At 72.1% G+C, this 57013-nt stretch carries 48 protein-coding genes, 1 pseudogene and 1 riboswitch (2 of these 50 running past the window's edge); of the genes and pseudogenes, 24 read left to right on the top strand and 25 right to left on the bottom strand.

Going from position 1 to position 57013, the window contains the following annotated elements; translation table 11 throughout:
* Window positions 1-67: the 3' portion of a hypothetical protein gene (locus ACIPFH_RS08790; protein ID WP_401824449.1), read on the top strand. 374 nt of this gene lie to the left of the window's left edge; the window shows 67 of its 441 coding nt (coding positions 375-441); the start codon falls outside the window, past its left edge; the stop codon is at window positions 65-67.
* Window positions 68-120: 53 nt separating this feature from the next.
* On the opposite strand, the gene ACIPFH_RS08785 is transcribed toward ACIPFH_RS08790, so the two are convergent.
* The 3 genes from ACIPFH_RS08785 to ACIPFH_RS08775 all read right to left on the bottom strand — a co-directional run bounded on the left by ACIPFH_RS08785 (window position 121) and on the right by ACIPFH_RS08775 (window position 2246).
* Window positions 121-1212: an RNA polymerase sigma factor SigF gene (locus tag ACIPFH_RS08785; RefSeq protein ID WP_401824447.1), complete on the bottom strand. Its 1092-nt coding sequence runs from the start codon at window positions 1210-1212 to the stop codon at window positions 121-123.
* Window positions 1213-1229: 17 nt separating this feature from the next.
* Window positions 1230-1643 (bottom strand): anti-sigma regulatory factor, encoded by a 414-nt coding sequence (locus ACIPFH_RS08780; protein WP_020130755.1) that lies wholly within the window; start codon window positions 1641-1643, stop codon window positions 1230-1232.
* A 342-nt stretch (window positions 1644-1985) separates the two neighbouring features.
* Window positions 1986-2246: a UBP-type zinc finger domain-containing protein gene (locus ACIPFH_RS08775; RefSeq protein ID WP_401824445.1), complete on the bottom strand. Its 261-nt coding sequence runs from the start codon at window positions 2244-2246 to the stop codon at window positions 1986-1988.
* Window positions 2247-2305: 59 nt separating this feature from the next.
* Here ACIPFH_RS08775 and ACIPFH_RS08770 point away from each other — a divergent pair, with 59 nt between their 5' ends.
* Window positions 2306-3904, top strand: coding sequence for a Na+/H+ antiporter (locus tag ACIPFH_RS08770; RefSeq protein ID WP_401825114.1), 1599 nt, complete (start codon window positions 2306-2308; stop codon window positions 3902-3904).
* Between the two features lie 91 nt (window positions 3905-3995).
* Here ACIPFH_RS08770 and ACIPFH_RS08765 read toward each other — a convergent pair whose 3' ends face one another.
* Window positions 3996-4886 (bottom strand): 1-aminocyclopropane-1-carboxylate deaminase/D-cysteine desulfhydrase, encoded by an 891-nt coding sequence (locus tag ACIPFH_RS08765; protein ID WP_401824443.1) that lies wholly within the window; start codon window positions 4884-4886, stop codon window positions 3996-3998.
* 173 nt (window positions 4887-5059) lie between these two features.
* Here ACIPFH_RS08765 and ACIPFH_RS08760 point away from each other — a divergent pair, with 173 nt between their 5' ends.
* Together ACIPFH_RS08760 and ACIPFH_RS08755 are read left to right on the top strand one after the other, a co-directional pair.
* Window positions 5060-6466: a family 2B encapsulin nanocompartment shell protein gene (locus ACIPFH_RS08760; RefSeq protein ID WP_356258311.1), complete on the top strand. Its 1407-nt coding sequence runs from the start codon at window positions 5060-5062 to the stop codon at window positions 6464-6466.
* Window positions 6467-6516: 50 nt separating this feature from the next.
* A complete protein-coding gene (locus tag ACIPFH_RS08755) occupies window positions 6517-7575 on the top strand; it encodes a family 2 encapsulin nanocompartment cargo protein polyprenyl transferase (RefSeq protein ID WP_401825112.1) in 1059 nt (352 codons plus the stop codon).
* A 320-nt stretch (window positions 7576-7895) separates the two neighbouring features.
* On the opposite strand, the gene ACIPFH_RS08750 is transcribed toward ACIPFH_RS08755, so the two are convergent.
* Window positions 7896-8489 (bottom strand): TetR/AcrR family transcriptional regulator, encoded by a 594-nt coding sequence (locus tag ACIPFH_RS08750; RefSeq protein ID WP_401824441.1) that lies wholly within the window; start codon window positions 8487-8489, stop codon window positions 7896-7898.
* Between the two features lie 121 nt (window positions 8490-8610).
* Here ACIPFH_RS08750 and ACIPFH_RS08745 point away from each other — a divergent pair, with 121 nt between their 5' ends.
* A complete protein-coding gene (locus tag ACIPFH_RS08745; RefSeq protein WP_401824439.1) occupies window positions 8611-9195 on the top strand; it encodes a dihydrofolate reductase family protein in 585 nt (194 codons plus the stop codon).
* Between the two features lie 259 nt (window positions 9196-9454).
* On the opposite strand, the gene ACIPFH_RS08740 is transcribed toward ACIPFH_RS08745, so the two are convergent.
* Both ACIPFH_RS08740 and ACIPFH_RS08735 read right to left on the bottom strand, forming a co-directional pair.
* Window positions 9455-10219 carry a CbtA family protein gene (locus tag ACIPFH_RS08740; protein WP_401824437.1) on the bottom strand — a complete coding sequence of 255 codons (765 nt, stop codon included), beginning with the start codon at window positions 10217-10219 and terminating at the stop codon, window positions 9455-9457.
* A 16-nt stretch (window positions 10220-10235) separates the two neighbouring features.
* Window positions 10236-10457, bottom strand: coding sequence for a CbtB-domain containing protein (locus ACIPFH_RS08735; RefSeq protein WP_401824436.1), 222 nt, complete (start codon window positions 10455-10457; stop codon window positions 10236-10238).
* Window positions 10458-10494: 37 nt separating this feature from the next.
* Window positions 10495-10655, bottom strand: a riboswitch (cobalamin riboswitch).
* A 108-nt stretch (window positions 10656-10763) separates the two neighbouring features.
* Here ACIPFH_RS08735 and ACIPFH_RS08730 point away from each other — a divergent pair.
* Window positions 10764-11345, top strand: a complete 582-nt coding sequence (locus ACIPFH_RS08730; protein ID WP_401824434.1) for a histidine phosphatase family protein — start codon at window positions 10764-10766, stop codon at window positions 11343-11345.
* 143 nt (window positions 11346-11488) lie between these two features.
* Here ACIPFH_RS08730 and ACIPFH_RS08725 read toward each other — a convergent pair whose 3' ends face one another.
* The 4 genes from ACIPFH_RS08725 to sodN all read right to left on the bottom strand — a co-directional run bounded on the left by ACIPFH_RS08725 (window position 11489) and on the right by sodN (window position 13762).
* A complete protein-coding gene (locus ACIPFH_RS08725) occupies window positions 11489-12268 on the bottom strand; it encodes a VOC family protein (RefSeq protein WP_401824432.1) in 780 nt (259 codons plus the stop codon).
* Entirely contained in the window at window positions 12265-12678 is a 414-nt protein-coding gene (locus ACIPFH_RS08720; protein WP_359123014.1) for a VOC family protein, read from the bottom strand. The genes ACIPFH_RS08725 and ACIPFH_RS08720 overlap by 4 nt, the downstream gene beginning before the upstream one ends.
* A 10-nt stretch (window positions 12679-12688) precedes the next feature.
* Window positions 12689-13090, bottom strand: a complete 402-nt coding sequence (locus ACIPFH_RS08715; RefSeq protein WP_401824430.1) for a helix-turn-helix transcriptional regulator — start codon at window positions 13088-13090, stop codon at window positions 12689-12691.
* A gap of 276 nt (window positions 13091-13366) precedes the next feature.
* Window positions 13367-13762, bottom strand: coding sequence for a superoxide dismutase, Ni (sodN, locus tag ACIPFH_RS08710; protein WP_020130742.1), 396 nt, complete (start codon window positions 13760-13762; stop codon window positions 13367-13369).
* Window positions 13763-13907: 145 nt separating this feature from the next.
* Here sodN and sodX point away from each other — a divergent pair, with 145 nt between their 5' ends.
* Window positions 13908-14342, top strand: a complete 435-nt coding sequence (sodX, locus tag ACIPFH_RS08705; RefSeq protein WP_401825110.1) for a nickel-type superoxide dismutase maturation protease — start codon at window positions 13908-13910, stop codon at window positions 14340-14342.
* Here the strand turns inward: sodX and ACIPFH_RS08700 are convergent.
* A complete protein-coding gene (locus ACIPFH_RS08700; RefSeq protein WP_401824428.1) occupies window positions 14246-14875 on the bottom strand; it encodes a CGNR zinc finger domain-containing protein in 630 nt (209 codons plus the stop codon). The genes sodX and ACIPFH_RS08700 overlap by 97 nt on opposite strands.
* Before the next feature lie 100 nt (window positions 14876-14975).
* Here ACIPFH_RS08700 and ACIPFH_RS08695 point away from each other — a divergent pair, with 100 nt between their 5' ends.
* Window positions 14976-15803, top strand: coding sequence for a class I SAM-dependent methyltransferase (locus ACIPFH_RS08695; protein WP_401824426.1), 828 nt, complete (start codon window positions 14976-14978; stop codon window positions 15801-15803).
* Window positions 15804-15940: 137 nt separating this feature from the next.
* Here ACIPFH_RS08695 and ACIPFH_RS08690 read toward each other — a convergent pair whose 3' ends face one another.
* The 3 genes from ACIPFH_RS08690 to ACIPFH_RS08680 are packed head-to-tail and all read right to left on the bottom strand — an operon-like array spanning window position 15941 to window position 18672.
* Window positions 15941-16702 carry an amino acid ABC transporter ATP-binding protein gene (locus ACIPFH_RS08690; RefSeq protein ID WP_356265300.1) on the bottom strand — a complete coding sequence of 254 codons (762 nt, stop codon included), beginning with the start codon at window positions 16700-16702 and terminating at the stop codon, window positions 15941-15943.
* Window positions 16699-17670 (bottom strand): amino acid ABC transporter permease, encoded by a 972-nt coding sequence (locus ACIPFH_RS08685; RefSeq protein ID WP_401824424.1) that lies wholly within the window; start codon window positions 17668-17670, stop codon window positions 16699-16701. The genes ACIPFH_RS08690 and ACIPFH_RS08685 overlap by 4 nt, the downstream gene beginning before the upstream one ends.
* Before the next feature lie 39 nt (window positions 17671-17709).
* Window positions 17710-18672 carry an ABC transporter substrate-binding protein gene (locus ACIPFH_RS08680; protein ID WP_401824422.1) on the bottom strand — a complete coding sequence of 321 codons (963 nt, stop codon included), beginning with the start codon at window positions 18670-18672 and terminating at the stop codon, window positions 17710-17712.
* 608 nt (window positions 18673-19280) lie between these two features.
* Between ACIPFH_RS08680 and ACIPFH_RS08675 the strand changes: the two genes are divergently transcribed.
* From ACIPFH_RS08675 to ACIPFH_RS08660, 4 genes are all read left to right on the top strand, one after another.
* A complete protein-coding gene (locus ACIPFH_RS08675) occupies window positions 19281-20510 on the top strand; it encodes an NADP-dependent malic enzyme (RefSeq protein WP_356265308.1) in 1230 nt (409 codons plus the stop codon).
* Between the two features lie 559 nt (window positions 20511-21069).
* A complete protein-coding gene (locus ACIPFH_RS08670) occupies window positions 21070-22035 on the top strand; it encodes a zinc-binding dehydrogenase (RefSeq protein ID WP_356264994.1) in 966 nt (321 codons plus the stop codon).
* A 127-nt stretch (window positions 22036-22162) separates the two neighbouring features.
* Window positions 22163-22372 carry a helix-turn-helix domain-containing protein gene (locus ACIPFH_RS08665; protein ID WP_016437953.1) on the top strand — a complete coding sequence of 70 codons (210 nt, stop codon included), beginning with the start codon at window positions 22163-22165 and terminating at the stop codon, window positions 22370-22372.
* The gene (locus tag ACIPFH_RS08660) at window positions 22372-22971 is read left to right on the top strand and encodes a Clp protease N-terminal domain-containing protein (RefSeq protein WP_401824420.1); all 600 of its coding nucleotides are present in this window, start codon (window positions 22372-22374) and stop codon (window positions 22969-22971) included. Before ACIPFH_RS08665 ends, ACIPFH_RS08660 begins: the two co-directional genes overlap by 1 nt.
* Window positions 22972-23077: 106 nt before the next feature.
* Here the strand turns inward: ACIPFH_RS08660 and ACIPFH_RS08655 are convergent, their stop codons facing one another.
* The 3 genes from ACIPFH_RS08655 to ACIPFH_RS08645 all read right to left on the bottom strand — a co-directional run bounded on the left by ACIPFH_RS08655 (window position 23078) and on the right by ACIPFH_RS08645 (window position 25657).
* On the bottom strand, window positions 23078-24220 hold the full coding sequence (locus ACIPFH_RS08655; protein ID WP_401824418.1) for a helix-turn-helix transcriptional regulator: 1143 nt from the start codon (window positions 24218-24220) through the stop codon (window positions 23078-23080).
* Between the two features lies 1 nt (window position 24221).
* Window positions 24222-25289 carry a DUF4097 family beta strand repeat-containing protein gene (locus ACIPFH_RS08650; RefSeq protein ID WP_401824416.1) on the bottom strand — a complete coding sequence of 356 codons (1068 nt, stop codon included), beginning with the start codon at window positions 25287-25289 and terminating at the stop codon, window positions 24222-24224.
* 188 nt (window positions 25290-25477) lie between these two features.
* Window positions 25478-25657, bottom strand: a complete 180-nt coding sequence (locus tag ACIPFH_RS08645) for a DUF6104 family protein (protein ID WP_003992906.1) — start codon at window positions 25655-25657, stop codon at window positions 25478-25480.
* Window positions 25658-25895: 238 nt separating this feature from the next.
* Here ACIPFH_RS08645 and ACIPFH_RS08640 point away from each other — a divergent pair.
* The 8 genes and pseudogenes from ACIPFH_RS08640 to fxsT form a co-directional block, all read left to right on the top strand.
* Window positions 25896-26423, top strand: a pseudogene (locus ACIPFH_RS08640) (CU044_2847 family protein); the annotation flags it as partial.
* A gap of 470 nt (window positions 26424-26893) precedes the next feature.
* Complete coding sequence (locus ACIPFH_RS08635; protein ID WP_401824414.1) at window positions 26894-29212, top strand: trypsin-like peptidase domain-containing protein; 2319 nt, start codon at window positions 26894-26896, stop codon at window positions 29210-29212.
* Window positions 29213-29321: 109 nt separating this feature from the next.
* On the top strand, window positions 29322-30344 hold the full coding sequence (locus ACIPFH_RS08630; protein WP_356259633.1) for a MoxR family ATPase: 1023 nt from the start codon (window positions 29322-29324) through the stop codon (window positions 30342-30344).
* Window positions 30345-30351: 7 nt separating this feature from the next.
* Window positions 30352-34080, top strand: coding sequence for an SAV_2336 N-terminal domain-related protein (locus ACIPFH_RS08625; protein ID WP_401824412.1), 3729 nt, complete (start codon window positions 30352-30354; stop codon window positions 34078-34080).
* 31 nt (window positions 34081-34111) lie between these two features.
* A complete protein-coding gene (gene fxsA, locus ACIPFH_RS08620; RefSeq protein ID WP_401824410.1) occupies window positions 34112-34354 on the top strand; it encodes an FxSxx-COOH cyclophane-containing RiPP peptide in 243 nt (80 codons plus the stop codon).
* 190 nt (window positions 34355-34544) lie between these two features.
* Complete coding sequence (locus ACIPFH_RS08615; protein ID WP_401824408.1) at window positions 34545-35702, top strand: FxsB family cyclophane-forming radical SAM/SPASM peptide maturase; 1158 nt, start codon at window positions 34545-34547, stop codon at window positions 35700-35702.
* A complete protein-coding gene (locus tag ACIPFH_RS08610) occupies window positions 35702-37165 on the top strand; it encodes an aKG-HExxH-type peptide beta-hydroxylase (RefSeq protein ID WP_401825108.1) in 1464 nt (487 codons plus the stop codon). The genes ACIPFH_RS08615 and ACIPFH_RS08610 overlap by 1 nt, the downstream gene beginning before the upstream one ends.
* A 129-nt stretch (window positions 37166-37294) precedes the next feature.
* Window positions 37295-40306 (top strand): FxSxx-COOH system tetratricopeptide repeat protein, encoded by a 3012-nt coding sequence (gene fxsT / locus ACIPFH_RS08605; protein WP_401824406.1) that lies wholly within the window; start codon window positions 37295-37297, stop codon window positions 40304-40306.
* Window positions 40307-40391: 85 nt separating this feature from the next.
* Here fxsT and ACIPFH_RS08600 read toward each other — a convergent pair whose 3' ends face one another.
* From ACIPFH_RS08600 to ACIPFH_RS08585, 4 genes are all read right to left on the bottom strand, one after another.
* A complete protein-coding gene (locus tag ACIPFH_RS08600; protein ID WP_401824404.1) occupies window positions 40392-44213 on the bottom strand; it encodes a multifunctional oxoglutarate decarboxylase/oxoglutarate dehydrogenase thiamine pyrophosphate-binding subunit/dihydrolipoyllysine-residue succinyltransferase subunit in 3822 nt (1273 codons plus the stop codon).
* Between the two features lie 302 nt (window positions 44214-44515).
* On the bottom strand, window positions 44516-45619 hold the full coding sequence (locus ACIPFH_RS08595) for an ATP-binding protein (RefSeq protein WP_356250057.1): 1104 nt from the start codon (window positions 45617-45619) through the stop codon (window positions 44516-44518).
* Entirely contained in the window at window positions 45616-46356 is a 741-nt protein-coding gene (locus ACIPFH_RS08590) for a response regulator transcription factor (protein WP_356250055.1), read from the bottom strand. The genes ACIPFH_RS08595 and ACIPFH_RS08590 overlap by 4 nt, the downstream gene beginning before the upstream one ends.
* Window positions 46357-46478: 122 nt before the next feature.
* The gene (locus tag ACIPFH_RS08585; RefSeq protein ID WP_401824402.1) at window positions 46479-47165 is read right to left on the bottom strand and encodes a spermidine synthase; all 687 of its coding nucleotides are present in this window, start codon (window positions 47163-47165) and stop codon (window positions 46479-46481) included.
* Between the two features lie 228 nt (window positions 47166-47393).
* Here ACIPFH_RS08585 and ACIPFH_RS08580 point away from each other — a divergent pair, with 228 nt between their 5' ends.
* Window positions 47394-48152: a rhomboid-like protein gene (locus tag ACIPFH_RS08580; RefSeq protein ID WP_401824400.1), complete on the top strand. Its 759-nt coding sequence runs from the start codon at window positions 47394-47396 to the stop codon at window positions 48150-48152.
* A 341-nt stretch (window positions 48153-48493) separates the two neighbouring features.
* On the opposite strand, the gene ACIPFH_RS08575 is transcribed toward ACIPFH_RS08580, so the two are convergent.
* Window positions 48494-49513, bottom strand: coding sequence for a DUF5954 family protein (locus ACIPFH_RS08575; RefSeq protein WP_401824398.1), 1020 nt, complete (start codon window positions 49511-49513; stop codon window positions 48494-48496).
* A 131-nt stretch (window positions 49514-49644) separates the two neighbouring features.
* Window positions 49645-50301 carry a GNAT family N-acetyltransferase gene (locus ACIPFH_RS08570; RefSeq protein ID WP_401824396.1) on the bottom strand — a complete coding sequence of 219 codons (657 nt, stop codon included), beginning with the start codon at window positions 50299-50301 and terminating at the stop codon, window positions 49645-49647.
* A 178-nt stretch (window positions 50302-50479) separates the two neighbouring features.
* Here ACIPFH_RS08570 and lon point away from each other — a divergent pair, with 178 nt between their 5' ends.
* Together lon and ACIPFH_RS08560 are read left to right on the top strand one after the other, a co-directional pair.
* Window positions 50480-52894, top strand: a complete 2415-nt coding sequence (gene lon / locus ACIPFH_RS08565) for an endopeptidase La (protein ID WP_401824394.1) — start codon at window positions 50480-50482, stop codon at window positions 52892-52894.
* Window positions 52895-53075: 181 nt separating this feature from the next.
* Entirely contained in the window at window positions 53076-53555 is a 480-nt protein-coding gene (locus ACIPFH_RS08560) for a MarR family winged helix-turn-helix transcriptional regulator (protein ID WP_401824392.1), read from the top strand.
* 56 nt (window positions 53556-53611) lie between these two features.
* Here ACIPFH_RS08560 and ACIPFH_RS08555 read toward each other — a convergent pair whose 3' ends face one another.
* Window positions 53612-54403 carry a hypothetical protein gene (locus ACIPFH_RS08555; RefSeq protein WP_401824390.1) on the bottom strand — a complete coding sequence of 264 codons (792 nt, stop codon included), beginning with the start codon at window positions 54401-54403 and terminating at the stop codon, window positions 53612-53614.
* 356 nt (window positions 54404-54759) lie between these two features.
* Here ACIPFH_RS08555 and ACIPFH_RS08550 point away from each other — a divergent pair, with 356 nt between their 5' ends.
* Window positions 54760-57013, top strand: partial view of a nitrate- and nitrite sensing domain-containing protein gene (locus ACIPFH_RS08550; RefSeq protein WP_401825107.1) — the 5' portion only. 719 nt of this gene lie beyond the right edge of the window; only the first 2254 of its 2973 coding nucleotides appear in the window; it begins with the start codon at window positions 54760-54762; its stop codon lies off the right edge, out of view.

The raw sequence follows: 57013 nt of genomic DNA, 5'->3' as shown, positions 1-57013 counted from the left end.
CCTGCTCGTCAACGGAGAGACGACCCGGGCCCTCGGCATCCGGGGGCCCGGCCGCGCATCGGAGTAGCCGCTGTCCACCGCTGCTCCGCCGTTCCTGTCGTGCGCCGTACCCCTGCTCCGCTATTCCTCGACGAGCAGTTTCTCCCGCAGCTGGGCCAGCGTGCGGGCCAGCAGGCGCGAGACGTGCATCTGTGAGATGCCGACCTCCTGCGCGATCTGCGACTGGGTCATGTTGCCGAAGAACCGCAGCAGCAGGATCCGCTTCTCGCGTGGCGGCAGGTCCTCCAGAAGCGGCTTGAGGGACTCCCGGTACTCGACGCCCTCCAGCGCCTCGTCCTCCGCGCCGAGGGTGTCCGCGACCGCCGGCGACTCGTCGTCGGTGTCGGGCACGTCCAGCGAGAGCGTGGAGTAGGCGTTGGCCGACTCCAGGCCCTCCAGGACCTCCTCCTCCGAGATCGCCAGCTTCTCGGCGAGCTCGTGGACCGTGGGGGAGCGGCCGTGCTGCTGCGACAGCTCGGCCGTCGCCGTGGTCAGCGCCAGGCGCAGCTCCTGGAGCCTGCGCGGCACCCGCACCGCCCAGCCCTTGTCACGGAAGTGCCGCTTGATCTCGCCGACGACCGTCGGGGTCGCGTACGTGGAGAACTCCACGCCGCGCTCCGGGTCGAAGCGGTCGACCGACTTGATCAGGCCGATGGTGGCGACCTGGGTGAGGTCGTCCAGCGGCTCGCCGCGGTTGCGGAAGCGCCGCGCGAGGTGCTCGACGAGCGGCAGATGCATGCGGACCAGTTGGTTGCGCATCTCCGCGTACTCGGCACTGGTGCTCTCGAGCTTGCGCAGCTCGACGAACATCGCCCGTGCTCCGCTGCGGTCCCCCGGCGCGGGGGTTGCCGGCGGTTCGTGCCGCGTGCCCGGCACGCTCTGTTCGCCGTCTCGCTGGTGCTCGCTCATTGTCCCGCCCGTCGCCCTCTGTCGAGCCCTCGCCTCTGCTCGGCCTGGGGGCGAGCCCCCGATCCGCCTCTCCCGAGGCGAGCCCTGCACGGCGCCTTCCGGCAGACCCGCCTGCGCGGAGGCCGAGTCGCCCTCCGGATGCGGCCGGGCCTGCTCGGGAATGCCGTCGATACCGTCCGCCATGCGTCGGGAACCGTCCGGAGAGACTGGAATGTCGGCGTTCTCGGCCGGCAGCTCCCGTGTGCCGCGCTCTTCGTCCCGCACCGGCCCGTCCCCGTTCCTCACGCCGGCCCGGGTCCCGCGCCGCGCTGTTTGTAGAGGCTGATCGTCACGGTCTTGTCCTCGTCGACGGCGGAGGACACCTTGCCCGCGAGGGCGGACAGGACGGTCCAGGCGAAGGTGTCCCGTGAGGGGGCGTGTCCGTCCGTGGTCGGCGCGGAGACGGTGACTTCCAGCGAGTCGTCGACGAGTCGGAACACGCAACTGAGTACCGAGCCGGGCACGGCCTGCTGGAGCAGGATCGCGCAGGCCTCGTCCACCGCGATGCGCAGGTCCTCGATCTCGTCCAGGGTGAAGTCCAAACGGGCCGCGAGGCCGGCCGTGGCCGTCCGCAGCACCGACAGGTAGGCACCCGCAGCCGGCAGCCGGACTTCCACGAAGTCCTGGGTCGCGGGCTCGCCTGCGATCTGGGACACCCTCACCTCCAAGGTGGTACAAGCTTTTCGGGGCCGAGGGTCGCCCCCCGGGGTAACGCGTGTGTGGTGCAGCGGTGACGCTATCGCGCTCTCAAGTTTCCCGTCCCCGGGACCCCAACCCCCTGGCGTCACTCACAGTAAAGCTGTGAACACGCTGCGTGTCTAGAGGTCCGTCGGCCCAAATGGGAAGAGGGCGCGCCGGGTTGACGTACCCAGGCGTCAGATGGTCGAACCGTACCCGCCGGACGACCAGGACGTCTCATGAGTTCAACGGTCGCACCGCCTCAGAAGTTCACGGGAGGACGGGTCGTACCAGGAGGGTCCATACATGGCATGGTCTCCTCATACGAGGACATGGTCGACGAAGCACCAGCGCCAGCTCTCGCCGGGTTCGAAGGTCCGCATCACCGGGTGACCGGACTCCTTGTGATGCTCGGCCGCGTGCCGGCTGGGCGAGGAGTCGCAGCAGCCGACGTGGCCGCACGTCAGGCACAGCCGCAGTTGCACCGGGTGGGTGCCGTCCCGCAGGCACTCCGGACACGTCTCGCTGAGAGGGACGGGTTCGGGGTGGGGCAGCGCGTCGGCGTGCGTGCACTGTTTCATGATTGCCAGATTACGACGGGCGTGCGGGCTACCGCGCGGAAAACGAGGGCGGGCCGGACATGGACGTGATGCCACTGCTGTTGCTGGTGGCCGGCAGTGCGGCGTTCGCGGCCGCGGCCCGGCGCACTCCCGTGCCGGCGCCGCTGCTGCTGGTGGCGGTCGGCCTGGTGGTGTCCTACGTGCCCGGGGTGCCCGACTACACCCTCGACCCGGACGTCGTCCTGCCGCTCCTGCTGCCCCCGCTGCTGTACACGTCGGCCAGCGACAGCTCCTACCTCGACCTGCGCGCCCAGATGCGGCCGGTGGCCCTGCTGTCGGTCGGCTACGTGCTCTTCGCGACCTTCGCCGTCGGCTGGGCCGCCTACCTGATCGTCCCCGGGCTGCCGCTGACGGCGGCGCTGGTGCTGGGCGCGGTGGTGGCGCCGCCGGACGCCGTCGCGGCCACGGCGGTGGCGCGCCGGGTCGGCCTGCCCTCCAGGATCACCACGATTCTCCAGGGCGAGTCGTTGCTGAACGACGCCACCGCGATCACCGCCTACAAGGTGGCCCTCGCGGTCGTGGTCGGCGAGGGCGCGTCCTGGGCCGGCGGTGTGGAGGAGTTCCTGGTGGCGGCGGTCGGCGGAACCGCGGTCGGCCTGCTCCTGATGGCCCCGCTGCACTGGCTGCGCACCCACCTCAAGGAGCCCCTGCTCCAGAACACGCTCTCCCTGCTGATCCCCTTCGTCGCGTACTCGGCCGCCGAACAGTTCCACGCCTCCGGCGTCATCGCCGTGGTCGTCGTAGCGCTCTACCTGGGCCACCGCGCGTGGGAGGTCGACTTCGCGACCCGCCTCCAGGAGGAGGCCGTGTGGAAGATGGTCGCCTTCGTCCTGGAGTCGGCGGTCTTCGCCCTGATCGGCCTCCAGCTCCCCGTCGTCCTGAAGGGCCTCGGCGCCTACGAGGGCCTGGACGCCGCCTGGTACGCCGTCGCGCTCTTCCTCGTCGTCGTGGCGGCGCGCTTCCTGTGGGTGTACCCGGCGACCTTCCTGCCCCGGCTGCTGTCGGCGCGCATCCGCGCGCGGGAGGACAACCCGACCTGGCGGGGGCCGATCGTCATCGCCTGGGCCGGCATGCGGGGCGTGGTCTCGCTCGCCATCGCCTTCTCCATCCCGCTCACCGTGGACCACGGCGACGCGCCCTTCCCGCACCGCAATCTCATCCTCTTCCTCACCTTCACGACGGTCATCGGCACCCTGGTGGTGCAGGGACTGACCCTGCCGCCGCTGATCCGCCTGCTGCGCTTCCCCGACGCCGACCCGCAGACCGCGACGCTCGCCGAGGCCAACGCCCAGGCACAGGCCTCCCGGGTCGCCGAGGAGCGCCTGGACGCGCTCCTGTCCGACGAGCGCAACGCCTTGCCGCCACCGCTCGCCGACCGGCTGCGCAGTGTCCTGGAGCGGCGCCGCAACGCCGTCTGGGAGCGCCTCGGCCAGGTCAACCCGGTCACCGGCGAGACCGTCGACGACACCTACCGGCGCCTCGCGCGCGAGATGATCAGCGCCGAGCGCGAGATGTTCGTCCGGCTGCGGGACGGCCGCTACATCGACGACGAGATGCTGCGCACGCTGCTGCGCCGACTGGACCTGGAGGAAGCGGCGGCCTACCGGGAGACGGCGTAGGCCCGACGCACCCACGCACCCGCGCACCCACGCGTACGCGCACCCACGCGTACGCGCACCCACGCGTACGCGCACCCACGCGCCCTCTCTCTCACTCCGAAGGGAACGGGCGGCCTGTGATCACGGCCGTCACGGTCGTTCCGCGCGGGAAGGCACCCTCCTCGGCGAGGACGACAAGGCCGTAGAGAGACTTGGCGACATAGAGACGTTCCACAGGCAGGCCATGGCGGCTTTCGAAGTCCGCCGCGAACGTTTCCAGGGCGGGAGTGACACGCGCGTATCCGCCGAAATGGAAGCGCTCGTCGAGCGCCCACTCGCCCCGCCGGCCGCCGAAGGCCTCCTCCTGGAGGGCCTGTATCCCGTCTCCCAGGAAGCCGCCCCTGAGGACCGGTATGCCCAGCGCCCGCTGGCCAGGGGCGAGCCCGGCGGCCAGCCCGGCGAACGTGCCGCCGGTGCCACAGGCGACGGCGACGACGTCGGTACGGCCACGCAGCTCCTCGCCGAGCGCCCGGCAGCCGCGGACCGCCGCCGCGTTGCTGCCGCCCTCGGGGACGACGTACGCGCCCGGCGCGCCGACCTCGTCCAGAAGCGTCCCGAGTACCTCCGGTTCGGTCTTGCGGCGGTACGTCGAGCGGTCCACGAAGTGCAGGCGCATGCCGTCGGCCGCGCACCGGGCCAAGGAGGGGTTCAACGGCCGGCCGGCCAGTTCGTCGCCGCGCACCACGCCCACCGTGGGCAGCCCGAGGAGCCGACCGGCGGCGGCCGTGGCCCGCAGATGGTTGGAGTAGGCGCCGCCGAAGGTGAGGAGCGTCCGCCCCGCCGCCCGCTCCAGGTTGGGCGCGAGCTTGCGCCACTTGTTGCCGATCAGCTCGGAGTGGATCAGATCGTCCCGCTTCAGCAGCAGCCGTACGCCGTGCCGCCCGAACCGGTCGTCGGACACTTCCCGGAGAGGAGAGGGCAGGTGGGGGCGCAGGTCGGTCACCCGCTCATTGTCGAACACCGTTCGGGGAACGTGCCTGTGCCCAACCACCCGTTGATCCATTCCCGCTCTTTCGGGTAATAGCACGAGCACACTCTGTAATGGAAGGCTTGCCGTGTGAACGAAGTGCACCGGCGCAGTTCGGCGCCCGTGCATGAATCGGGAGGGCATTTCTCATGTCGGTAGGCGAAGAGGTCCGCACGGACTCGGGCAAGCCGCAGCAGAGTCTCGGCACCGCGGCCGCGCGGAACCTGGCCACCACGACCAAATCCGCACCGCAGATGCAGGAGATCAGCTCCCGCTGGCTGCTGCGGAATCTGCCCTGGGTGGATGTGCAGGGCGGCACGTACCGGGTCAACCGGCGTCTGACGTACGCGGTGGGCGACGGCCGCATCACGTTCGTGAAGACCGGTGACCGGGTCGAGGTCATCCCGGCAGAGCTGGGCGAACTGCCCGCACTGCGCTCCTACGAGGACGAGGAGGTGCTCGGGGAACTCGCCCAGCGCTGCCGGCAGCGGGAGTTCGGCCCCGGCGAGGTCATCGCCTCCTTCGGCAGCCAGACCGACGAGGTCTACCTGCTGGCGCACGGCCGTGTCGAGAAGGTCGGCAACGGCCCCTACGGCGACGACCAGGTGCTCGGCGTCCTCGCCGACGGCGCGTACTTCGGCGACCAGGCGCTGCTCGACGCGGACGCCATCTGGGAGTACACGGCCCGCGCGGACACGGCCTGCACGGTGCTGCTCCTGGCACGGCAGGACGTGGAGCAGGTCGCGGAGCGTGCCGACACCCTGCGCGAGCACCTCCAGCGGCTGCGCGCGATCCCCGAGCAGCGCACCAACAAGTACGGTGAGAAAGAGGTCGACCTCGCGGCGGGCCACGCCGGCGAGCCGGACATCCCGCACACGTTCGTGGACTACGACGCCCGGCCGCGCGAGTACGAACTGAGCATCGCCCAGACCGTCCTGCGCATCCACTCACGCGTGGCCGATCTCTACAACCAGCCGATGAACCAGACCGAGCAGCAGTTGCGGCTGACGGTCGAGGCGCTCAAGGAGCGCCAGGAGCACGAACTCGTCAACAACCGCGAGTTCGGACTGCTGAACAACTGCGAGTACGACCAGCGGCTCCAGCCGCACGACGGCGTGCCCAGCCCGGACGACCTGGACGAACTGCTCAGCAGGCGGCGCGGCACCAAGATGCTGCTCGCCCACCCGCGCGCGATCTCGGCCATCGGCCGTGAGCTCAACAAGCGCGGGCTCGTCCCCGAGACGATCGACGTCGGAGGCAACCGGATCCCGACCTGGCGCGGGGTGCCGATCTACCCGTGCAACAAGATCCCGGTCAGCGAGGCCCGTACCAGCTCGATCATCGCGCTGCGTCTGGGCGAGCAGGACCAGGGCGTCATCGGCCTGCGCCAGTCGGGCATCCCGGACGAGATCGAGCCGAGCCTGTCCGTGCGGTTCATGGGCATCAACGAACAGGCCATCATCAAGTACCTGGTCACGGCCTACTACTCGGCCGCGGTCCTCGTGCCGGACGCGCTGGGCGTCCTGGAGAACGTCGAGATCGGCCGCTGGCGGTGACTTCCGCCATCAGGCGGTACCGGGGCGAGGCGCGCGAAAGGCGGGGGTCCATCGGCAGCCAGGGCGACAGCGGTCCGGGGCCGGTCGACGGGCACGAGGCGGCGGTCATCCTGGAGCGCTCCCGGGCGATGGTGGACCCCGAACTGCGCGCGGCCATCGACTCGTTGCCCGGCTCGATGCGCCGGGTCGCGCTCTACCACTTCGGCTGGGAGCACGCGGACGGCACCCCGGCGGCGAGCAACGCGGGCAAGGCGATCCGCCCGGCCCTGGTGCTCGCCGCGGCCACCGCGCTCGGTGGCCCGGCGGCCCGCGCGACGGCCCTGCGGGCGGCCGCGGCGGTCGAACTGATCCACAACTTCACGCTGCTGCACGACGACGTGATGGACCGGGACACCACCCGCCGGCACCGCCCCACCGCCTGGACCGTGTTCGGTGACGCCGACGCGATCCTTGCCGGGGACGCCCTGCAGGCCCTCGCCCTGGGTCTGCTGGTCGCGGATCCGCACCCGGCGTCCTCGGCGGCCGCCGGCCGGGTCGCGGCCTGCGTGGTCGAACTGTGCGCCGGTCAGCAGGCGGACACGGCCATGGAGAAACGCGGCCCTGCCGAGATCACCCTCGACGAGGTGCTCGTCATGGCCGAGGCCAAGACGGGAGCGCTGCTCGGCTGCGCCTGCGCGGTGGGCGCGCTGTACGCGGGGGCGGCCGAGGAGGACGTCGACGCGCTGGACGCGTTCGGCCGGGAGGCCGGGCTCGCCTTCCAGCTCATCGACGACGTCATCGGCATATGGGGAGACCCGCGGCACACCGGCAAGCCGGCCGGCGCGGATCTCGCCGCCCGCAAGAAGTCCCTGCCGGTTGTCGCCGCGCTGACCTCCGGCACCCCGGCGGCCGGTGAACTGGCCGAGCTGTACGCGGCGCCCTACGAGCCGGCCGACCTGGACCGCACGACGCTGGCCGTCGAACGGGCCGGCGGCCGCGCGTGGGCGCAGGAGCAGGCGGCCGACCGTATGTCCCGGGCGATGCACGCACTGGCCCGGGCGATCCCGGACCCGGAGTCGGCCGGCGGCCTGCTCTCCCTGGCGGAGTTCGTGACCCGCCGCAGCAACTAGCGGGGACCCGAAGGATCGAGGACGAGGGACGGGGGCGGCGGAAGCCGGACGACTTCGAGGGGGGGGTTCCGGTCCGGCTGGTCCCGCACATCCCCACGGTGTGCGGGGCCCGCTGCCGTGCTGCCGCTGTGCCCGCCCGGCCCTCCGGGTCATGCCCCCGCCCGCGTCAGCGCGCGTAGGGGCGCCGGCGGTACGGCGGAGGGCGGCGGAGGTGGCGCCCTCCGTTCCCGGGGCGAGGCCGAGGCCGGCCGGGCCGTCACGCCTCGTCCGGCAGCACCGTCGCCACGGTCACGCCCCGTCCGGCACCACCGTCGCCACGGTCACGCCCCGTCCGGCACCACCGTCGCCACGATCCGCTCGATCAGCCCCTCCGGCACCCCGACGCCCGGCAGGACGCCGTCCAGGACGCCCGGCAGGGTCAGGTGCTCCAGGATCAGCCCGAGCATCGCGAGGTACAGGACGACGACGGTCTCGTCGCCGCCGGGCAGGCCCGCGTCGCGGTGGAACTCCATGCCGTACTCGAGGTCGCCGCGCACCGATGTGGTGTACGAGGCGCGGAGCTCGGGGCGCCGGGTGGCTTCGAGGCGCATCTCCAGCAGGGCGAGGTAGCCGGTCCGGTCGGCGGTCGCGCGGGCCATCAGGTCGTGCATGAACGCCGTGACCAGAGAGCGGTCCCGTGGCCGGGTCATCAGTTCGCCGAGCACCTCGGGGTCGGGCGCCAGCCGGACGTGCAGTCGGGCGTCGATCTGGCGCAGCAGGTCGTCGCGTCCGGTGAAGTAGTTGGAGGCGGTGCCCACCGGGACTCCCGCCGCCGCGTCCACCGCGCGGAACGTCAGCCCCCGCGCACCCTCACGCGCGAGCACCTCGACGCCCGCGTCCACCAGGGCCGCCCGCCGCTCCGGATTCCCGGCCATGCGGAACCTTCTCTCTCACTTGGCTCCGTTTCCCGGAACGCCGGGAAACCCGCTTGCAACCACTACAGCTGAAGTACTACAACTGGAGTTGTTGAAAAGCAGCCTACGGAAAGAGCCCCACTTGCGAAAGCTCACCTACTTCATCGCCTGCTCCGTCGACGGCTTCATCGGAGACGTGAACGGCGACGCCACGGCGATGTTCCCCTTCCTCGACGAGGAGTTCCTCGACTTCCTGAAGGCGGACCACCCCGAGACCATGTCGACCCCAGGCCGTCGCGCCCTCGGCTTCGACGACCTGGAGAACAAGAAATTCGACACGGTCGTGCAGGGCCGGGCCAGCTACGACGTGGCGCTGAAGGACGGCCACCTCAGCCCGTACGCGCACCTGCGGCAGTACGTCGCCTCACGCACCCTCGGGGCGTCGCCCTCCCCGGACGTCGAGATCATCGCGGACGGCCTGATCGGCAAGGTCCGCGAGCTGAAGGCGGAGGACAGCGGCCTCGGCATCTACCTGTGCGGCGGCTCCCGCCTCGCGGGCGAGCTGTTCGACGAGATCGACGAGCTCGTGATCAAGACGTACCCGATCGTCTACGGCACCGGCATGCCGATGTTCGGCGCCGGTTTCGACGTCGCCCGCTTCACCCTCGGCGGGGTGCGCTCCTTCGGCAACGGCGCGGTCGTACGGACGTACGCCAGGGAACGGTGACGTACGGCGGGGAGCGCTCGCGTCCGCGCCGCCCTACCCTGTAGGGCATGGACCGGGAACAACGCGTCTGCCCCGCCTGTGGGCAGCCTGTACAGTCCGTCGTCCGGCGACACAAGACGCTGGGCGCGTGGGTCCCGCGCTGGGTGCCGGGCCCGTGCCACAACCCGCGGTGCGAGGCGTACGTGGAACCGGGCGCCCGGCACGGCGCCGCCGAACCCGGAGAGGGACCCGGAGCGCCCGCCGCTCCGGCCTCCTGACCTCAGTGCGGTACGGGAGCCGCCTGCGTGCCCGCCGCCTGCTTCTCGGCAGCGGTCGGGGCGGGTGACAGAACCCGCTCCGCGAGCAGCCCGAAGACGAGCCCGAACGCGGTCCACAGGGTGAGCTGGATCGCCAGGGCCGCGAGACGGAACTGCCAGAGCAGCGTGCCGGAGAAGCCCTTCGGGACCTCGTTGACGGCCGGCAGGAACGCGTAGGCGAGGCCGACGGCGAGAACGAAGAACGCGCCCGCCGCGATCGTCGCGTTCCAGTTGCCCAGGCGCGGTGCGAGTCGCTTGCCCAGGATGACCGTGGCGACGGCCAGGAGCACGCTGAGCACCATCATCAGGAAGTACAGCGTGGTGCGCTTGCCGATGGTGTCGGGGTCGCCGACGGAGGGCGGGTTGGCCGGGTACTTCAGGAACGGCACCACATAGACGGCGAGCAGGCCCGCGCCCGACAGGAGCAGCGCACTCGCCCGGGGGCCGAAGCGGCCGATCCTGCCGAGTGCGAAGCAGTAGGCGAGGGCGGCGATGCCGCCGAACGCGACGCCGTAGAGGAGGACACCGGTGGCCAGACCGCCGGTGGACTGCATCGTGCGGGAGACGAGCTCCACGCCGTGCTCATGGGCGTGGGAGTCTTCGTAGGCGATGGCCGAATCGACGCGCGGTTCGCCCAGGAAGTAGGCGACGGCGAGCGCGAGCAGTCCGGCGGCGAGGCCCGCGAGCATGCCGCGGACCAGGAGGTTTCTGACGGTTGCGGAGTTCACGGTGTCCGGTTCCCCGTCAGTGGCAGGGGAAGCCGAGCAGGTGGCGGGCGTCGTGGACCCACTCGTGGACGTCCTCGCCGGACACCACCGAGGTGGCGCCCTGTTCGGCGCCGACGAAGTAGAGCAGGACCATCATCAGGATGCCGAAGAAGACCGCCCAGGGGACGATCGCCCCGATCGGCAGCTTGGCGGGTGCGGCGGTGGGGCCGGCGGTCGGGTGGGCGACGGTCTGCGCCATGGCAGGACCTCCTCGGGAGTTCGCGTCCCATCTCGGTGGTGCACGTGACGACGGGTGCGGGTCTGACTTGCTCGGCCTTCACCATCCGTGAGGGGATGGCTCCTGCCGGCTTACAGTGGCGCGACCGTGCCGGATTCCCACCGGACTTCCGCCGTACCGTCGTCAATGTCGCGCAGAACGTACCGCGTGACGGCTGCGCGGCCAAGGGCGCATGGGACGGCGCACATGCGCAGAGACCGTCGCTGTCCCCTCAACAACCCTTCTTCTCAGCCGAGTTGCTGTGTGAAACACAGGGAGCGGAGACTGATGACGAGCCGAGTGACCTTGATCTCACCGGCCCTTACGCCGGCTCTGCGTGAGGCGCGATTCGACGACGGCAGCAGCGAGTTGGACGCCGCCGGGGTGCACCGGGCCAGGTCGGCAGCGGCCGGTCTGTCCGGTGCGGACCGCTCGGCGGCCTCCCCGTCCACGCGCTGCCGTCAGACCGCCGAGGCGCTGGGACTGTCCGCGCCGCCCCAGTTGCCCGCGCTCGCCGCGCTCGACGTGGGGCGCTGGCGCGGACGGACCCTCGCCGAGGTGACGGCCGCCGAGCCTGACGCGGTGGCGTCCTGGCTGGCGGATCCGGCGCATGCCCCGCACGGCGGGGAGTCGGTGCGGGAGCTGTGCGACCGGGCCGGGGCCTGGCTGGACGGCGCCGCCCGCGCTCCGGGACGCGTGATCGCCGTGGTGGAGCCCGACGTCGTACGAGCCCTGCTCGTCCGCGCGCTGGGCCTGCCGGAACCGGCCTTCTGGCGCTTGGACGTACGCCCGCTGACCGCAGTCGACCTGAGTGGCCGGGCGGGGCGCTGGAACCTCCAGGTGGGGACACCGCTGGGAGAGGCGCCGTAGCCGATCGGGAGAGGCATGCCGGTCGGGAGCCAGGAACCGAGAGCCGAGAGCCGAGAGCCGGCAGGCAGGAGCCGGGAGCCGGGAGCCGGGAGCCGGGAGTCAGGACGAGGGGCGGCGGTCGTCAGCGGCCAAGCGGTCAGCGGTCAGCGGTCAGTGGTCGGTTCGGAGGGCCGGGTGACGGGTCGCGGCAGGCCGCCCGTGTGCGCGTCACGGCCGGTCAGGCAGTACAGGCCGCCGGTCGGGTCCCGCATCACCGTCCAGTGGGGATGACGGGCCACGAGTTGCGCGCCGAGCCCCTCGTGGCGGGCGCGCACGGCGTCGATGTCCGGGCCGCAGGCCAGGTCGAGGTGGCCGTGGACAGCGCGTTCCGCTTCGAGCCGCTGGAGCAGGATGCGGATCGGCAGCCCCGGCGGAGGCTCGACCACGTGGAACTCGGGCCGGGAGCCCGGCCGCGACGACCAGTCGGGCAACAGGCCGCCCCAGAAAGCGACTTCGGACGCGTACACCGACGGCGGGACGTCCAGGCACACCTGGTCCAGGCGCGCGCCGGCCACCACGGGCGGCCGCACGGACTCCCCGTGCCACGGCACCGCGCAGAACAACTGCCCGGCGGGGGAGCGCAGTACGGCCCAGCCGTCGTGGGCGGCGGCCGTCTCCGCCCCCAGTCCGAGCGCCGTCGCGACGAAACCGGGAACGTCCTCGACGGCGAGGTCGAGATGCGCGCCGCCGTCGCCCTCCGTGACCGCCTGTACCTTCACGCCGGCGTCGGCGTCCTTCGGCAGCAGGGTGACGAACTCACCCTGCTCGCCCCTGGGTTCGGACAGGGACGTCTCCGTGACGGCGGTCCAGAAGTCGCAGGCCCGCTCGAAGTGCCGGGCGGGCCGGTCGACGAAGGCGTAGGTCCAAAGGACCGGTCGGCTCATCCGGTCCGCTCCATGAACCGCAGCATGTTCCCGGCCGGGTCACGGAAGGCGCAGTCGCGAACCCCGTACGGCTGGTCCGTCGGCTCCTGGAGCACCTCGACGCCGGCCTCCCGCACACGCGCGTGCAGCGCGTCGCAGTCGGCGGTGGTGAAGATGACCCCGCGCAGCACGCCCTTGGCGAGCAGCCGGGCCATCGCCTCCCGGTCGGCGGGGGAGAAGTCCGGGTTCGCGCCCGGCGGCTCCAGCACGATGTTCACGTCCGGCTGGAGCGGCGACCCGACGGTCACCCACCGCATCCCCTCGAAGGAGACGTCGTTGCGGACTTCGAGGCCGAGTACCTCCACGTAGAAGTGCAGGGCCTTGTCGTGGTCGTCGACGGCGACGAAACACTGGTGAAGTTTGAGGTCCATGGCGTCCAGCCTAGGCATGTCGGCCGCGCCGGGGGCGCGTGAACGTCCGGGCCACACAGGGTGCGATCACCGCGCTCGCATCGTGCGACCGTGCCCGGTACGCGCTCGGGGTCTCGCCGACCAGTTCGGTGAAGCGGGAGCTGAACGAGCCGAGCGAGGTGCAGCCGACCGCCATGCAGACCTCCGTCACGGTGAGGTCGCCGCGACGCAGGAGGGTCTTGGCGCGCTCGACCCTGCGGGTCATCAGGTAGCCGTAGGGCGTCTCGCCGTAGGCCTCGCGGAAGCTGCGCTGGAAGTGGCCCGGGGACATCAGCGCGGTGCGCGCGAGCGCGGAGACGTCCAGCGGCTCGGCGTACTCACGGTCCATCCGGTCGCGCGCCTGCCGCAGCCGTACCAGGTCCTCGAGGGTCACGGAGCCAGCATCGCACGAGGGACGGCGCCGTCGCGGTGGTGGAGGCCGACTGGAGGCCGACTGGAGGCCGGGAGGGGGGGCGGGAGACCGGCAGAGGGCCCGGGAACCGGGAGAGGGCCCCGGAACCGGGAGAGGGGCCGGGAACCGGGAGGGGGCCCCGGAAAGGAGACCGCACCCGGACCGTCAGGGACGCCGTGGGCGGCGGCCTGCGGGCCGGGTGCGGACAGCTGGGCGACGCGACCCGCGAAGGAGCAGGTCGGGCAGCCGGGCCGAAGATCAGGCCTTCTTGGTCTCCCAGAAGATCTTGTCGATCTCGGCGATGAGCTCCAGGGCCTTCTCACCGGTCTTCGGGTCCGTCGAGGCCTTGGCGGCCGACAGGGCCTTCAGGGTGTCGTTGACCAGCTGGTGCAGCTGGGGGTACTTCTCGAAGTGCGGGGGCTTGAAGTAGTCGCTCCACAGCACGGAGACGTGGTGCTTCGCGAGCTCGGCACGCTGCTCCTTGATGACGGTGGCGCGCGCCTGGAAGTGCGGGTCGTCGTTGGCGGCCATCTTTTCCTGGACGGCCTTCACCGACTCCGCCTCGATGCGGGCCTGGGCCGGGTCGTACACACCGCAGGGCAGGTCGCAGTGTGCGCTGACCTTGACCTTGGGGGCAAACAGGCGGGAAAGCATGGAGCGTTCCTTCCTCGTGATCGTCTTCTCAGGTGGGACATTACTCCCTGGGGGAACGCTTTTCGCGGGTGCCCCCATGGGCTTAGGACAAAAGTCCGGGGTCAGACTGAGACTGGTGGAGGAAGAGACCGGGGAGGTGCCGGCGATGCCGGAGCTGTCGCAGGAGACCGAGCGCGCGAGGTCGGCCGCGCTCTTCGGACTGGCCGAGGTGACCGGTCCGTCCATGGTGCCCACGCTGTACCACGGGGACCAGTTGGTGGTGCAGTACGGCGCCCGGGTCCGGCCCGGTGACGTGATCGTGCTGCGGCATCCCTTCCAGCAGGACCTGCTCGTCGTCAAGCGGGCCGAGGAGCGACGCGAGGGCGGGTGGTGGGTCCGCGGGGACAACACCTACGCCGGCGGCGACAGCACCGACTACGGGGTCGTGCCCGACGAGCTGATCCTGGGCAAGGTGCGGCTGCGCTACCGCCCGCTCAAGCCGGGTCAGCGCTCGCCGCTGGCGGTGGCGCGCTGGGCACTGTCGGCGGCCAGGCCCGTGCTGGCCGTCCGGTCCGCCTCCAGGCGCTTGCGGGCGCGGTAGGCGGCCACGTTGGCGCGGGTGGCGCAGCGGTCGGAGCAGTAGCGCCGGGAGCGGTTGGTGGAGGTGTCGAGGTAGGCGTTGCGGCAGGGGGCGGCCTCGCACAGTCCGAGACGGTCGACGCCGTACTCGGTGAGGTGGAACGCCAGACCCATGGCCGCGATGGCCGCGTAGCCCGCCGTCGCGTTCGACGGGTGGTCGGCCAGGTGCATGTGCCACAGGGGGCGGCCGTCGTCGTCCCGGAAGTCGTGGCCGGAGATCTGCGGGCTCACCGGGAACTCCAGCAGGAGCGAGTTCAGCAGGTCCACGGCGAGTGTCTCGTCGCCGCCGTCGGCCGCCTCGAAGACCGCGCGCAGGCGGGCCCGGACCGAGCGGAACCGGGTGACGTCCGCGTCGGTGGCCCGGCGGGCGGCCGACTGATTGCCGCCGAAGAGGGCTCGCACGGCCTCGACCGAGGTCAGCGCGTCCTTGCCCCGGGCCGGTTCCTCGCTGTTCACGAGGCGCACGGCGTAGTCCGAGTAATAGGCCAGTTCCACTTGTAGTCCTTACGGGGGCGCTCTATGGTCGGGATGCGGGCGGGGTAACGGCCGTTCGTACTTCCAGGGTATTACGCGACAGGTGCGGCGGAGGGTTGCGATGACGGACGCGCAGACGACCACGGCCGGTACGACGGCCGGTACGACGGCCGGTACGACGGCCGGCACGACGGCCGGTACGGACTGGGCTGCCTGGCAGCGGAGCTGGGACCGCCAGCAGGAGTGGTACATGCCCGACCGCGAGGAACGTTTCCGGATAATGATCGACCTGGTGGAGGCGCTGGTCGGGCCCGCCCCGCGCGTCCTCGACCTCGCCTGCGGCACCGGCACGATCACCGCCCGGCTGCTCGCCCGCCTCCCCGGCGCCACCAGCACCGGCGTCGACCTCGACCCGGCGCTCCTCGCCATCGCCGAGGGAACCTTCGAGGGCGACGACCGTGTCACCCTCGTCGCGGCCGACCTCAAGGACCCGGACTGGCCGGCCCTGCTGCCGTACGACACGTACGACGCCGTCCTGACCGCGACGGCCCTGCACTGGCTGCACAGCGAACCCCTCGCCGCCCTCTACGGTCGGGTCGCGGAACTCGTCCGCGACGGCGGTGTCTTCATGAACGCGGATCACATGATCGACGAGACGACGCCGCGGATCAACGCGGCGGAGCGCGCGCAGCGCCACACCCGCATGGATCAGGTCAGGGCCGAGGGGGCCGGCGGGGTCCTCGACTGGGCCGAGTGGTGGCAGCTCGCGGCCCAGGACCCGGTGCTCGCCGGGCCGACCGCCCGGCGCTTCGAGATCTACGGCGAGCACGCCGACGGCGACACGCCGTCCGCCGCCTGGCACGCGCGCGTGCTGCTCGAACAGGGCTTCGGCGAGGCCCGGGCCGTCTGGTGTTCGCCGTCGGACGCACTGGTGCTGGCTCTGAAGTGACCGGGCGCCCCTGGAGGAGCTGAACGCGGCCGGCCGGCGCCGAGAGGCCGGGACGGCGGAAGGGGCGGTACGGGAATCCCGTACCGCCCCTTCTCGCTTGCCCGTCGTACCGCTGGAGCAGCTTGCTCGCCGTTCCGCTAGAGCACCTTGGACAGGAACGACTGGGTCCGCTCGTGCTGCGGATTCGTCAGCACGTCCCGCGGGTTGCCGGCCTCGACCACCACACCGCCGTCCATGAAGACCAGGCTGTCGCCGACCTCACGGGCGAAGCCCATCTCGTGGGTGACGACGATCATCGTCATGCCGGACTCGGCCAGGTCGCGCATGACGTCGAGGACGTCACCGACCAGCTCCGGGTCGAGGGCCGAGGTCGGCTCGTCGAACAGCATCAGCTTCGGGTCCATCGCCAAAGCCCGGGCGATGGCGACGCGCTGCTGCTGGCCGCCGGAGAGCTGCGAGGGGTAGCTGCCCGCCTTGTCGGCGAGGCCGACACGGTCCAGGAGCTGGGTCGCGCGCTCCCTGGCCTTGGCCCGGCTCGTGCCCTTGACCTGGACCGGGGCCTCGACGACGTTCTCCAGCGCCGTCATGTGCGGGAACAGGTTGAACCGCTGGAACACCATGCCGATGTCCCGGCGCTTCAGCGCGACCTCGCTGTCCTTGAGCTCGTACAGCTTGTCGCCCTTCTGGCGGTAGCCGACCAGCTCACCGTCGACGTACAGCCGTCCGGCGTTGATCTTCTCCAGGTGGTTGATGCACCTGAGGAAGGTCGACTTGCCGGAGCCGGAGGGGCCGATGAGGCAGAACACCTCGCCGTTCTTGACCTCCAGATCGATGCCCTTGAGGACCTCGACCGCGCCGAAGGACTTGTGCACGCCCTCGGACTTGACCATCACGGTCATGACGCACTCCTTTCGCGGCCGATCGACAGCAGGTTCGTCCGGATCTTCTGGAAGACCGTGGGCGGGAGGCTGCGGCTCGAACCGCGGGCGTAGTAGCGCTCCAGGTAGTACTGGAAGACACTGAAGACGCTGGTCATGACCAGGTACCAGATGGAGGCGACGAACAGCAGCTCCATCACGGCGAACGACGAGGAGCCGATCACCGAGGTCGAGCGGAGCAGTTCGTTGTACGTCACCACGTACACCAGCGACGAGGTCTTGAGCATGTTGATGAACTCGTTGCCGGTCGGCGGCACGATCACCCGCATCGCCTGCGGGATGACGATCCGGCGCAGCGTCTTGGCGTGGCTCATGCCGAGCGCGTGGGACGCCTCGGTCTGTCCCTCGTCCACGGCCAGCAGGCCGGCCCGACAGATCTCGGCCATGTACGCGGCCTCGTTCAGACCGAGTCCGAGCAGGGCGCACATGAACGGCGTCATGACGTCCGTCATCTCGTCCTTGTAGATCGGACCGAGGTTCAGGACGGGGAAGATCAGCGCCAGGTTGAACCACATCAGCAACTGCACGTACACCGGGGTGCCGCGGAAGAACCAGATGTACAGCCAGGCCACCGTGCTGGTCACCGGGTTCTTCGACAGCCGCATCACGGCCAGCAGAACGCCCAGGACCACGCCCAGCACCATGGACAGCACGCTGATCAGGAGCGTGCGCCCGGCGCCCGCGATCACGGTCGAGTCGAACAGCTGGTCGCCGACCGTGTCCCAGTTGATGTCGCCGTTCGCGAAGGCGTTGACCAGCAGCGCCAGGAGTGCGATGACGATCGCGGCGCTGACCCAGCGGCCGTAGTGGCGCACCGGGATCGCCTTGATGGCCTCCGGCGGGCCGGAGAACGCCGAGTCCTTGGCGACCGGCGGTGCGTCCTCGGGTGGCGCGCCGCCCGCGGAGGACTTGTCGAACTTGTCAGTCATGGGGACTGCCCTTCGAAGACTGCAAAAGGTGCGGGTGGATCACTTGCCGCCGTTGATCGCGGAGGCCTTGATCGCGCCGCTCTCGGCGCCCCACTTCTCCAGCACCTTCTGGTAGGAGCCGTCCTTGATGATCGCGTCGACGGCCTCCTTGAGGGCGTCGCGCAGCTGGGTGTTCTTCTTGTCGACGACGATGCCGAACGGAGCGGCCTCGTACTGCTTCTCGAGGACCTCGAACGTGTTGCCGTTGCCGGCCTTGCGGGCCATGTCCACGGCCACCGGGTAGTCGTTGACGCCGGCGACGGCGCCGCCGGACTTCACGCGGGTCTGGGCCTCGGTGTCGTTCTCGAACGACTCGATCTTGAGGGCCTTCTTGCCGGCGCCCGTGCACGTCTTGGACTGCGCCTGGAGGGCTTCCTCGTAGGTGGTGCCCCGCTGCACCGCCACCGTCTGACCGCAGAGGTCGTCGATGGTCTTGATGCCCTTGGGGTTGCCCTTCTGGACGTAGATGGCCGTGCCGGCGGTGAAGTAGTCGACGAAGTCGACGCCCTCGCCCAGCTTCTTGCCCTTGTCGTCCAGGCCTTCCTGGCGCTGCTTGTTGTCCGTGATCGACGACATGGCGACGTCGTAGCGGCCGGTGTTGACCGCGGTGATCAGGGTGTCGAAGCCGCCGGACGTGAACTGGAAGTCGACGCCGAGCTGCTTGCCGAGCGCGGCGGCGACGTCGGGGTCGACACCCACGATCTTGCCGCCCTCGACGGACTCCATCGGGGCGTACTCGGCGTTGGTGCCGACCTTGATGACGCCCGCCTTCTGGATGTCGGCCGGGAGCTTCGAGAAGAGGGGGGCCTTGTCGGAGCTGCTCGACGACTCGGAGGAGCCGCCGCCGCCCTCGGTCTGGTCGCCGCAGGCGGTGAGCAGCAAGGCGCCCGCGACCGCGAGGGATCCGACCGCTGCCAGGCGGGTGCGCGCGGCGGTCGTGCGTCGGGTGGAGCTTGCGGTCATGGTGGATTCCTCCGGCGGATGGATGGAGATGCCGATGGGTCGACAAATGCCGATGGGTCGACGAGAACACACACCTTCGGGTGTCGCGACCTCGTGTGATGACGGCATCTTGCCATTCGGACTACGCCATTCTGGGGGCCAGCCATGTCAAAATCGGATAACGGGCGACCCCCGAACCCCATCACTCCGGTACATCACGGCCGGACGGAGCCGGACCATCTGCGGGAATCCCTCGTTCCGGCCGAAAGATCTTCGGTTGATCACACGATGTGGTCGCTCGGCATGCGCGCTGTTCGTCGACTTGACTCCGCGTCAAGGGTTTCGGGTGCCCGGCGAGTCCTCCGCATGAGTCATGTCACTCGAGCCGTCCTCTGTCCAAGGTGGACAGAGTGAGCCGTGTGACCTTGCACGGAATGGACTCGTCGGCTGTGCTCTCCGTCCGGTAAGAAGGATTTTTACACCCCTCATCCGGGGCTCAGGGCGCGTGTGCGGCGTGCCCGACGCGCAGGCGCCCGTACGCATCACCTCTGGGACCCGCGCGATGCCCGCCCACTTCTCAATCAGGAGTGGCCACCCTCAAACCATGCAGACCTAAGGGGTAAGACACAGTGGCAGCGGAGATCGTCAATCCTCGCAGCGAGAGCGCCGACGGAACGGGCCAGGAGGGCGGTGCGGAGCCCCTCGACTCGTTCGACCCGGTGTTCGCGCTGCACCGCGGCGGAAAGATGGCCGTGCAGGCCACCGTCCCGGTTCGCGACAAGGACGACCTGTCCCTCGCCTACACGCCCGGCGTCGCGCGCGTGTGCACCGCGATCGCGGAGCGGCCGGAGCTGGTGAACGACTACACCTGGAAGTCGTCCGTCGTCGCCGTCGTGACCGACGGTACCGCCGTGCTCGGACTCGGGGACATCGGCCCGGAGGCCTCTCTTCCGGTCATGGAAGGGAAGGCGATCCTGTTCAAGCAGTTCGGCGGTGTGGACGCGGTTCCGATCGCGCTCGCCTGCACGGACGTGGACGAGATCATCGAGACCGTGGTGCGCCTCGCGCCCTCGTTCGGCGGAGTGAACCTGGAGGACATCTCGGCGCCGCGGTGCTTCGAGATCGAGCGCCGGCTCCAGGACGCGCTCGACATCCCGGTCTTCCACGACGACCAGCACGGCACCGCGATCGTGACGCTGGCGGCGCTGCGCAACGCGGCGCGGCTGAGCGGACGGGGCATCGGCGAGCTGCGGGCCGTCATCTCGGGCGCCGGCGCGGCCGGTGTCGCCATCGCCAAGATGCTGGTGGAGGCCGGTATCGGGGACGTCGCGGTCACCGACCGCAAGGGCATCGTCTCGGCGGACCGGGAGGACCTGACCGACGTCAAGCGCGAGCTGGCCGGGTTCACCAACAAGGCCGGGCTGAGCGGGTCGCTGGAGAACGCGCTGGCCGGCGCCGACGTCTTCATCGGCGTCTCCGGCGGTACGGTCGCGGAGGAGGCGGTGGCCTCGATGGCGAAGGGCGCGTTCGTCTTCGCCATGGCCAACCCGACTCCGGAGGTCCACCCGGACGTCGCTCACAAGTACGCGGCCGTCGTCGCGACCGGGCGGTCGGACTTCCCGAACCAGATCAACAACGTGCTGGCGTTCCCGGGGATCTTCGCGGGCGCGCTGCAGGTGCGGGCGTCCCGGATCACCGAGGGTATGAAGATCGCGGCGGCCGAGGCGTTGGCCGGGGTCGTCGGTGAGGATCTCGCGGCGGACTATGTGATTCCGTCGCCGTTCGACGAGAGGGTTGCTCCTGCGGTGACCGCGGCGGTGGCCGCGGCTGCTCGTGCCGAAGGGGTTGCTCGTCGCTGACGCGGGCGTGGATGGCCCCGCCGGTTCTGGCGGGGCCATCTTTTTTTGCCCACCCACCCGCCCGTTCGGGTGATGACGCGGCGCCGTCCACGGGGGCTGCCGCCCCCGGACCCCCGCTTCGGCCCTGAACGGGCCTCGTCCTCAATCGCCGGACGGGCTGGCTTGCCTGAACGGTGCGCGATGGGTGCCGTTGGGCGGGCTGGGTTGCCCTGGGGGTTGGGCGATGGGTGCTGTTGGGCGGGCTGGGTTGCCCGGGGTGTGCGATGGGTGCTGTTGGGCGGGTTGGGTTGGCCTGGGCGGTGTCCGGTGGGTGCCGTCGGGCGGCTGGGTCGCCCTGGGGGTGCGCGATCGGTGCGTTGGCGGGGCGGGATGTTCTGGGCCGTGCCTGGGCCGCCTGGATCGGCGGTCTCGTCATCGCCGCAGGTCCAGGAGGGTCGTCCGCGGGCATGGCGACGAGTGCGGGGAGCCGGCGGCGCGGGTGGGCCGGGATACGCAAGAGGGCATGTGTCACAGTGCCGTCCGGTTTCGCTTGCCGTCGCCGGACCCTAGGGTCGGTTTCATGTTCGCCGTCTACGCCGCCCGAATCGACCGCGACCAGCCGCTTTCCGGCCTGGAGTTGGGGGAGCGCCCGGCCCCCGAGGCCCGGCCCGGTTGGAGCACCGTCCATGTCAGGGCCGCCTCCCTCAACCATCACGATCTCTGGTCGCTTCGGGGCGTCGGTCTCCCGGAGGGCCGGCTGCCGATGATCCTCGGCTGCGACGCCGCCGGGGTCGACGAGGACGGCAACGAGGTCGTCCTGCACTCCGTCATCGGCCAGACCGGGCATGGCGTCGGGCCCGACGAGCCTCGTTCCATCCTGACCGAGCGGTACCAGGGCACGTTCGCGGAGCAGGTCGCCGTGCCGTCCTGGAACATCCTTCCCAAGCCCAGGGAGCTCTCCTTCGAGGAGGCCGCCTGTCTGCCCACGGCCTGGCTGACGGCGTATCGCATGCTCTTCACCAACGCCGGTGTACGGCCCGGTGACTCCGTCCTCGTCCAGGGCGCCGGAGGCGGTGTCGCCACGGCGGCCATCGTGCTGGGCAAGGCGGCGGGGCTGCGGGTCTTCGCCACCAGCAGGGACGAGGCCAAGCGGAAGCGGGCCCTGGAGCTCGGGGCCGTCGAGGCGGTCGAGCCCGGTGCGCGGCTGCCGCAGCGGGTGGACGCCGTCATCGAGACCGTCGGCGCGGCCACCTGGTCGCACTCGGTGAAGTCCCTGCGGCCCGGCGGCACACTCGTCATCTCCGGCGCCACGAGCGGTGACCGGCCCTCGCACGCCGAGCTGACCCGGATCTTCTTCCTGGAGCTGAAGGTCGTCGGCTCCACCATGGGCACCAAGGACGAACTGGAGGACCTGCTCTCCTTCTGTGCCGCCACCGGTGTCCGCCCCGTCATCGACGAGGTCCTGCCGCTCGACCGGGCCCGTGAGGGCTTCGAACGGCTCGCGTCCGGCGACCAGTTCGGCAAGATCGTGCTCACCAACGGCTGAGTTCTCGGTCGCGGCCGAGTCCGCCGCCACGGCTGTCAGGCGGGTCCGGGTTTCCGGGCCCGCCTTTCGCACGCCGTACTTGTCAACTGTGGTTGACGCCGCCCGAATGTCAACGTAGGTTGACATCATGACCGAAGCAACGGATCTCGCCGAGCGCGCCGGCGACCGTGATCCACGGGTCGGACTGCGCGCCGTCGCGGCACTGCGCCGACTGCTGGAGCAGTTGGAGGCGGTGCAGGTGCGCAGTGCGCGCAACCAGGGCTGGTCGTGGCAGGAGATCGCCGCGGAGCTCGGAGTCAGCAGGCAGGCCGTGCACAAGAAGTACGGGAGGCATTGATGTTCGAGCGGTTCACGAAGGACGCCCGAGCGGTGGTCGAGGGCGCCGTGGGACACGCCGCGCGGGAGGGCGCGACACGGGTCGAGGAGACGCACGTGCTGCTCTCCCTGCTCGACCGGGAGGGCAGTCGCGGTTCCTTCGCGCTGGCCTCGCTCGGTCTGCCGCCCGGCCGGCGGGCGGGGCTGGTGCGGGACCTGGCCGAGACGCGGCGTCGCGGCGGACTCTCCCGGGCCGACGCGGACGCCCTGTCCGGGCTGGGCATCGACCTGTCGGAGATCGTGTCCCGGGTCGAGGAGGCGCACGGCGAAGGAGCGCTGGCCGCCGACCGGGGTGCTCTCCTCGGCGGACGGTCCGGGCGCAGACTGTTCAGCCGCGGCGCCAAGGACCTGCTCACCGGCACCCTGCGCGTCGCCCTCGCCCATGGCGAACGGCGCATCGGGGACGAACACCTGCTGCTCGCCCTCACCGTCCGCCGTGGCGTCCCCTCCGAGATCCTCGCCGACCACGGCGTCACGCACGCGTCCCTCACTCGCGTGCTCTACGGCGGCGACGACCGAGGAGGCGACCCGGGTCCCGCGACCGAGGCCAAGGCCGGCTGAGCGGGCGGGTCAGGCGGTCGAGGCCGGGGCCGGGGTCAGGGCCGGGGCTGAGGCTGAGATCAGGGCCGGGGCCGGGGCTGAGGCTGAGATCGGGGCCGGGCCGGGGTCAGGGCTTCGGGGCCCGCAGTATCACTCCGATGTGCGCCGCCGCCGTGGACAGGTGACGGCGCGCTTCGCGGAGTTGGTCCGCGGTGACGCCGTGGTCGCGGGCCGCGTCACGGATGTCGTCCCGGAAGCGGTCGAGGAGCCGGTCCAGGTCGCGGGTCGGGTCGCCGCCGGTGTCCTCGTGGGCCCAGGCCGGCTCGTACTCGGCGGGGAAGTCCTCCGGGGTGCGGGAGTACTCCGGACGCGTGGGCGCCGTCGAACCTGCCGGACCCGTGGAACTCGTCGAACCTGCCGAACCCGTCGGGCCCGAGGCCGTCGTCGGTCCCGACGTCGGTCCCGTCGTGCCGGTGCGGCCGAAGCCGAAGTCCTTGGCGTATCCCCTTCCGAAGTCCTTGCCGAACTCCCCGAACTCCTTGGCGAGTTCCGTCAGGCCCTCCCGGACGCCGGTCGGCCAGTCGCCCCGGGTGAAGTGGTCCTGTACCTGTTCCTGGACCCGGCGGGCGATGCGCTGCACCTCTTCCTGGGCCTGGCTACGGGCCCGTTCCTGTGCCTCCTTGGCCTGACGGCGGGCCCGCTGGGCCTCCTCGCGGGCGCGGCGGCTCTCGTCCTTGGCCCGGCGCGCCTGTTCCTTCCACTCCTGCTTGACGCGGCGCATCTCCTCCTTGGCGGCGCTCCACGCCTCCTTGTCGCCGTACTCCCCGTACTCCCCGAACTCGCCGGGCTTGCCGGGGTCCGCGGAACCCGCTCCGGCGCCCCGGCGGGCCTCGGTGGCCGCCGCCCTCATCTCGCGCCGGAGATCGCCCGCCGCGCCGCGTACGTCGGCCCGGATCTCGGCGGCCAGCTCGGCGACCGATTCGCGGATCTCCAGCTCCAGGTCGGCCAGTTCGCCGCTGCGGTCCGCCAGCTCGGCCCGGCCCGCGTCGGTGATGGCGTACACCTTGCGGCCGCCCTCGGTGGTGTGGGTGACCAGGCCCTCGGTCTCGAGCTTGGCCAGCCGGGGGTACACCGTGCCGGCCGACGGCGCGTAGAGCCCCTGGAAGCGTTCTTCGAGGAGGCGGATCACCTCGTAGCCGTGGCGCGGCGCTTCGTCCAGCAGCTTCAGCAGGTAGAGGCGGAGACGGCCGTGGGCGAAGACGGGAGGCATGTCAGAGCACCTTCTTGTCGGTCGTGCTGTCGGCCGGGTCGCCGGAGGAGGTCTCGCCGCCCGGGCCGGAAACGGCATTGTCCCCCGAGTCGGTGGGCCGCCCGGAGCGCGCTTCACCCTCCGGTCCGGCTGCGCTGGACGGGGCCGGGGCCGGTTCCGCGGCCGCCGCCGACGCCTGAGCCGGTGCTCCCGTGGCCCCCGTAGTCGTTGACGCCTTCCGCCTGTCCTCCCGCGCGTCGTCCGTCGCGGCGCCCCACGTGTCGTCCGCCGGGGGCCTTCGCAGCAGGGCGATCGAGCCGGAGACCGTCGTCGCCTTCAGGGTGCCGTTGCCCGCGCCCAGCCGGCCGGTGATGCGCTTGGCGCCCCACTGGCCGCTGACCCGGAGGTCCTCGAAGGCGTTGGAGACCGAGCCGCTCGCGGTGTTCGCCTCCACCCGCGCGTCCGCCGGATGGGGGAGCCGGATGGCGATCTCGCCCGAGACGCTGGTCAGGTCGACGGTCGTGGGGCGGCTCGTCGGGTCCAGGTCGACGATCATCGACCCGCTCACGGAGTCGGCCTTCACGGAGGAGCCCGCCTCGACCACGGTCAGGTCTCCGGACACGGAGTTGAAGCGCAGATCGCCGGTGAGGGCCTGGGCCTCCACGTTTCCGGAGACGGTGTCCGCGCGCACCGGGCCGGCGAGCCCCACCAGGGTCGTGTCCCCGTTGACCCCCTTCACTTCCGCGTGGCCGTCGATGCCGGAGACCACCGCCCCGGCGCTCACCACGCCCACCTCCACGCGGGTGCCGGCCGGGACGGCCAGCGAGACCACGGCGCTGCGCCGCCAGCCCTTGCGGTCGAGCCACTTGAGGAAGCCCTTCCAGGGCAGGTCCTCGTACGCCACCGTCAGGTTCCCGTCTCGGTGGCTCACGACCAGGGGCGGTCCCTCGATCCGCGAGACCTCCAGCCGGGCGGGGCCCTCGTCGGTGCCCACGACGTTCACAGTGCCGTCGACGATGCGCACGTGCAGTTCGCTCACGGGCTCGTCGAATGAGAGCTTCCTCGGCTCGGCGACGGACCATTCGGACATGGTGCGGACCTCCTCCACGACGGCGACACGACACGCCATATCGCGTATCCCGTCAAACACGATATATCGCGGACCGTGAAAGTCAAGACACCCGTTTCGGTGAACAGGCTCCGGTGATCACCCCCGCGCACGCCGGAGGGGGCGCCCCGCAAGGCGCCCCCTCCGCATGAACCGGCCGTTCGTGCGGCCTACTCGTCGTCCTCGTCGTCCAGCCGCGCCAGCCATGTCGCCAGCCGCTCCACCGGCACCTCGAAGTCCGGATTGAGGTCGACGAACGTCCGCAGCTGTTCGGCGAGCCACTCGAAGGTGACCTCCTCCTCGCCGCGCCGCTTCTCGAGTTCCTCGATTCCGCGATCGGTGAAGTACATGGATCGTGCTCCGTGGGTCTGTCGCAGGGATAGGGATCCCCCCTCGGGGGAAGGACCCTTGTTCCTGCGAGGGGAGGAAGAGATCCGCTCTCCGGTGGGGGAGGGGACAGGAAAAGGATAGGCGCAGGGGGACGGCGTCCCGCGGGCCGCCGGGACCCTCGCACGGTCGGAACGCCCCGGCCGGCCTGCGCACCGGAGTGTGCCGGTCCGGGGGGACCGGGGAAAACGGGGGAGTGCCATGAACGGTGACGAGGTGACGCGGGTCGCGCGCATCGCGCTGCCGGACGGGACGCCCGTCTGGGCCCGGATCTCGGGGGCGGGGGAGCTGTCCGCGCCGTCCGGGCGGCTGTCGTACAGCGACACCGGGTTCGCCGAGCGGGTGGAGGCGGGCGTGGAGAGCCTGCACGCGCTCGTCACGGGCGTCGCGCGGTCGTTGGCGGAGCCGCTGCGCGCCGTGCGGCCGGACGAGGTGAGCGTCGAGTTCGGCATCGAGCTGACCGCCAAGGCCGGGAAGGTCGTGGGTCTGCTCGCCGACGGTGAGGCCAAGGCCGCCATCACGGTCACCCTCACCTGGCACAACGGACCACCGGATCTCGACGCACCCCCACCGGGCCCGGACACCCCTCCACCGGACCCGGGCACCCTTCCGCGGGACCCAGGCACCCCTCCACCGGACCGGGGTACACCCCGGCCGGACCGGGGAACACCCCCACCTCCGGCGTCGGGCCCGCACGCTCGTGGCGGTGGCTCACCAGGGTCGGGCCCACGCGCGCGTGGCGGCGGCTCTTCGCCTGGTCCGGATTCACACGCGCGTGGTGGATCGTCGTCGCCGGGCCGCCCGGCTCCCGTCTCCGGTGTCGCTCCGGCCTCCGGTATCGCTCTCGTCTCCGGTGTCGCTCCGGCCTCCGGTATCGCTCTCGTCTCCGGTGTCGCTCCGGCCTCCGGTATCGCTCCCGTCTCGGGGGCCGCTCCGGCCTCCGGTCTTGCTCCAGTCTCCGGTGTCGCTCCGGCCTCCGGTCTCGCTCACGCCTCCGCTGTCGCTCACGCCCCCGGCGGAGCCTCCGGCGGGACCCTCGGGGGGATCACCGCCGCCCGCGCTCCGGGTGGGCTCCCCGGCGCGGGCCCCCGCGTGCGGGACGGCTCATCGTGCGACGAGGGCGGGGTCCGGCACGCGGGCGCGTCTCCCGGCGCGCCGATGCACGGAGGCGCCGACGGCGCCGTAGGCGGGGGCGGGGTATGACCGGCGGGCACGCCCCGGGCGCATCGAACGCGTTCGATGCGGCCCGCCGTGCGCTGCGTGGACTCGTCGTGGCGGCCACCGTGCGCATTCATCGCCCGGTCGTCGGGTATGCCCTGGAGGAGCCCGGCACGTTCCTCGGGAGCGGCTTCTTCGTCGCCCCGAACTGGGTTCTGACCTGCGCACATGTGGCCTGCGGCGGGGAAGGGGGCGAGGTCGCGGTGGTGTATGAGACGGCACCGGGGCGGGGCACGTCCACCGCCCCCGGCCGGGTCGTGGCGACGCTTCCCGACCGGGCCGACGGCATGGAACATGTCCTGTCCGGCGGCAACTGGCCCGCCCCGGACCTCGCCCTGGTCCAGCTGACCGAACCCGTCGACGACCACGAGTGTGTGTACGTCTCCGAGCGTCCGGCGGCGTACTACGGCGAGGGCCGGGTGTTGTACGCGGGCTGGACCGAGAACGAGGGCCGCCTACAGGTCCTGGACGGCACGCTCACGGTGCAGGGCACCATCGGCGGCTGGTCCTCGGACGTGCAGATGCGGCTGGGCGACAACGACCTGCCGTACGGCGTCTCGGGCGGCCCGGTGATCGACCCCGTGCGCGGCGAGGTGATCGGCGTGCTGAAGGCGCGCTCGGACCACCGGCCCGGCGGCACGTCGACCGGCGTCGAGCAGCTGCGCACCCTGCGGGTGCCCGCGGAGGCGGTGCCCGCGGAGGCGGTGCCGGCCGAGCACAGCGACCTCTACCAGGCGGTGTTCCACGCCCACGACCGTTACCACCGCGACCGGCAGCGCCACCCGGCGTCCCGGCGGCAGACCTGGACCGACGTACAGGGCCGGCTGGGCGCGCGGCCGGGCCGCACCCTCAGTCCGGACGAGCGGATCCAGCTGCTGGGCCGGCTCGCCGAACTCCCGCCGCCCGAGAGCACCCGCGGCCTGCTGGACATCCTCGACTCCCTCCCGGACTTCCAGACCCTCACCCCGCTGCCCGCGCCGCGCGGCTGGCGCGACGGCCTCGGAGCGCTGTACGAGAGCGCGAGCGACGAAGGGGCGCTGGAGCTCGTCCTCGACTACGCGATGCGGGCGATGTCCGCTCCGCGCCCGTTCGTCGTGCCCAGCACTCCGGACGCCGAGAAGGCCCTGTGGGTCTGGGTGTGGCAGGCCGCGCAGCGGCTGAGCGCCCGCTACCGGTCGGGCCTCGCCGAGCAGCGGATCGAGCGCCTGCGCCGACGGGACGAGGCGGAGCAAGCCGCCCCCGAGACGGTCCCCGGCGGTGCCGGTCCGACGGGCGGTTCCGGCAGGCGCAGGCCGCACCGGGGCGGAGGGCCGGGCGCACGCGCGCGTGCCCGTGCCGTCGGCAGCGCGGCCCGGCCCTCCGCGCTGCTCGAGGTGGTGCTCCGCGGCTGGGAACCGGACCGCTGCGACTGGTCGGTGTCCGTGGCCGCGCCCGGCGGAGAGGTGGTCCGTCTGCACGAGGCCGAGCGCACGTCCCTGGCCGATCTGTCCGCGCACCTGGCCGGCCCGCTCGGGGAGGCCTTCCGCCACTGCGACGAGCCCGGCAGGCCCGCGCTCCTGCAGGTGGCGCTGCCCCACGCGTTGCTCGGCATGGAGGTCGACAACTGGCAACTGCCGCCCGACGAGGCACCGTTGGGGGCCCTGCGGCCGGTCGTCGTGCGCTGCGCCGACCGGGACCGGCTGCCCGACGAGGCGTTCGGCGCGTACGCCGTGGACCGCTTCGGCCCCGGCCGCGCGGAAGGCGGGCGACCGGACGGTCGGGACGAGGCGGCCGACGCGCCCGCCCCGGACGATCCGGACTTCCCGGACGACCTGGAGAACCCGGAGGGCCCGGAGGACGTGGACGAGGAGCGCCGGGCCCGCTGGCGCTGGCTCCACGCGCACCGGGCCAGGGCCGAAGTCCTGGACTGCGACGAGGGGTTGCGCAAACCCGTACCGACCGTGGAGCAGTTGCGCGCCCTGTCGCACGGCACCGTCCCGGTGCTCTGCCGCTACGGCGACCTTCGCTACGAGGACGACGCGGAGGCACTCGCCCGGATCGTGCTCGGCGGCTACGGCGTCGCCCTGTGGCGCAGGCGGCGCGGCCGGGCCGACGCCGTCTGCGGGGAGTTCCACCGCGGCACGATCGACGGGATCGCCCAACCACCCAGCGCGCAGCACCTGCCGGAGGCCGTGCACGATCTCCGGATGCGGCTGCGCGCGGGCCGCACGGAGTCCTTCTGGGCCGACGGCGTGGCCCTGTTGTACGACGATCCCCACCAGCCGCTCCCCGGAACCGGTGACCTGCTGGAGGCCCCTTGAACCCACCCGCCCGCAGGGCCCGTCGGCCCCTTACCAGGCACTCCCAGGATGGATAACGTGATGCACGTTCGGACGGCCGCGGCGGTGGACGAGTGACGAGGACCGGATCATGACCGAATCCAGTGAGTGGCTCATCTACCGAGGCGCCGGCGAACCGCACGACGGGATCGAGCGGCTGCCCGATCCGCCGCCCTGGCGGGACTTCACCAGCCGGGACGCGGCGGGCTCCGGCGACGGGTCCGAGGACCGCAGGCTCGGCGCGCACCGGCACTTGGCGGAACTGCACCGGCCGGGCGCCGAGGAGTTGGAGATGATCAACGCGGCGCTCTATCTGCGCCGCCCCCTGCTCGTCACGGGCAGCCCCGGCGCGGGCAAGAGCACGCTCGCCCACTCGGTGGCGTACGAACTCGGCCTCGGCAACGTGCTGCGCTGGTCGATAGTCAGCCGTTCCGCGCTCCAGGACGGGCTCTACCACTACGACGCGATCGCCCGGCTCCAGGACGTGCAGATCGCCGCGCAGGGCGGGTACGGGTCGGCGGCGGGCTCGCCGGGCGCGGTCGAGGGCATCGGCAGCTACATCCGGCTGGGACCGCTCGGCACCGCGCTGCTGCCCTCCGACACCCCGCGCGTCCTGCTCATCGACGAGCTGGACAAAAGCGACATCGACCTGCCCAACGACCTGCTGAACGTGCTGGAGGAGGGCGAGTTCGCGATCCCCGAGCTGGAGCGCATCGCCGACCGGCTGCCGGACGGCGAGGCGGAGGTGCTGACTGCCGACGGCGTGAAGGTACGGGTGCGGGACGGCCGGGTACGCTGCCGGGCCTTCCCGTTCGTCGTGCTCACCAGCAACGGGGAGCGCGACTTCCCGGCCCCGCTGATGCGCCGGTGCATCCACCTGGAGCTGGGGCGCCCCGACCACAACCGGCTCGCCACCTTCGTACGCGCGCATCTCGGTGACGAGGCGGCGCGCGCGGGGGACGACCTGATCACGCGGTTCCTGGAGCGGTCGCGCAGTGAACTCCTCGCGGCGGACCAGCTGTTGAACGCGATCTACCTCACCGACGCGGCAGCGCCGCCCAGTCGTGACCGCCTGGCCGACCTGCTCATCCAGCGACTCGACCGCCCGAGGTGAGGGCCTGATGCCCGACGCAGCGGCCCGCCACGGCCCCGTCCCACCCGACGGCCCCCGCCCCGGCACACCGGGCCCCGCCCCGGCCGACCGCCGCCCCGCCGCCCCGGGTGCCGCCCAGGGTGGCGTTCCGGCCGAGGGTCACGGTTCCGACGCCCAGGGCCCCGTCCCACCCGACGGCAGCCGCGCCCGCATGCCGGGCCCGGTTCCGGCCGACGGTCGCCGTCCCGACGCCCAGGGCCCCGGCCTCCCCGACGGCCGCCGTCCCGAGAGCCCCGGTGCCCTTCGGGCCGGGGGGCATGGTTCCGATGACCCTGGCGGCCCGGCCGGGGAGCACGATTTCGGGGTCCCGGGTAGCCCGGGTGGGGACCGTGGTGGGTCGGGTTCCGTGGGGCGCGGCGGGGATCCGCTGGCCGAGCTCGTCGCGCGGCTGCGTGAGGTCGGGCTGGACCCGGACGTACCGCAGTTGTGCGACGCGCTCTGGCTGGCGCGGTGGACCCGGCCGGTGCAGGACCCGGAGCCGGAGGGGCCGTCCGTCCGGGCCGGCGGGCGCCCGGCACCACGGCTCGCCGGGTCGCACGGCCGGGGCGCGGACGCGCGGGCGGATGAGCGGACCGAGCGGCCGCCGCGGCCGCCGCAGGACGTGGGGGCCGACGGGCGGGTGAGCCTGTACCCGGTGCCGCAGGACGGAGCGTCGCGGGCCCGTGGCGCGGGACGGGCCGCCGCGCTGCCGGTGGGCGTACCCGCCGCCCCGGTGCTGCCCGCGCCGCTCGAACTCCAGCGTGCCTTACGGCGGTTGCAGCGCTACCGGAGCCCGGCGCCGCCCTTGCGGATGAGGCTCGACGAGACGGCGACCGCGGAGCGCAGCGCACAGGCCGGCGGCCTGATCCTGCCCGTCCACCGGGCCGTCACCCGGGGCGACGCCCGGCTGCAACTGGTCATGGACGCCTCGTCCTCGATGCGCGTGTGGGACCGGCTGTTCATCGAACTCCAGCAGGTCTTCGGCCAGTTGGGCGCCTTCTCCGACATCCAGGTCAGTCACCTGCACCAGGGGCCGGACGGGGAGCCGGCCGTCAGCCGCAGCCCCGACGCCTACGCGGCGCCGCTGCACTCCGCGGACCGGCTCAGCGACCCCACCGGCCGCCGGATCGTCCTGTTCGTCAGCGACTGCGCGGGTCCCCTGTGGCACAGCGGTCACGCGCACCGGCTGCTGCACCAACTCTCCCGGCAGGGCCCGGTCGCGGTGCTCCAGCCGCTGCCGCAACGCCTGTGGAACCGCACCCGGCTCCCCGTGCTCTTCTGCCGGTTGAGCCGTGGCGAGACGCTGGGCGGAGCGGCCGCACTGCGCGTACGCACCCCCGCGGGTGTCCCGGCGGAGGCGCGCCGGGGCGCGCTGCCGGTGCCGGTGCTGCCACCCGAGCCGGTGGCCCTCGGCGCCTGGGCCCGGCTGTTGTCCGGCGGCGGGCCGGTCCCGGGGGCCGTGGGCTGGGTGCGCGCGGACCAGCCGCCCGCGCCGGCAGCGCGCGCGGACCGGCGGCGCACGCCCTTCGAACGGGTCAGCCGGTTCAGCTCCAGCGCCTCCCCGGCCGCCGGACGGCTCGCCGTCTACCTGGCCGCCGCGCCCCTGTGCCTGCCGGTGATGCAGCTCGTCCAGCGCACGATGCTGCCCGACTCGGGTCCGGCCGAACTCGCCGAGGTGCTCGTCGGCGGCCTCGTCACGCGCGCGTCGGAGGAGTACGCCGACGGCGGCGCCCAGTGGTACCGCATCGAGCCCGACGTCCGTGACGCCCTGCTGTCCCGGCTGGGCCGCGACGAGGCCATGCTGGTGCTCAAGCACTGCTCGGAGTACATCGAGCAGCGCTTCGGCAAGGGCGGCCCCAACTTCCCGGCCCTCGCCCTGGCGCAGCTCGGCGACGGCGACACGGGCCGGTCGTCCGCGTCCACCACCCACCGCACGGGTCACGACCACGGCGGTCACAGGAACCACGGGGACCACGGCGACCACGGGGACAACGGCGGCAACGGCGACGAAGCCCCCGTGCCGCAGCCCTTCGCGGAGGTCGCGGCCCGCGTCCTGCGGCGGTTCATGCCGCTGCCCGAGCAGTTCGAGACCTACGGCGGCCGGACCGGCCAGGGGCCCACCGCGGACCGGCCGACGCACCAGGCGGTCCGCAGGGCGCGGGCACTGATCGAACGCTTCGACAGCGAGGGCATGATCCAGGACGTCATCGACGCGGTGCAGCTGCTGCGCGGCGCCACCGAGCGCGAGCGGGCGGCCGCGGACCCCGAGCTGTGGGCCGAGTACGCGCACTGCACGCTGCGCCTGTGGGAGGTGCAGGGCGGCGACGACCTGCTCCAGAAGGCCGAGGCGGCCGCGGAACGGGCGACCGCGCACCCGGGCCGGCTGCGCGAACGGGCCGTGCTGGCCCGGGTGCTGCACGCGGCCGCGACCGACCGCAGGCGGCGCGGCGACCGGACCGGCGCCCTGGACCTGCTGCGCCGCGCCGACCGCGAGTACGCCGTCGCCTGCGCGGCACCCGGACTCGACGAGAACCAGGCGCTGAAGCTCACCCTGGAACGGGTGCGCGCCCTGGAGGCACAGTGGCGGCTCGGCGGGGACAGCGCGCTGCTCCAGGGCGCCGTCGGCATGCTGGAGGCCTTCGCCGACGTCTGGCCCGACCGGCGCCGGCGCCCGCCCGAACTCCCCCTGGAACACGGCCGGATCCTGCTGCGGCTCTCCGGCGCCACCGCAGACCCCGTCCAGGCCCGCCTCTACGCCGAGCAGGGCGCGCAGTCGCTGCGCAACGCCCTGGACACCGGCGCGGAGCCGTACACCGCCGAGTCGGCACGCGCGCGTGTGCGCATCCTGCTCGACCTGGTCGACGCGCTGCTCCAGGCGGGCGGCCCCCTGGACGACGCCCAGGCCCGGGTCGACGAGGCCCTCGCACTGGTGCGCGACCAGGGCCGGCGGGCGTCCTTGCTGGCGCGGGCCGGGCGCATCGCCGTGGCCCGTTACGCCGAGTCGGGCGAACCGGCGGAGCTGGAGGCGGCCGCGGACCGCTTCGGCGAGGCCGCCCAGCGGATGTCCCGGGACGCGCCCGCGCACGCCGACGTCCTCGCCGAGTGGGGCGAGGCGCTGTTGCGGCTGGCCGGGCTCCAGTCCGGGGTGCGGGCGCGGGACGCGTTGTCCCGGGCGATCCGAGTACTGCGGGACTGCCGGATGGAGACCCCGGCGGGCAGCCGTCAGGTCGCCCACCGGCTGCTGCTGCTCGGCCGCGCGCTGATGCTGCGCTACCGGGCCCGCGGGGACCGGGTCGACCTGCGCGAGGCCGAGCACCTTTTCGGCCTCGCGGCGGCGGACGCGGAGGACCCCCTGCTCGCCGCCCGTTGCCGCCTGGAACTCGGCCAGGTCCAGTTCGAGGCCTACCGCAGCCTGCGCCGTCCGGCCCGCCTGGACCTCGCGGTCGACGCCTTCCGCGACGCGGCGGAGTCCGCCCGGGAGGCGGAGAGCGTGGCCGAAACGGACCGCCGACGGCAGGAGGCCGTCCGCACGGGTGCGCAAGCACACCACTGGCGGGGTATGTCCTACGAGGCGGCCGCTCGTCCGAGGGCTGCCCGGGAGGCCTATCGTGCCGCCCGCGCGGAGTGGTCGCGGCTCCCCGAGGGCAGCCTGGTCGCCGACGGCCCCACGGCCGCGGAGACGGCCGAGCGGCTGGCCGCACTGGAGCGCGCGACGTGACCGGGGCGAACCGGGAGGGGTGGGGAACGGGATGGACGGACACGTCGAACCGGCAGACCGCGCGGGGCCGACAGAGGATCCGTCGTCGGACCTGTCGGGCCCCTCGGACCTGACGGATCTGCCGGACCTGACGGATCTGCCGGACCTGACACGGCTGAGCCTGGCCGAACTGGGCACGGTGCAGCATCCGCTGCTCAAGGAGGTGCTGGCGGATCTGCGCGAGCGGGCCCGGCGGCCGAGCGAGATGCTCTGGGGCTGGAACAGCTCGTTCTGAGCAGCCCGGCCCGAACAGCCGCGAGCCCGGGCCGCCGCACGCGGAGGCCCCGTCGCCACATGGCTTTCGGTCTTCTCGTCCACCGAATCGGCCAGCGTGGGCCGCCGCGCGTTTGCGGGGCGCTCGGTCACGGGAAACGGTTCCAGTGCGAGAGGGGTCGTGGCACGGGCATACGACAGGGGGTGCTGAGGTGTCCGAACAGCCCGCGCCCTTCCGGCAGTTCATCGTCAAGGTGCACGGCCGCTGCAATCTCGCGTGCCGGTACTGCTACCTCTACGAGGGTCCCGACGACACCTGGCGCGACCGCCCCGCCGCGGCGCTCCCCGAGGTGCTGGACCGCACCGCCGCTCGCATCGCCGAGCACGCGCGCACGCACGGCCTGAAGGCGCTCTCGGTGATCCTGCACGGCGGCGAGCCGCTGCTGGCGGGCGCCGACACGCTCGGCCGGTTCACCGCTCTGGTCCGTGACCGCGCCCCGAGGGGCTGCGCCGTCCGCGCCGTCGTCCAGACGAACGCCACCCTGCTGACCGAGGAGAACCTGACGACCCTGGCCCGGCACCGGATCGGCGTCGGCATCAGCCTCGACGGCGGCCGCGCCGCCCACAACACCCGACGCGTCGACCACGCCGGACGCCCCTCCTGGCCCGCGGCCTCCCGTGGAGCACGCCTGGTGGCCGACCGATTCCCGCAGTCGTACGCCGGCGTCCTCACGGTCGTCGACCTCGACCGGGACCCGGTGGAGACGTACGAGTCCCTGCTCGCCCTGCGCCCGCCGGCTCTGGACCTGCTGCTGCCGCACGGGAACTGGTCGGCCCCACCGCCCCACGGGGGCGGCACGGGGACGGCGTACGGCGACTGGCTGTGCGCCGTCTTCGACCGCTGGTGGAAGGCCGGACGGCGGGAGACGCGGGTGCGGCTGTTCGAGGAGTGCATCTCGCTGCTGCTGGGCCTGCCGGCGGTCACGGAGGCCCTGGGGCTGGAGCCCTTCGACGCCGTGGTGGTCGAGACGGACGGATCGATCGAGCAGGTGGACGCCCTCAAGTCGGCCTACCGGGGCGCGGCGAGCACCGGCCTGGACGTCTTCGACAACAGCTTCGACGAGGCGCTGCGGCACCCGGGGGTGGCCGCCCGACAGGCGGGCGTGGAGGCTCTCGCCGACCGGTGCCGCGCCTGTCCGCTGCTCGCGGTCTGCGGAGGCGGTCACTACGCCCACCGGTACCGGGCGGGACACGGCTTCCGCAATCCCTCCGTGTACTGCGCCGACCTCCAGCGTTTCATCCGTCATGTGGCCGCCCGGCTCGCGGACGCCGCCGTGGTCCCGTCCGCACCCGAAGGGGGCGCCCCGTGATCCTCCCGGCGGTCTGGGACCGGGCTCTCACCGAACTCGGCCGGTCCGAGGGCGGCGCCGACACGCTCGCCCTCCTCGTCCGGGATCAGGACACGCGACGGCTGCTCCTGCTGCGGGCCGTGCTCGACGCGGCCCAGGCGGCGGACGCGGCCGTCTGCCCGCCCGCCGAGAAGTCGCGGCTGCGGGACGACTGGGCACTGCTCTCGGAGGCCGACCGCGCCGGACGGGCCGACCGGGCTCGCGGACCCGCCGGCGGTGTCGCCGCCTCCTCCGCCCGCGCGCGGCTGCTGTACCCGCTCACCGGGCCCTGGGCGCTGACCTGTCTGCGCGGCCTGGACCCGGTGGAGCGACCGCCCGCACCGGAGGACGCCCGCGAACTCCGGCGCGCGCTGGCACACTTCAGCGCCCTCGCCGCCACGGCCGCCGCACGCGCCGGCATCCCCTTCACCACCGAGCTGACGGCCCACGACGGAGTGCTCCACCTTCCCTCCCTCGGGACCCTGCACACGGCCACCGCCGGCGACACGGCGGTCCGGGCGGTCCACGCGCGGAACCGGCTGACGCTCCGTCGGCCCGACGCGCCGGACGTCACCGTGTTCCTGGAGCACGGCTTCGGCGCCTGGTCCGGCGCGCTCTCCTGGACGTCGGCCCACGCGCTGCCGGGACTGGTGCCGGGGGCCCCGCCCATGCCCCTGGACGATCTCGCCCCCTACCGCTCGGTGCGGGACGATCCCCGTCACCGAGCCCTGAGCGCGCCGACGACGCTGGACGACCCGGAGCGCAAGCGGTGGCTGCAGGCGTGGTCGGGCACGGCCGCCGCCCTGCGCACGGGCGGCGAACGCCGGGTGACGGAGGCACAGGCGCTGCTGCGCTGCCTCGTCCCCCTGGAGATGCCGCCGGACGCGGAGGGGCCGGGGGAGAGCGACGGCGGCTGCAGCGCGACGCGGCGCGACGCGTTCGGCGCACTGCTGTGCAGCACCCCGCCCTCGCCGGTGGCCTTCGCGGCGACGCTCGTCCACGAACTGCAACACGCGAAGCTGGCGGCGCTGAGCGATCTGACGACGCTCCATCAGGCCGGTTCCGAAGCCCGCTACTTCGCGCCCTGGCGGCCGGACCCACGCCCGTTCGACGGTCTGCTGCAGGGCGCCTACGCGCATCTGGGGCTCGCGGACTTCTTCCAGCGCCGCGCGCTCACCGCGGATCCCGCCCACCGGGAGTCGGCCTGGGCCCAGCACGCCCGCTACCGCGCCCAGGTCGGCGCGACCCTGCCCGCGCTCGTCGGCTCGCCCCGGCTCACCGTCCGGGGACGGCGGTTCGTCGACTCCATGGCCGCGGCCTACGAGAACATGTCCGAGCACCCCGCCCCCCGGGGCCACACCGCCCGGGCCCAGGCGTATCTGAAGGCCGCGCGCATGCTGTGGACGCGGCGTCAGACTCCGTCCACGCCACGGCTGAATGAGTGAAGATACCCGCGTCGAGCCGTCCACTGCGGAAAGATCGTCGCGCCGAGGTGTCGTTCGCGGGCCCGCCGTACTTACCAGCGATGCGCCGAGGTTCTAGGATTTTGTGGACTACGCGCTGGAGGCCGCTGCATGTCTGGAGCTCGTACGCCGGTCACGACGACCGTGGGGGAGGCGGCCGAACAGACCGTCACGATCAGCTTCGCCGGGTTCAACCGCGCCTGGGCGGCCTGGGTCGGCGACCGGCTGGAGCGCCGGGGACTGCGCGTGGTCTTCCAGAGGTGGGACGCCCCGGCGGAGATTCCACTCGTCGACCTGCTGCGTCATCTCATGATGGCCGAGGGCCGGATCCTCGTCGTGGTCAGCGAGTGGTACTTCCAGATGGGGCCGCGCAGCCGCGAGGAGTGGAACGCCGCCCTGAGCGAGGTGGTGGCCCCGGACCCCGCACGTTTCGCGGCCGTCTCCGTCACCACGGCGTCCCTGCCCACAGCGGCCGCCGTGCTGGCGCCGGTCGAACTGATCAACGTCGGAGCCGACGAGGCCGAGCGGCGACTGCTGGAGCGCCTCGGGCTGACGTCCGCGCCGCGGCCCGAGGAAGCGACGGTCGAGCGGCGTTCACCGCGATTCCCGGCGTCCATGCCCGAGGTGTGGGGCGGGGTCCCGCGCCGCAACACCCGATTCACCGGCCGCGAGCCGCTCCTCAACGACGCCTACCACCAGCTGCAGGGCGCCGCGCCGGGCGCGGGCGTGGTGACGTTCCACGGAATGTCCGGGGTGGGCAAGACCCAGCTGGCGGCCGAATACGTCTACCGCTTCGGGTCCGAGTACGACGTCGTGTGGTGGGTCAACGCCGAGAAGCGGGTCACCTACCGACGGCTGCTGGCCGAACTCGCCCCCAAACTGGGCCTGCGGACCGGCCAGGAGTACGGCGAACGGCTGCGCGCGGTGAGGGACTCGCTGCGCCGGGGCGACCCGTACGCCCGATGGCTGCTGATCCTGGACGGCGCCGACGAGCCCGACCAGATCTGGGACCTCGTGCCCACGGGCCCCGGCCACGTGATCATCACCTCGCGCAACCCCGAGTGGAGCGAGCACAACAGCATGCTCCTGGAGGTGCCGGTGTACGCGCGAGACGAGTCGGTGGCGTTCATCCGCCGCCGCGCGCCGCGTCTCAGCGAGCCGGAGGCGGACCAGCTCGCGGACGCCCTGGAGGACCTGCCGCTGCTGCTGGACCAGACCGCGGGCTGGCTCAACGACTCCGACCTGTCGGTCCAGCAGTACATCGGACTGCTGGAGGGCGGCATCGACCAGGACGTCGTCAAGGTCTCGGCGGACTTCCCGCTCGCCTTCCAGACCGCCTGGTCGATACTGCTGAACAAGCTCCGCGAGACCGTGCCCGAGTCCGTCGACCTCCTCAGGCTCTGCACCTTCTTCGCCCCCGGCTTCATCCCGGTACGCCTCCTCAAGGAGATGCCGAGCGGCGACCTGCCCGAACAGATCGCCGGCCTGCTCAACGACCCGCTGCTGTGGAACAAGGCGATCAGCCAGCTGCGCCAGTACTCCGTGGTCCGCCTGGAGTCCCACGAGACCCTCGGCGACGAGGCTGCCTCCTCCGGAGAGTCCCTCTACCTGCACCGCATGGTCCACCAGATCGTCCAGAAGGACATGCCGGACGCGGACCGGGCCGAGTTCATCGACGTCGTACGACGGGCCCTCGCCGCGGCGGACCCACGCCGGCCCACCGACACCCGCCTGTGGCAGCGGTACGCCGACCTGGTGCCCCACCTGAAGTACGCGGACGTCCTCAACAGCCGGGACCCGGCCGTACAGGGCATGGTCCTCAACTGCCTGCGCTACATGTACTTCTCCGGCGAGTACGTGGCCGGCAGCAAGCTCGGCGAACGTGCCATGGAGGCCTGGCGCTCGCTGCTCGGCGAGAGCCACCCCAGGATCTGGGAGCTGACGTTCCACTACGTCAACGTGCTGCGCGCCGGCGGCGAGTACGCGCGCACCGAGGTCCTCAACCGCGCGGCCGTCGAACAGCTCCGGGAGGAGCGGGGACCGCAGGACCTGGAACATCTGCGCTTCGCCAGCGGCCTCGCCGCCGACCTGCGCGGCCTGGGCCGCTACGACGAGGCCCTCGAACTGTCCCGGTGGACCCAGGCGGCCTACCACGAGCTTCTCGGCGAACAGGACTCGCGCACCCTCAACGCACGCAACAACGTGGCCGTCTCGCTGCGCCTGCTCGGCGTCTACCAGGAGGCGCTGAACATCGACCGGCAGGTCATGGAGGCGCGGCGGCTGGTCCTGAAGGGGCGTCACCCGTGGACGCTCGACTCCCAGATCTCCTACTCCATCGACCTGCGGCTGCTGGGCCGCTACACCGAGGCCGAATCGATCCAGGCCCAGAGCGTCCGCGACAACGCGATCGTGATGGGGGACAGCAACCCGCAGACCCTGAAGGCCGAGTACAACCTCGCGCTGTGCCACTACCGCAACGGCGAGCGCGCCAGGGCCGGCGAACTCTTCAGCACCGTCCTGGAGAACGGTGAGCGGGTGATGGGCGAGACCCACCCGTGGACCCTCATGTTCGCCTGCGCCCAGAGCTGCTTCGCTCGGGAGCACGGCGACATCGACCGGGCCCGGGAACTCAGCGAGGCCGTCGTCGCGCGCTACGAGATCATGCTCGCCGACGCGCACCCCTTCGTCGCGGGCGCCCGCGCCAACCAGGCCCTCATCCTGCGCAACGTGGGTGAACGGGAGCACGCCCACGTCCTCATCGAGCAGGCGCTGGCCGCCATGACGGAGGCGGTCGGGGAGAGCCACCCCTGGGCCCTGGGCTGCGCCCTCAACGCCTCCGCGCTGCGCAACCTCGTCGGGGACACCGAGAGCGCGGCGGAGCTCAGCAGGGACACCGTGACCCGGGCCGCCGAGTCGCTCGGCCGCACCCACCCGCTGACCCTGTCGGCCCGCATCGCGCACGCGGCCGACCTGCGTGGGCTGCGGGACCGCCGACAGGCGGAGAAGGTCGAGCAGGAGGCGTTGTCGGACCTGGAGGCGACGCTCGGCAAGCAGCACGTCCACACGGTGTCGGCCCGCTCCCGCAACCGCCCGTTCTGGGACTTCGAGCCCCAGACGTCCTGACCCGGACGAACGCGGAAGGGCCCGCCGCCGGAAACCTCCGGAAGCGGGCCCTTCGCCGTCGTACGGGCTGTCGAGGGTCAAAGGCTCAGGCCTCGAACACCTCACGCACCAGCTGCTCCTGCTCCGCCTGGTGGCGCTTGGCGGAACCGACCGCCGGCGACGAGCCGTGCGGGCGCGAGATGCGGCGCAGGCGTTCACCGTGCGGGATGTCGGCGCCGACCGCCAGGTCCAGGTGGTCGATCAGGTTCAGGGCGATGAACGGCCAGGCACCCTGGTTGGCCGGCTCCTCCTGGACCCACAGGTACTTCTCGGCGTTCGGGTACTTGTTGACCTCGGCCTGGACCTCGGCACCCGGCAGCGGGTACAGCCGCTCGAGGCGGATGATCGCCGTGTCCGTGACCCCGCGCTTCTGCCGCTCGGCCTCGAGGTCGTAGTAGACCTTGCCGGAGCAGAAGACGACCTTCTTGACCGCGTTCGGCTGCACCGAGGTGTCGCCGATGACCGGGCGGAACTGCCCGTTCGTGAACTCCTCCGCCTTCGACGCGGCGGCCTTGAGGCGCAGCATCGACTTCGGGGTGAAGACGACCAGCGGCTTGTGGTGCGGGTTGTGCACCTGCCACCGCAGGAGGTGGAAGTAGTTCGACGGGAGCGTGGGCATGGCCACCGTCATGTTGTTCTGGGCGCAGAGCTGGAGGAAGCGCTCGACGCGGGCCGAGGAGTGGTCCGGGCCCTGGCCCTCGTAGCCGTGGGGGAGCAGGAGCGTGACGCCGCTCGTCTGGCCCCACTTCTGCTCCGCCGCCGAGATGTACTCGTCGACGATCGTCTGCGCGCCGTTGACGAAGTCGCCGAACTGCGCCTCCCACAGCACGAGCGCGTCGGGCCGGGCCAGCGAGTAGCCGTACTCGAAGCCCATGACCGCGTACTCGGACAGCAGGGAGTTGTAGACGTTGTAGCGCGCCTGCTCCTCGGCGAGGTACTGGAGCGGGGTGTGCTCCTCACCCGTCTCGCGGTCGATGAGGACCGCGTGGCGCTGGCCGAAGGTGCCTCGCTGGGAGTCCTGGCCGGACAGCCGGACCGGGGTGCCCTCGAGGAGGAGGGAGCCCACGGCCAGCGTTTCGCCCATGCCCCAGTCGATCGTGCCGTCCTCGACCATCGACGCCCGGCGCTGGAGCTGCGGCAGCAGACGCGGGTGGACGTGGAAGTAGTCGGGGATGTTGACCTGCGACTCGGCGATCCGCTTCACGACCTCCGTGGAGATCGCGGTGTTCACGGCGACCGGGAACTCCGCCTGCGGGTCGGACTCCGAGCCCGTGTTCGGCTGGGCGGTGACGGCCTCACGGACCTCCGTGAAGACCTTCTCCAGCTGGCCCTGGTAGTCCTGGAGCGCCTGCTCCGCCTCTTCCAGGGTGATGTCGCCGCGGCCGATCAGGGACTCGGTGTACAGCTTGCGCACCGAGCGCTTCTTGTCGATCAGGTCGTACATCAGCGGCTGGGTGAAGGCCGGGTTGTCCGACTCGTTGTGACCGCGGCGGCGGTAGCAGATGAGGTCGATCACCACGTCCTTGTTGAACGCCTGACGGAACTCGAAGGCCAGCCGGGCCACCCGGACCACGGCCTCCGGGTCGTCGCCGTTCACGTGGAAGATCGGCGCCTCGATCATGCGGGCCACGTCGGTGGCGTACATCGAGGAACGCGACGACTCGGGAGCCGCCGTGAAGCCGACCTGGTTGTTGATGACGATGTGGACCGTGCCGCCGGTGCGGTAGCCGCGCAGCTGCGACATGTTGAGCGTCTCGGCCACCACGCCCTGGCCCGCGAAGGCCGCGTCACCGTGCAGGGCGACCGGCAGGACCGTGAAGTCCGTGCCGCCCTTGTTGATGATGTCCTGCTTGGCGCGGGCGATGCCCTCGATGACCGGGTCGACCGTCTCCAGGTGGGACGGGTTCGCGGCCAGCGAGACCTTGATCTGCTCGCCGTCCAGGCCGGTGAAGGTGCCCTCGGCGCCCAGGTGGTACTTCACGTCGCCGGAGCCGTGCATCGACTTCGGGTCGAGGTTGCCCTCGAACTCGCGGAAGATCTGCGCGTACGACTTGCCGACGATGTTCGCGAGGACGTTGAGGCGGCCGCGGTGGGCCATGCCGATGACGACCTCGTCCAGACGCGACTCGGCGGCGCTGTCGATGACCGCGTCGAGCAGCGGGATGACGGACTCGCCGCCCTCCAGGGAGAAGCGCTTCTGGCCGACGTACTTGGTCTGCAGGAAGGTCTCGAAGGCCTCCGCCGCGTTCAGCCGGCGCAGGATGCGCAGCTGCTCCTCGCGCTCCGGCTTGCTGTGCGCGCGCTCGATGCGGTCCTGGATCCAGCGGCGCTGCTTCGGGTCCTGGATGTGCATGAACTCGACGCCGGTGGTGCGGCAGTACGAGTCGCGCAGCACGCCGAGGATGTCGCGCAGCTTCATCAGGGACTTGCCCGCGAAGCCGCCGACCGCGAACTCGCGCTCCAGGTCCCACAGGGTGAGGCCGTGCTCGGTGATGTCCAGGTCGGGGTGCTTGCGCTGGCGGTACTCCAGCGGGTCGGTGTCGGCCATGACGTGGCCGCGGACCCGGTAGGAGTGGATCAGCTCGAAGACCCGCGCGGCCTTGGTGACGTCGTCGTCGTGGCTGGCGTCGATGTCCTTGAGCCAGCGGACCGGCTCGTAGGGGATGCGCAGCGCCTCGAAGATCTCGTCGTAGAAGCCGTTCTCCCCGAGGAGGGCGTTGGCGACGACGCGGAGGAACTCGCCGGAGGCGGCGCCCTGGATGACCCGGTGGTCGTAGGTCGACGTGAGCGTCATGACCTTCGAGATGCCGAGCTTGTTCAGGGTGTCCTGGGAGGTGCCCTGGAACTCCGCCGGGTAGTCCATCGAGCCGACGCCCATGATGACCGACTGGCCGGGCATCAGACGCGGGACCGAGTGGACGGTGCCGAGACCGCCGGGGTTGGTCAGCGAGACCGTGACACCGGTGAAGTCGTCCATCGTCAGCTTGCCGTCACGGGCGCGGCGGACGATGTCCTCGTAGGCCTGCCAGAACTCGAAGAAGTTCAGCGTCTCGGCCTTCTTGATGCCGGCCACGACGAGCTGGCGGTCGCCGTTGGGCTTCACCAGGTCGATGGCCAGGCCGAAGTTGACGTGCGGCGGCTTGACGAGGGTGGGCTTCCCGTCCTTCTCCGCGTAGTGCCAGTTCATCGACGGCATGGCCTTGATGGCCTGCACCATCGCGAAGCCGATCAGGTGCGTGAAGGAGATCTTCCCGCCCCGGGCGCGCTTGAGGTGGTTGTTGATGACGATGCGGTTGTCGAACAGCAGCTTCACCGGGACCGCGCGCACGGACGTGGCCGTGGGCAGCTCCAGCGAGGCGTTCATGTTCTTGGCGACCGCGGCGGCCGGGCCGCGCAGCGTCACGAACTCGGGCCCCTCGGCGGGCGTGGCCGCGGCGGGCGCGGGCTTCGCGGCGGCCGGCCTGGCGGCCGGGGCCGCCTTCACCGGAGCCGGAGCGGCCGCCGCGGGCCTCGGGGCCGCGGCCGGCGCGGGGGCCGGAGCGGCGGGAGCCGGGGCGGCGGGTGCCGGAGCAGTGGGTGCCGCCTGGGCCGGGGCGGCCGGGGCGGCGGGCGCCGGGGGTGCGCTGGTGGTCGCTGCGGCCCCCGCGGCCGCAGTACCCGCCGGAGTCGAGGGCGTGGCAGCCCCCGGCTTGTAATCGGCGAAGAAGTCCCACCAGGCACGGTCTACCGAGTTCGGGTCCTGGAGGTACTGCTGATAGATCTCGTCGACGAGCCACTCGTTCGGTCCGAACGCGGCCGCGGGATTCTTGCCCGCTTGGTCTGCGTCGGTCGAGATGCTCGATGCGTTACTGGGGGACTGTGGCGACACGGCGGCAACCGCCCTCTTCCGCTTCACAAGGTGATGGACAGCGGGAATAAAGGCTACGCCCCCTGGAGGGTGAAGGTCAGACCGGGCCCGCGCATCGTCGTGTAAGTCACATCGGAAAGCGTGTTTCGCGGCTGTAAATGGCGGGAAACAAGCGCGGTTGTGCGTCAAAAGGGTGTGCTGATGCCCGGTCGCGCACGCCGAGCGTGCGGACCCGTGCCGACCTGGAACGGTCCGCTGCCTGATCACACGTGTCCGGCTGCGCGGACGTCGGTGGATCTTGTGGCTCCGGTTCGAACTTTACGTCAACTTGGGACGGAGGACTCTCCCGGAAGAGTGACAAGAATCCGGCAGCCCCGCTCGGATTCGGCCACACCGATCCGGCCGCCGTGAAGATCGACCGCCCACCGGGCGATCGCCAGACCCAGCCCGGTACCGCCGTCGCTGCCCGGACCGTGCGGCCGGCGGACGGCCCCGCGGTTGAACCGCTCGAACACGCGGCGCCACTCCGAGCGCGGAATGCCGGGCCCCTCGTCCAGGACCTCGATCTCCAGCGACTCCGGGAGGGAGCCGCGCCGCGCCTTCACCGTCACCCGTCCGTGCGGCGGACTGTGCTTGACCGCGTTGTCGATCAGGTTCGCGACGACCTGGTGGATGCGCTCCGGGTCCGCGTGCGCGGTCAGCTCGGGCGGGCACACGTCCAGGTGCAGATGGACGTCCGTGCGCGTGTGGCTGCCGCCCGAGCCCATCGTGGCGCGCGCCGAGGCGACCATGTTGGCCTCCTTCAGCACCCCGGACAGGTACGGCCACACCTCGAAGCGCCGTGTGCGCAGCGGGACGACGCCGTTGTCGAGGCGGGACAGGTCCAGCAGCGTCTCCACCAGCCGCCCGAGCCGCTCCGTCTGCTTCAGGGCGGTGCGCATCGTCTCGGTGTCCGCCTCGGCGATCCCGTCGACGACGTTCTCCAGGACGGCGCGCAGGCCGGCGATGGGCGTGCGCAGCTCGTGCGAGACGTTGGCCACCAGCTCCTTGCGCTGCCGGTCCTGCGCCTCCAGCTCGTCCGCCATGACGTTGATCGTCTGGGCCAGGTCGCCCAGTTCGTCGCCGCGGTTCTCGCTCACCCGGCGGGTGTAGTCGCCGTGCGAGATGGACCGGGCCACCGTGTTCATCTCGTCCAGCGGCGCGGTGAGGGAATGCGCCACGAACTGCGTGATCAGCAGTGTGGCGATCATCGAGAAGACCGTGATGAAGCGGAGCTCCGTCTTGGTGTGCACCGCGATCATCGACAGACCGGTGGTGATCAGCACCGAGATGACGACCAGCGCACCCAGCTTGGTCTTGATCGAGAACGGGCGCACGCGACCCCAGGGCTCCCCGGGGCTTCTCGGTCCGTCCGGCCCTGAGCTCATGGCGTCGGGGTCTCCAGCGCGTAGCCCACACCGTGCACCGTGCGGATCCGCTCGGCGCCGATCTTCCGCCGGAGCGCCTTGATGTGGCTGTCGACGGTACGGGTGCCGGAGGCGTCCGCCCAGTCCCAGACCTCCGCGAGGAGCTGCTCACGGGAGAGCACCGCGCGCGGGGTGTTCGCCAGGCAGACCAGCAGGTCGAACTCGGTGGGCGTGAGGTGCACGTCCTCCGAGCGCACCCGGACCCGGCGCTGCGCGTGGTCGATCTCCAGCTCGCCGAGCCGCAGGATCCCGCTGCGCGGCGTGGTCGCCGCGATCGCGGCCCGTTCCACCCGGCGCAGCAGCACGTGCACACGCGCCGCCAGCTCCCGCATCGAGAACGGCTTGGTCATGTAGTCGTCGGCGCCCACGCCGAGCCCGACCAGCATGTCGGTCTCGTCGTCGCGCGCGGTGAGCATCATGACCGGCACCGGGCGGGAGGCCTGCACACGGCGGCAGACCTCCAGGCCGTCGAAGCCGGGCAGCATGATGTCGAGGATCAGCAGGTCGGGCTGCCAGGCCTCTGCCGTGTCGACGGCCGCCGGGCCGTCGCCCGCCGTTTGCACGAGGAATCCCTCGGCGCGCAGGCGGGCCGCGATGGCGTCCACGATCGTCGGGTCGTCCTCGACCACCAGGACGCGCCGCTGCGCTCCCGGAGTCGCCGTCGCCGCGGTGTTGTGTGCGGTGTGTGTCTGCTCCATCGCCCGCCCCTGAGTGTGCTTTCCGGAACCAGTGGGGTGATCCCATGTCTGCGCATGACTGCGGTTGACGCGTAAATGATCGGCGTCAGGGGTGCAGCGTACGGGGAGTCACCACGGCTTTGCTATCCAGGTCGGACGGCGAGATGCACGACGTCCGGCACTCCTCGGGCAACCGGGATCTCTTCGGTACGCACCTGTTGGAACCCGGCATTCCCCATGGTTCCCTCGAATTCCGGAGAGGGGCGGGCAGACCACACGGCCAGTACCCCACCGGGTCTCAACACCCGTGCGCAGCATGCGAGTCCGGCCTCGGAGTAGAGGCTGTCGTTGCCCTCGGTGACGGTCCAGTCGGGCCCGTTGTCGATGTCGAGGCATACCGCGTCGAATGTGTCGCATGTCTCATTGACGTAGTCGAGCAGATCAGCTTCGACGATCCTCGACCGCGGATCGGCGAGAGCGTCGCCGGAGAGCGCGGCCAGCGGGCCGTCGAGATGCCAGTCGATGACGGCGCGCTCGCGCTCCACGACGGTGACACCGCCCCAGCGGGGATCGGCGGCGGCGTGGGCGAGGGAGAAGCCGACTCCGAGTCCGCCGATCAGCAGATCGGGCGAGGGGCGGTCGGCCAGCGCGGCCAGCGCGGCGTCGACCAGCAGCCGTTCGGAACGGCCGTCCGAGGTGTCCATCAGGAAGCAGCCGTTGGCGATGATCTGGAGCAACTCCCCGTGCCGGCGCAGGACCACCTCGCCGTAGGGGCCCTCGCGACGGTCCAGGACTTCGGGGGCGTCGGGGATGTCGAACGGGATGGGCATCAGCCCATCCTGGCACTTTCCTGGCGGTTCGTTGAGGGAATTCCGTGTGCGGCGGATGCGATTGACGTACGCCTGTTCGGAACGGGTGGGAGGCGCGTTCGGAACTTGTAGGAGTCGGCCAGGAGAAGTCTCAGAGCTTTCTGTGAATCGGCTCAGGCGTGGCGTCGGTCACAGACAGCGGACAGTCGCGGCGCGAAAAGTGAGGTGAAACGGAAGGAGCGCCTCACGGTGGAACGCACGGCCGCACCCACGAGCCCGCCCCCGCCCGACGTCTCCGGGCTGCTGGACGGCATCCCGGCCCAGCACACTCCGTCACGCGCCCGGCCGTCGGCCGAGGCGGCCGCCGCGCCGCTCGCAGAAGCGGCCCCCCGCCGCCGGTACCGGATCCCCGTCCCCTTCACCCTCGCCTACGCGGCGGTCCTCGCCGGCACCTCGTATGCCACCGCGCACGCGGACCCCGCCCTCGTGCACACCCTGCACCAGGGCGCCAGCACGGACGTCGCGCATCTGCTGCGGACACCGGTGCTGGTCCTGGTGGCCAGCGCGCTGTGGGTGGCGGGTGGCTTCGCCTCCCCCTTCACGCTCGGCTTCCTGGTCGTCCTCACGACGCTGGAACGGCGCATCGGCGGAGTCCGTACGGCCGCCGTCTTCCTCCTCGGGCATGTCCTGGCCACCCTCGCGACCGAGGTCCCGGTGGGCCTGGGGGTGCTCGTGGGCCGGCTGCCCGACAGTTCGTTGCACCGCCTCGACTACGGCATCAGCTTCGGCGTCGCCGCGAGCGTCGGCGCCCTGGCGGGTCTGCTCCGGCCGTGGCTGCGCGGGCCGCTCCTCGTCGCCTTCGGCGGGATGCTGCTCCAGGACCTGATCGCCTTCACCGATCCGATGACCAACTGGGGGCATCTGATCGCCCTGGCGATAGGCGTCGCCACCTGGCCGTGGGTCCGCAGCTGGGACCGGGACGGGGGCCGACGACTTACCGGTTGCTGAACGATCGCGCCGGTGGCCGTGGCCAGGGCCAGGGCCGTGGCTGGTGGTGGGCGGACGCCGGTCGTCGGTGACGGAACGCCTGCGGCGGGACGCCGGTTGCCGGTGTCGGGACGCGTATGGCCTGCGGCGTGACGCCGGTTGCCGGTGGCGGGACGCGTATGGCCGGTGGGGGGACGCCGGTCGTCGGTGACGGAACGCCTGCGGCGGGACGCCGGATGCCGGTGGCGGGACGCCGGTTGCCGGGCTGCGGCCACCGGTCGTCGGTCGATGGCCGGCGGTCGTCGTGCGTCAGCCGGCGGTCGTCACCCGTCAGTGGCCGGTCGGGAGTCGTCCTGCCGGTGTCAGTCGTCGAACTGGACCGTGCCGTCCTCGTGCAGGGTCGGGTGGAGCTTCATGGGGCCGTACTCGTCGACGTCCGACGGGCGGGGCGGTTCCGGGCCGTCGGGGCCCAGGCGGACCATCCGCTCGACGCGGCAGATCCGGAACAGGCGGCCCTCCACGCTCGCCTCGTCGGCCCGCCCGGCGGCCCGGAACGCCTCCGCGGCCCGCGCGTACAGGATCTTCTTGCGCTCGTCGAAGCGGTAGAGCATCGCCCAGACGCGGGCCATCCCCTCGTACAGCGAGCGGCGGGCCTCGTGCGGGGTCGCCGCCAGGGACCCGCACGGGGTCCAGCCGGAGTCGTCGCGTTCGGCCACCGAGAAGCCGACGGGCAGCCGCACCACGTCCGGGTGCGTCCGGGCCGCCCATTCGGAGTCCGCGCGCACGTCGGCCGGGAAGCGGGCGCCCGTGTACGTGAAGTCGCGCAGGCCCAGCCGCAGGGCGCCCGCCATCGGGCCGTCGTCCCGGTCGGGGTCCAGGACGTAGCCGACGTCCGGCGACGGGCCGGCGACCGGGTCCTCCCACGACGGGTCGGGGGGCTCGAGGTCGGTGGGCCGGGGCGGCTCCAGACCGTCGTCACCGGTACGGGCGAACTCGTCGCCGCGCACCACCCGGTAGCGCACGCCCAGTGCCTCCACCTCGTCGGCCGGAGCCCGCTCCAGCACGGCCACGGCCGCCAGCAGCTCACGCCGGACGGCCCGGTCGCCCGGGCCGTCCTTCGCCTTGAACCACAGGTACGAGTTCAGTCCGTCCCGGGCCTGCTGGGGCATGCCGTCCACCACCGGCTTCAGCAGCCGCCAGCCGGGCTCGGCGGCGGCCGGGTCGCACGCGGCGATACCGAAGACGGGTCCGCGCAGCGCGATGTGCGGATAACGCCGCGAGGCCTCGACGGCGTCCGCCTCCGTCACCCAGGCGACGGGGTCGTCACGGCGGACCAGGTCGGCGTGGAGGGCGTCGAGACGTCGCTTCCAGTCATCGGTCATAGGCGCATTGTGGTCGGGGCGGCGGGCGACTTAGGGGTGAATGCCGGAAGTGGGCGGGGTACGGGGAGGGGGCGCGAGGGGCGCGCCCCGTCGTGCGACTCCGCAGGGTGCGCCCCCGGGGCCGCCGGACGTCACCCCTGCGTGTCCCCCGTGAACTTCGCGCTGGTCAGCGAGGACTCGACGCGCCAGCCCAAGGACTCGTACAGTGCCCGCCCGTCCGGGGTCGCGCCCAGAACGCCGGTCCTGGCGCCCTGTTCGACCGCCGCGCGGTGGAGCGTCCGCATGACGAGGGCGCCGAGCCCGCGGCGGCGGTGGCCGGGGGAGGTCTCGATCTGGTCGACGACCGCCGTCGCGCCGGTCGGTGCGATCTGCCCGCGCGCGGCGAGGGAGCCGTCCGGGGCGGCGATCATGGTGCGGGTCACGCCGCCGCGCGACCAGGTGCGCGTCCGGTAGCCGTCGGGGGCGCAGCCGGGCGGCGCGTCCGTGAGCGGGGCCGTCATCAGGAAGCCGGGCTCGGGGTCGATCCACCAGCCGGGGCCCAGCCAGGGCCCGGCCACCGCCGGGTCGGCGAACACCTTGAGCCACACACCGGCCCCGGTCACCGAGCCCGCCACCTTTCGGACGACCGGCTCCCGCACGGCGTCGTTCGTCGCGCCCAGCACGTGCCGGCTGACGTGATGGGTTCCCGTTCCCACGTCGATGGTCCAGCCCCACGGCTCGGTCAGGGGCGGCGCCGCCCCGCGCGACACGACCCAGCCGTCCACCCACGCCCGGACGAACCGATCCACAGAGACCCCCTGGTAATAGCCCTTATATGGCTACGACTATTACGCCAACCGTATGCCCGAAGGCCTGCGGGACGACAGTCGTGATCGCCCACAGCGAACGGGGCGCACCATGGGGAACATTCGAGGACTCACGTGCATTGAGTCGGCATAGCTCAACTTGACTGCCGAAGGGGAGATCATGGCATCGACGTCCGCTCCGCTCACTCTGCCCGTGCTGCCTCTCGATGACGAGGTCGTACTCCCCGGCATGGTGGTTCCGCTGGACCTCAACGACACCGACGTACGGGCCGCGGTGGAGGCCGCACAGGCCGCCGCCCGTTCAACGCCCGGCAAGCCCCAGGTACTCCTGGTCCCGCGCATCGACGGGACGTACGCGAGCACCGGTGTGCTCGGCACCGTCGAGCAGGTCGGCCGGCTGGCCGACGGCGACCCGGGCGCGCTGATCCGCGGCCGTGGCCGTGTGCGCATCGGCGCCGGCACCACCGGGCCGGGCGCGGCCCTGTGGGTCGAGGGGACGACGGTCGACCAGAGCGTCCCCGAGCCGCTGCCCGGTCATGTCGCCGAACTCGTCAAGGAGTACAAGGCGCTCGCCACCGCCTGGCTCCGCAAGCGCGACGCCTGGCAGGTCGTCGACCGCGTCCAGGCCATCGACGACGTCTCCACGCTCGCCGACAACTCCGGTTACTCACCGTTCCTGACCACCGCACAGAAGGTGGAGCTCCTGGAGACCGCCGACCCGGTGGCCCGCCTGAAGCTCGCCACCCAGCAGCTGCGCGACCACCTCGCCGAGCAGGACGTGGCCGAGACGATCGCCAAGGACGTCCAGGAGGGCGTCGACAAGCAGCAGCGCGAGTTCCTGCTGCGGCGCCAGCTCGAAGCCGTCCGCAAGGAGCTGCGCGAGCTCAACGGCGAGCAGGAGGGCGAGGAGTCCGACGACTACCGTGCCCGCGTCGAGGCCGCCGACCTGCCCGAGAAGGTCCGCGAGGCCGCCCTCAAGGAGGTCGACAAGCTGGAGCGGTCCAGCGACCAGTCGCCCGAGGGCTCCTGGATCCGCACCTGGCTGGACACCGTCCTCGAACTCCCGTGGAACGAAAGGACCGAGGACCGGTACGACATCCAGGGCGCCCGTGCCGTCCTGGACGCCGAGCACGCCGGGCTGGACGACGTGAAGGAGCGGATCACCGAGTACCTCGCGGTGCGCAAGCGGCGCGGTGAGCGCGGCCTGGGTGTCGTGGGCGGCCGGCGCGGCGGTGCCGTGCTCGCGCTCGTCGGCCCGCCCGGCGTCGGCAAGACCAGCCTCGGCGAGTCCGTCGCCCACGCCATGGGCCGCAAGTTCGTCCGCGTCGCCCTGGGCGGCGTCCGCGACGAGGCCGAGATCCGCGGCCACCGCCGTACCTACGTGGGCGCGCTGCCCGGCCGGATCGTGCGGGCCGTCAAGGAGGCCGGATCGCTCAACCCGGTCGTGCTCCTCGACGAGATCGACAAGGTGGGATCCGACTTCCGGGGCGACCCGGCGGCCGCCCTGCTGGAGGTCCTGGACCCGGCGCAGAACCACACGTTCCGCGACCACTACCTGGAGGTCGAGCTCGACCTGTCGGACGTGGTCTTCCTCGCCACCGCCAACGTGCTCGAAGCCATCCCGGAGGCCCTGCTCGACCGCATGGAGCTGGTCCGCCTCGACGGCTACACCGAGGACGAGAAGGTCGTCATCGCCCGTGACCACCTGCTCCCGCGCCAGCTGGAGCGGGCGGGCCTGGACAAGGACGAGGTGGCCCTCGACGAGAGCGCGCTGCGCAAGCTCGCCGGCGAGTACACCCGTGAGGCGGGGGTGCGCACCCTGGAGCGGTCCATCGCGCGGCTGCTGCGCAAGGTCGCGGCCCAGCACGAACTGGGCGAGCGGGAACTCCCGTTCACCATCGGGGACGAGGATCTGCGCGGTCTGATCGGCCGGCCGCACCACGTGCCCGAGTCCGCCCAGGACCCGTCCGAGCGCCGGACCGCGGTGCCCGGTGTCGCGACCGGTCTCGCGGTCACCGGCGCCGGCGGTGACGTCCTCTTCGTCGAGGCGTCGCTGGCCGACCCGGAGACGGGCGCGGCGGGCCTGACCCTCACCGGTCAGCTCGGCGACGTGATGAAGGAGTCGGCGCAGATCGCGCTCAGCTTCCTGCGCAGCCACGGCGCCGAACTGGAGCTGCCGGTGGGCGACCTGAAGGACCGGGGCGTGCACATCCACTTCCCGGCGGGCGCGGTCCCCAAGGACGGCCCGAGCGCCGGCGTCACCATGACGACGGCCCTCGCGTCCCTGCTGTCCGGCCGGCTCGTCCGCACGGACGTGGCGATGACCGGCGAGGTCTCCCTCACCGGCCGGGTCCTGCCGATCGGCGGTGTGAAGCAGAAGCTGCTCGCCGCGCACCGGGCGGGTGTCACCACGGTGATCATCCCCAAGCGCAACGAGCCCGACCTGGACGACGTCCCGGCGGAGGTGCTGGACAAGCTGGACGTCCACGCCGTCACGGATGTCCGCCAGGTCCTGGAACTGGCGCTCGCGCCCGCCACGAGCGGTGCGGCGCCGGAGGTCCCGGTCGCGGCGTGAGACCGCGCCCCCGGAGGGGGGCGCCGTCCGCGGCGACCGGACGGGGAGGGCCCGGGTCCTGTGACGGAGACCCGGGCCTTCCCCGTGTCCGGTGCGCAGCCGAACCGCCGCCGGGCCGGGCCTGCGAAATACTGAGTGAGCTGCACCGACGGCAGCGACCGGCGAGATCAGGGGTGCTGACGTGCACGAGGACACAGACGGCGGGAAGCCGTCGCGTGGTGTGGAGCAGGGCGACCGGGAGTTCCTGTCCCTGGAGCGGGAGCTCACGGTGCTGCTGCGCCGCGCCCGCGCCAACCAGGGGGAGATGGCCCGCGAGGTCCACCCGGACCTGGAGTCCGCCGCCTACGGGCTCCTCGTCCGGCTGGAGGAGTGCGGCCGTCAGCGCGCCACGGAACTGGCCGGCTACATCGGCGTCGGCAAGGCCACCATGTCCCGCCAGCTGCGCGCGCTGGAGCAGCTCGGCCTGGTCGCCCGTGCGCCGGACCCGGCGGACGGCCGCGCCTGGCTGGTCGACCTCACCGAGGAGGGCCGCACCCGGGTGCGCAGGGTCCGCCAGGCCCGTCGCGAGCGGTACGTCAGCCACTTCTCCGACTGGGACCGCAGAGAGGTCGGGGAACTGGCCCGGCTGCTCGGCCAGCTGAACCGGGGGATGGAGAAGTGATCCGGAGCGGACCCGAGGGGGTCTGACCCGAAGGAGCACCGCCGCGTCCGCGCCCTTCAGAGCTCGACACACACCACCGTCGCGTCGTCGTGCGTCTTCGCCCGGCCCAACAGCGACCGCCCGGCGTGGTCGTCCGCGCGCTCCAGTTCCCGGACCCGCCGCACCAGCGCCCGGGCGCCCTCCTCGCCGACGAGGGCGCCCAGGTCCGTCCAGTCGCCCTCCCGGAAGACCTCCGCCCAGCGGGTGGCCCCGTCCGACAGTGCGGTCAGCGCGCGGACCTCCGCGCGCGGCACGCTCGCGGTGACCGCGCGGGCGGCCACCGCGGGGTCGGCCGCGGCCGTGAAGAACCCGCCCTCCTTGTTGCGGAGCGTGCCGTCGACGACCTCGGCGCTCCGCAGCAGGGCGCGCGGCAGGCGGGCCAGCCGGTCGTCGCGGACGGGGGTGACCGTGCCGTCCGGGGCCGTCAGCAGCAGCGTCGCGTCGCACAGGACCAGGTATTCGACGGTCCGCGGCGACCATCGCGCGAGGACCACGGTGGCCTGTGGGGTGCGTGGGTGAGAAAGGTCACAGGTTTCGGCATGGGCCCCGGCGGTACGCGCGATGGCGAGGGCGAGTGCCTCGACCAGCGGAACATCCGGGAGTGAAACGGTCAGTTCGGTCAGGGCGCCGCCCAACCGCGCGGTGAACCAGGGGACCGAATGCAGACAGCCCGCGCCGCCCGGCGGCGGCGTCACTCCGTCCAGCAGGACGAGCGAACCGCCCTGTCCGGAGGCGGGAAGTCCGACACTCGCGAAGTCCTCGTTGGGGCGGGCCCGATCACCGGCCTCCGACACAAGTTCCGTACGCATTCGGCCAGTCTGCACGACCCCTTCACAGCCTTCGCGAAAGGCTGGCATCACTCCCCGAACTTACGTACTGTCGCAGGTCAGACGCCTGGTTTGGGCGGGAATGAAGCACTCCGGGAAGGCGTGGCGGCGAATACTGTCAAAGCCCGCCGCCCACGTCCAACCGGCCAGCCGGGCAAGGCGGGTGCACACGCCAGAGGAACTTGCCCGCCCGCTCCCCTCCGATGTTCACTCCTTCGGGTGGCGGGGCAAGCGATGCGCGGCCCCTGCCCACCGGCACTGGGAGGGTCGGGAACCGTACCGGACGTACGCACCAGTTGACGGAGCGTCACCTCCGGCCCATGGCACACGAGTCAGGAATGCGAGCACCGGTGCAGAAGACGCGGCCTCGGCGTACAGGCAGGCAGACGGCCTCCGAGGGGGGCGCGGAGCGTACCCCTGTCGGCAAGGGCCGTCCGACCCATGTACGCAACCGGCTGATCGTCGCGGTGGCCGTCGTGGCCGCCGCCGTCGCCGGGGCGGGCGCCCCCTCCATACTCGCCGCCTCCGGGCAGTTGAAGGACTCCCAGGACCTGGTCACCCTGGCCGAGCAGACCCAGGACGCCCTCGCCCTCGCCCAGTCCCTGGCGGACGAGCGCGACGAGGTCACCACCTACGTGGCGGCCGGCCGGGTGAAGACCGAGGCCCCCTCCACCCAGGGCAGCGCCCGGGTGGACCGGCAGGCGCGCGAGCTGACCGCCGACACGGAGGTCTCCGCAGCGCTGCGCGAGGCCCTCGCCGCCGTGCCGTCCGTGCGCCAGTCGGCACTCACCGGCAAGAGCACCGCGCTCCAGGCGCACGAGGCGTACTCCGAGGCCATCACCGCGCTGCACGTGCTCGTCGACCGGCTGGCCGAGCAGATGCCGCCGCGCGCGGGCTCCGGCGCGTACGCCCTCGCCGAACTCGACACCGCCGTCCAGCAGGCCTCCGCGACCCGGGGACTGCTGCTCGCGGCGCTGAACGTGCCGACGACCACCAAGACCGACTACGACCCCGTCACCGGCCGGTCGACCACGAAGAAGGTCTCCTCCGACACCGACACCAAGCAGCGCGACGCCCTCACGGCCGCCGCGCAGCAGGCCCGGCTGCGCTCCGACGCGGCCCTCGCGGACTTCCGGGAGGGCGCGCCCCAGGAGGCGGTGGCCTCCTACGACTCCACGGTGACCGGCGGTGACGCCGACACCGCCGAGACCTACCTCGCCTCCCTCACCGACCAGCCGGAACTGAGCGCCCGCGAACTCGACACCAGCGTCAAGAAGCTGGACGCCGCGCTCTCCGCCCGGGTCGACCTGATGCGCGGGGTCGAGTCCTCCCTGTACGGCCGACGCGGCGAGGACCTCGCCACGCTGCGGGACGACGACGTCACCGACCTGGAGCTCCGCGTCACCCTCCTCGGGGCCCTGATGCTGCTGTCGGTCGTCGTCGCCACCGGCATGGCCCGCAGCCTCACCCGCCCGCTGTCCGTCCTGCGCCGGGGCTCGGCGAGGCTGGCGAAGGCCGAGAACCCGGCGGTGGAGGAACCGGTCCGGTTCACCGGCCGCAACGACGAGTTCGCCCAGGTCGTCCGGTCCGTCAACGCCCTGCACGAGCACGCCGTGGCTCTGCACGAGCGGGTCGGCACCCTGGAGTCCGACCGCAAGCACCTCGTCGGACAGCGCCAGCGGATGGCGGACGCACGTGAGGAACTGCGCACCGAACTCGCCGGTTCCGCAGCGCAGTTGGAGGGCCTGCGGGACAGCATCAGCGGCACCTTCGTCAACCTCGCGCTGCGCACCCTGGGCCTCGTCGAACGCCAACTGGCGGTCATCGAGGGGCTGGAGGAGCGCGAGCAGGATCCCGACCGGCTGGCCACGCTGTTCAAGCTCGACCACTTTGCCACGGTCATGCGCCGGCACAGCGAGAACCTGCTGGTCCTGGCCGGGACGGAGCACGTCCAGCAGCACGCGGGCCCGATCCCGCTGGTGGACGTGGTCCGCGCGGCGGTCAGCGAGATCGAGCGCTACGAGCGGGTGCGCATCTCCGCACTCCCTCCGCACGCGCACGTGGCGGGTTTCGCCGCGGACGACCTCTCCCATCTGCTGGCCGAACTCATGGAGAACGCCACCGCGTTCTCCCCGCCGGACCTGCCCGTCGAGGTCTCCGGCTGGCTCCTGGAGAACGGCGAGGTCATGCTCTCCGTCCAGGACGAGGGCATCGGGGTGGCCGAGGAGCGGCTGAGCAGCCTCAACGCCCGCCTCGCCGAGTTCGACCCCGAGACGCCGTACGACCAGGAGGGTGAGGAGGGTCTCGGCCTCGGCCTGTACGTGGTGGCCCGGCTCGCCCACCGGCACGGCGTACGGGTGCGGCTGCGCGAGCAGAAGCAGGGCGGGGTGGCGGCGGTCGTCGTCCTGCCGACCGCGCTGCTCGCCGCTGCCCCGGCCGCCGCGATCCCGATGACGAGTCCGGCCTCCGCCACCCCCCAGAGCTTCTCGCTGCCGGGCGCGGACGCGGAAGCCAACTCCAATGTCCTGCCGGGCCGCACGAAGCCCACGGACCCGGACCCGCTGGTCGCCCTGGCGGAGCGGGCGGTACGAC

It is taken from the genome of Streptomyces sp. NPDC088157 (assembly GCF_044741545.1).
GTDB lineage: Bacteria > Actinomycetota > Actinomycetes > Streptomycetales > Streptomycetaceae > Streptomyces.
Note: the sequence above shows the minus strand (reverse complement) of the source record. Positions and strands in the feature narration are given on the sequence as shown.

Excerpts from the sequence above, each read along its gene's own strand:
- ACIPFH_RS08775 (WP_401824445.1), bottom strand. The coding sequence starts at position 2,246 with ATGAAACAGTGCACGCACGCCGACGCGCTGCCCCACCCCGAACCCGTC.
- ACIPFH_RS08770 (WP_401825114.1), top strand. The coding sequence starts at position 2,306 with ATGGACGTGATGCCACTGCTGTTGCTGGTGGCCGGCAGTGCGGCGTTC.
- ACIPFH_RS08760 (WP_356258311.1), top strand. The coding sequence starts at position 5,060 with ATGTCGGTAGGCGAAGAGGTCCGCACGGACTCGGGCAAGCCGCAGCAG.
- ACIPFH_RS08750 (WP_401824441.1), bottom strand. The coding sequence starts at position 8,489 with ATGGCCGGGAATCCGGAGCGGCGGGCGGCCCTGGTGGACGCGGGCGTC.
- ACIPFH_RS08735 (WP_401824436.1), bottom strand. The coding sequence starts at position 10,457 with ATGGCGCAGACCGTCGCCCACCCGACCGCCGGCCCCACCGCCGCACCC.
- ACIPFH_RS08730 (WP_401824434.1), top strand. The coding sequence starts at position 10,764 with ATGACGAGCCGAGTGACCTTGATCTCACCGGCCCTTACGCCGGCTCTG.
- ACIPFH_RS08725 (WP_401824432.1), bottom strand. The coding sequence starts at position 12,268 with ATGAGCCGACCGGTCCTTTGGACCTACGCCTTCGTCGACCGGCCCGCC.
- ACIPFH_RS08720 (WP_359123014.1), bottom strand. The coding sequence starts at position 12,678 with ATGGACCTCAAACTTCACCAGTGTTTCGTCGCCGTCGACGACCACGAC.
- sodN (WP_020130742.1), bottom strand. The coding sequence starts at position 13,762 with ATGCTTTCCCGCCTGTTTGCCCCCAAGGTCAAGGTCAGCGCACACTGC.
- sodX (WP_401825110.1), top strand. The coding sequence starts at position 13,908 with ATGCCGGAGCTGTCGCAGGAGACCGAGCGCGCGAGGTCGGCCGCGCTC.
- ACIPFH_RS08695 (WP_401824426.1), top strand. The coding sequence starts at position 14,976 with ATGACGGACGCGCAGACGACCACGGCCGGTACGACGGCCGGTACGACG.
- ACIPFH_RS08690 (WP_356265300.1), bottom strand. The coding sequence starts at position 16,702 with ATGACCGTGATGGTCAAGTCCGAGGGCGTGCACAAGTCCTTCGGCGCG.
- ACIPFH_RS08685 (WP_401824424.1), bottom strand. The coding sequence starts at position 17,670 with ATGACTGACAAGTTCGACAAGTCCTCCGCGGGCGGCGCGCCACCCGAG.
- ACIPFH_RS08680 (WP_401824422.1), bottom strand. The coding sequence starts at position 18,672 with ATGACCGCAAGCTCCACCCGACGCACGACCGCCGCGCGCACCCGCCTG.
- ACIPFH_RS08670 (WP_356264994.1), top strand. The coding sequence starts at position 21,070 with ATGTTCGCCGTCTACGCCGCCCGAATCGACCGCGACCAGCCGCTTTCC.
- ACIPFH_RS08665 (WP_016437953.1), top strand. The coding sequence starts at position 22,163 with ATGACCGAAGCAACGGATCTCGCCGAGCGCGCCGGCGACCGTGATCCA.
- ACIPFH_RS08660 (WP_401824420.1), top strand. The coding sequence starts at position 22,372 with ATGTTCGAGCGGTTCACGAAGGACGCCCGAGCGGTGGTCGAGGGCGCC.
- ACIPFH_RS08655 (WP_401824418.1), bottom strand. The coding sequence starts at position 24,220 with ATGCCTCCCGTCTTCGCCCACGGCCGTCTCCGCCTCTACCTGCTGAAG.
- ACIPFH_RS08650 (WP_401824416.1), bottom strand. The coding sequence starts at position 25,289 with ATGTCCGAATGGTCCGTCGCCGAGCCGAGGAAGCTCTCATTCGACGAG.
- ACIPFH_RS08645 (WP_003992906.1), bottom strand. The coding sequence starts at position 25,657 with ATGTACTTCACCGATCGCGGAATCGAGGAACTCGAGAAGCGGCGCGGC.
- ACIPFH_RS08635 (WP_401824414.1), top strand. The coding sequence starts at position 26,894 with ATGACCGGCGGGCACGCCCCGGGCGCATCGAACGCGTTCGATGCGGCC.
- ACIPFH_RS08630 (WP_356259633.1), top strand. The coding sequence starts at position 29,322 with ATGACCGAATCCAGTGAGTGGCTCATCTACCGAGGCGCCGGCGAACCG.
- ACIPFH_RS08625 (WP_401824412.1), top strand. The coding sequence starts at position 30,352 with ATGCCCGACGCAGCGGCCCGCCACGGCCCCGTCCCACCCGACGGCCCC.
- fxsA (WP_401824410.1), top strand. The coding sequence starts at position 34,112 with ATGGACGGACACGTCGAACCGGCAGACCGCGCGGGGCCGACAGAGGAT.
- fxsT (WP_401824406.1), top strand. The coding sequence starts at position 37,295 with ATGTCTGGAGCTCGTACGCCGGTCACGACGACCGTGGGGGAGGCGGCC.
- ACIPFH_RS08595 (WP_356250057.1), bottom strand. The coding sequence starts at position 45,619 with ATGAGCTCAGGGCCGGACGGACCGAGAAGCCCCGGGGAGCCCTGGGGT.
- ACIPFH_RS08590 (WP_356250055.1), bottom strand. The coding sequence starts at position 46,356 with ATGGAGCAGACACACACCGCACACAACACCGCGGCGACGGCGACTCCG.
- ACIPFH_RS08585 (WP_401824402.1), bottom strand. The coding sequence starts at position 47,165 with ATGCCCATCCCGTTCGACATCCCCGACGCCCCCGAAGTCCTGGACCGT.
- ACIPFH_RS08575 (WP_401824398.1), bottom strand. The coding sequence starts at position 49,513 with ATGACCGATGACTGGAAGCGACGTCTCGACGCCCTCCACGCCGACCTG.
- lon (WP_401824394.1), top strand. The coding sequence starts at position 50,480 with ATGGCATCGACGTCCGCTCCGCTCACTCTGCCCGTGCTGCCTCTCGAT.
- ACIPFH_RS08555 (WP_401824390.1), bottom strand. The coding sequence starts at position 54,403 with ATGCGTACGGAACTTGTGTCGGAGGCCGGTGATCGGGCCCGCCCCAAC.